This window comes from Escherichia sp. TW09308, assembly GCF_000208565.1.
Taxonomy (GTDB): Bacteria; Pseudomonadota; Gammaproteobacteria; order Enterobacterales; family Enterobacteriaceae; genus Escherichia; species Escherichia marmotae.
Window position 1 is genome coordinate 2,702,438 of sequence record NZ_AEME01000001.1, and the last position, 57,671, is coordinate 2,760,108.

Sequence of the window (57,671 nt, forward strand, 5' to 3'; positions counted from 1 at the left end):
CCACAATCCGCATACGGACATAAGTCACTGGGTGAGCCGCCAATAATTCCTGTCGCCGCTGCGATTCGTAACGCGGTGAAAATGGCTACCGGTGTTGCAATCAATACCCTGCCGCTGACGCCAAAACGGTTATACGAAGAGTTCCATCTGGCAGGATTGATTTGAGGATAACATCATGTTTGATTTTGCATCTTACCATCGCGCAACCACCCTTGCCGATGCCATCAACCTGCTGACTCACAATCCGCAGGCCAAACTGCTCGCCGGTGGCACTGACGTGCTGATTCAGCTCCACCATCACAATGACCGTTACCGTCATATTGTTGATATCCACAATCTGGCAGAGCTTCGGGGGATTACGCTGGCGGAAGATGGCGCGCTACGAATCGGTTCCGCGACGACCTTTACCCAGTTAATTGAAAATCTATTAACCCAGCGTCATCTCCCGGCGTTATGTGCTGCGGCTTCGTCAATTGCCGGGCCGCAGATCCGTAACGTCGCGACCTACGGTGGAAATATTTGCAACGGTGCCACCAGCGCAGACTCAGCCACGCCAACACTGATATATGGCGCGAAGTTGGAGATCCACTCCCCGCGCGGTGTTCGCTTCGTCCCGATTAACGGCTTTCATACCGGGCCGGGCAAGGTTTCCCTTGAGCATGATGAAATCCTTGTCGCATTTCATTTCCCACCGCAGCCGAAAGAACATGCAGGTAGCGCGCATTTTAAATATGCCATGCGCGACGCGATGGATATTTCAACCATCGGTTGCGCTGCTCATTGCCGCCTGGACAACGGCAATTTCAGTGAATTACGCCTGGCATTTGGTGTTGCCGCACCAACGCCGATTCGCTGCCAACATGCTGAACAGGCTGCACAAAACGCGCCATTAACTCAGCAAACGCTGGAAGCTATTAGCGAATCAGTCCTACAGGATGTCGCCCCGCGTTCTTCCTGGCGTGCAAGTAAAGAGTTTCGTCTGCATCTCATCCAGACGATGACCAAAAAAGTCATTAGCGAAGCCGTCGCCGCGGCGGGGGGAACATTGCAATGAATCACAGCAAAAGTATTACCATTGAATGTGTCATTAACGGTATGCCTTTTCAGCTTCACGCCGCACCAGGAATGCCACTTTCGGAGATGCTCCGCGAACAAGGACTGCTTAGTGTCAAGCAAGGTTGCTGCGTTGGCGAATGCGGTGCCTGTACAGTACTGGTTGACGGAACGGCAATCGACAGTTGTTTATACCTGGCCGCATGGGCTGAAGGAAAAGAGATCCGCACGCTGGAAGGCGAAGCAAAAGGTGGCAAACTTTCTCATGTTCAACAGGCTTATGCGAAATCCGGCGCAGTGCAGTGTGGCTTTTGTACGCCAGGGTTGATTATGGCCACCACGGCAATGCTGGCGAAACCACGAGAGAAACCATTAACCATTACGGAGATTCGTCGTGGCCTGGCGGGAAATCTCTGTCGCTGCACCGGTTATCAGATGATTGTGAATACAGTACTGGACTGCGAAGAAACGAAGTAAAACGAAATCCGGCCTGAATTCAGGCCGGATTTTCCGTGGTTACACGCTTAACAACTCATATTTTTTAATCTTACGATAGAGGGTAGCAATGCCGATACCCAGTTCATCAGCGACTTGCTTCTTGCTGTTATGACGTGAAAGCGCCTCGCGTATCATCTGTTTTTCCATCTCCTCCAGCGCCGTGCCGCCAGTATCATCAAGTGCCAAATGTGCCTCGCAAGCTTCTGGCATCTCACTTTGCTCCATCGCACCGTTATTTACCAGATTGGGTGGCAAAAGCGTGCTGTCAATGACTTCACCAGAAGGAACAACGTTGACCAGATATTCCATCAGATTGCTTAACTCTCGCAGGTTCCCTGGCCAATAATGCTTACGCAGTAACTCCACAACATCGGGAGCAATACCTGGGTAAACCGATCCCAAACGACGGGTATGTAGATGTAAAAAGTAATGCACCAGCAGTTCAATATCTTCCTGACGTTCACGCAGCGGTGGCAAAGTTAAAGGAATGACATTGAGTCGGTAGAAGAGATCTTCGCGAAATTTACCTTCGGCAATGAACTGGGCTAAATTCTGGTTGGTTGCAGAAATGATGCGGATGTCGACCTGTATTGGACTACTGGCACCAATCGGCAGGATTTCACGCGCCTCAATAGCTCGCAGTAATTTAGCCTGCAACATCAATGGCATATCGCCAATTTCATCAAGAAACAACGTGCCTGTATTCGCCGCCTGAATCAACCCTATTTTGCCGTTGGCTGAAGCGCCAGTAAATGCGCCTTTAACATAACCGAACAGCTCACTCTCCAGAAGCTGCTCCGGAATCGCCGCACAGTTGATAGCAATAAATGGTTTGTTCCGCCGTCCACTCAGCTTATGGATTGCGCGAGCCACCACTTCTTTCCCGGTGCCACTTTCACCAACGACCATAACACTGGATGGGCTAGGCGCAATGCGGCTAATGAGTCGTTTTAATTGCCGCATAACCCGGCATTCGCCAACTAATTGTTCAATATGCGGTTCATCAGAGGCATTCGCCACGGAAAAACTGGTATGAGATTGGTGAAATGCCATTAAAAATAACTGTCGGCCCTGTATGTTATGCAACTGACCAATTATCAATTCACTTTTATCATCCCACGAAACGATATGCTGCATATGGCCATGAGTAAAATTACTCTCAAATGTTAATGGCCTGAAACGAACAGGTTTCCCAACCATATTATTTTGAGCAACACCGAGAGTTTTTAATGCAGTCTGGTTAACAAACTGAACACGATTGTCTTCATCAATAACTAATACTCCCTGATCCATATTATCAATCATGGTAGCGAATATTTTACTTATATTATCTCCTGGCCCCTGATCTTCCAGAAGCTTTGAAACAAAAATAGTCGATATATGGCGAACGTAATCTGAAAATTCGCGTAAATTATCAGTGATATGTTCTTGTTGCTCATGAGTAACAGCAATCAAACTTATTACCCCGACACAGCGTTCCTGTAGAATAACAGGCGTGCCCAGAAATGCCTTTTCACGACAACTCTCTTTACTGTCGCAACCTTCACAAAGGGGATCGAAGCGAGATTGTGTCACAACCTTTTCGGTTTTGGTTTCGAGGACATAGCGGAGCAAGCGCGAGTTGCCACTCAACTGGCGACCAAGAAATTTCCCATATGCGCCAGTTCCAGCGACGCGGCACAAGTTTTCATCAACGATCTCAACCTCAAGCTGCAAAACGCTGGCTAGCATTCTGGCAAAACGCTGAATTGTTGGTTGAATTTGCATCAATACTGACTGCGTAGAAACAAGCTCCATAGCTTTACCTTCCAGAATCACTTAAAAGTCGATCATTGAAGACGTTGATGGTTCACAGGTCATGACGATATTAACTCAGACAAATATAGCTTTGCTAAAAACATAGGATTTTTATCATTTTCTAATGAAATTATGGAAGTGATATCACATTTCTATATCAATATGAGAATTACGGGAGTGCATTTATCAAACTGACGACGATTTACCTGCCTCTTTATCTTATTTCTGATGCTTAGCAGCAAATAAATAACTGCATAAAAAAAGCCAATCGTTTCCGTATATTTTGATGTTCCATAGCACATCAATAATTTGTGATCAAACCCACACATTATTCGTTAAATTAGCATTTCATAACCATGCAGATAATTCTGGCATGTTTATTGTTAGTTCCTGGTATAGCTGTGAAAACACCAATCACATTGGCATGTCACAGTGAAATAAACCACTTTGCCTGTCATTCCACTATCGGGACTTTATGATGAAAACTGTTAATGAGCTGATTAAGGATATCAATTCGCTGACCTCTCACCTTCACGAGAAAGATTTTTTGTTAACGTGGGAACAGACGCCAGATGAACTGAAACAAGTACTGGACGTTGCCGCAGCGTTAAAAGCACTGCGTGCTGAAAACATCTCGACCAAAGTCTTTAATAGTGGATTAGGTATTTCCGTATTCCGCGACAACTCTACCCGCACCCGTTTTTCTTATGCTTCCGCGCTTAATCTGCTCGGCCTGGCGCAGCAAGATCTTGATGAAGGTAAATCACAAATTGCGCACGGCGAAACCGTTCGTGAAACGGCCAATATGATCTCCTTCTGTGCCGATGCTATCGGTATTCGTGACGATATGTATCTGGGGGCAGGCAACGCCTATATGCGTGAAGTGGGAGCCGCGCTTGACGACGGCTACAAACAGGGCGTACTGCCGCAGCGTCCGGCTTTAGTTAACCTGCAATGCGATATCGACCACCCGACTCAGTCTATGGCCGACCTGGCATGGTTACGTGAACACTTTGGTTCACTGGAAAACCTGAAAGGTAAAAAAATCGCCATGACCTGGGCGTATTCCCCAAGCTACGGTAAACCGCTCTCTGTACCGCAAGGCATTATCGGCCTGATGACTCGCTTCGGTATGGATGTCACCCTGGCTCATCCGGAAGGCTATGACCTGATTCCGGATGTCGTTGAAGTGGCTAAAAACAACGCTAAAGCATCCGGCGGTAGCTTCCGTCAGGTCACCAGCATGGAAGAAGCATTCAAAGACGCAGACATCGTTTATCCGAAGTCATGGGCACCTTATAAAGTGATGGAAGAGCGAACTGAACTGCTGCGCGCGAACGATCACGAAGGCTTAAAAGCACTGGAAAAACAGTGCCTGGCACAGAACGCGCAACATAAAGACTGGCATTGCACTGAAGAGATGATGGAACTCACCCGCGACGGTGAAGCCCTGTATATGCACTGTCTGCCAGCCGATATTAGCGGCGTATCCTGCAAAGAAGGTGAAGTCACGGAAGGCGTATTCGAAAAATACCGTATCGCTACCTACAAAGAAGCCAGTTGGAAACCCTATATCATCGCCGCGATGATCCTTTCCCGTAAATATTCCAAACCTGGTGCACTGCTCGAACAACTGCTGAAAGAAGCGCAAGAACGCGTGAAATAACCCCTCGAGCCGATCGGCAGGTCGGCTCTCTATTTCCAGAGGCCAAAAGGATAGGATATGTCCGTTTTCTCATTGAAGGTTGATATCGTCGATAACAAATTTTTCAACGGCGAAACATCACCGCTCTTTTCGCAAAACCAGGCAAAACTGGCGCGCCAGTTTCACCAGAAAATTGCTGGCTATCGCCCAACACCGCTTTGTGCGCTGGACGATCTCGCAACTCTTTTTGGTGTAAAGAAAATTCTCGTTAAGGACGAATCAAAACGCTTCGGTCTGAACGCCTTCAAAATGCTCGGCGGTGCGTACGCTATCGCTCAGTTACTGTGCGAAAAATATCATCTGGATATCGAAACACTGTCATTTGAGCATCTGAAAAATGCCATTGGCGAAAAGATGACCTTCGCCACCACCACCGACGGCAACCACGGGCGCGGTGTTGCCTGGGCTGCTCAACAACTCGGTCAAAACGCGGTGATTTACATGCCGAAAGGTTCTGCTCAGGAGCGTGTAGACGCCATTCTGAACCTCGGCGCCGAGTGCATCGTCACCGACATGAATTATGACGATACCGTCCGCCTGACTATGCAACACGCTCAGCAACACGGCTGGGAAGTCGTACAAGATACCGCCTGGGAAGGCTATACCAAAATCCCAACCTGGATCATGCAGGGCTACGCCACATTAGCGGATGAGGCTGTTGAGCAAATGCGTGAAATGGGCGTTACGCCAACTCACGTCCTGCTGCAGGCTGGCGTCGGCGCAATGGCCGGCGGCGTGCTGGGATATCTGGTGGATGTCTATAGTCCTCAAAATCTGCACAGCATCATTGTTGAACCTGACAAAGCTGACTGTATTTATCGCTCTGGCGTCAAAGGCGACATCGTTAACGTTGGCGGCGATATGGCCACCATCATGGCGGGCCTGGCCTGCGGCGAACCGAATCCGCTGGGTTGGGAAATCTTACGTAACTGTGCCACCCAATTCATCTCCTGCCAGGACAGCGTTGCCGCATTAGGTATGCGCGTGCTGGGTAATCCCTACGGCAACGATCCGCGCATCATCTCCGGTGAATCTGGCGCTGTCGGTTTAGGCGTTCTTGCGGCTGTTCATTATCACCCGCAACGTCAAAGTCTGATGGAAAAACTGGCGCTGAACAAAGATGCCGTGGTGCTGGTTATCAGCACTGAAGGCGACACTGACGTGAAGCACTACCGCGAAGTTGTCTGGGAAGGCAAACACTCTGTAGCACCATAATCACCCTATTGGAAATAGCTCCCCGCCAAACGGGGAGTCAAAAATCTGGAGAAAAATAATGGCTAAGAATATTCCATTCAAACTGATTCTTGAAAAAGCAAAAGATTACCAGGCAGACATGACCCGCTTCCTGCGCGATATGGTTGCGATTCCCAGCGAAAGTTGCGATGAAAAACGCGTAGTGCATCGTATTAAAGAAGAGATGGAAAAAGTAGGTTTCGATAAAGTTGAAATCGACCCGATGGGCAACGTTCTCGGTTATATCGGCCACGGCCCGCGTCTGGTTGCAATGGATGCTCACATCGACACCGTCGGTATTGGCAACATCAAAAACTGGGAATTCGACCCGTACGAAGGTATGGAAACTGATGAACTGATCGGCGGTCGCGGTACTTCTGACCAGGAAGGTGGCATGGCGTCTATGGTTTATGCCGGTAAAATCATCAAAGATCTGGGGCTGGAAGATGAATACACCCTGCTGGTAACGGGGACAGTGCAGGAAGAAGACTGCGACGGTCTGTGCTGGCAGTACATTATTGAACAATCCGGTATTCGTCCGGAATTTGTGGTCAGTACTGAACCGACCGACTGCCAGGTCTACCGTGGTCAGCGCGGTCGTATGGAAATCCGTGTTGATGTTCAGGGTGTTAGCTGCCACGGTTCTGCACCAGAACGCGGAGATAACGCCATTTTCAAAATGGGCCCAATTCTTGGCGAATTACAAGAACTGTCCCAACGTCTGGGCTATGACGAATTTCTCGGTAAAGGTACGCTGACCGTTTCCGAAATCTTCTTTACCTCCCCAAGTCGTTGCGCTGTCGCAGACAGTTGCGCAGTTTCTATTGACCGTCGTCTGACCTGGGGCGAAACATGGGAAGGTGCACTGGATGAAATCCGCGCGCTGCCTGCGGTACAGAAAGCCAACGCAGTCGTTTCTATGTACAACTACGACCGTCCGTCCTGGACTGGTCTGGTTTACCCAACCGAATGCTACTTCCCGACCTGGAAAGTAGAAGAAGATCACTTCACCGTTAAAGCGCTGGTGAATGCCTACGAAGGGCTGTTCGGCAAAGCACCGGTCGTTGATAAGTGGACATTCTCAACTAACGGCGTCTCCATCATGGGCCGTCACGGTATTCCGGTTATCGGCTTTGGCCCCGGTAAAGAACCTGAAGCGCACGCGCCAAACGAAAAAACCTGGAAATCTCACCTGGTAACCTGTGCCGCTATGTATGCGGCAATCCCATTAAGCTGGCTGGCAACCGAATAATTATTCATCACTTATTCCCCTCCGGTTCGCCGGAGGGTTTCTGGAGTTTGCTATGCGTGTATTGATCAAAAACGGCACTGTTGTTAACGCTGATGGGCAAGCAAAGCAGGATTTGCTGATTAAAAGCGGGATTGTTCGCCAGTTAGGTAACGATATTTCGCCGCAGCTCCCTTATGAAGAAATTGATGCCACTGGCTGTTACGTTTTCCCAGGCGGCGTGGATGTCCATACGCATTTTAATATTGATGTCGGCATTGCGCGCAGTTGTGATGATTTTTTTACCGGCACCCGCGCGGCTGCGTGTGGCGGTACAACAACCATTATTGACCATATGGGATTTGGCCCAAACGGCTGCCGGTTACGCCATCAACTGGAAGTTTATCGTGGTTATGCCGCCCATAAAGCGGTCATCGACTACAGCTTTCACGGTGTTATCCAGCATATCAATCACGCTATCCTCGATGAAATTCCGATGATGGTCGAAGAAGGGCTGACTAGTTTTAAACTCTATTTAACCTATCAATACAAACTCAACGATGACGAAGTGTTACAGGCGTTACGCCGTTTGCATGAGTCCGGCGCGCTAACCACCGTACACCCGGAAAATGATGCTGCTATCGCCAGTAAGCGGGCGGAGTTTATCGCTGCCGGGCTAACCGCGCCGCGCTATCACGCATTGAGTCGACCGCTGGAGTGCGAAGCGGAAGCCATCGCCCGAATGATCAACCTGGCAAAACTTGCCGGTAACGTACCGCTCTATATCGTCCACCTGTCTAACGGCTTAGGCCTGGATTATCTGCGCCTTGCCCGCGCGAACCGCCAGCCTGTCTGGGTTGAAACTTGTCCGCAATATCTTCTGCTCGACGAACGTAGTTATGACGCAGAAGACGGCATGAAATTTATTCTTAGCCCACCGCTGCGCAACGTTCGCGAGCAGGACAAGCTGTGGTGCGGCATCAGCGATGGCGCGATTGACGTGGTGGCGACCGATCACTGCACCTTCTCAATGGCCCAGCGCCAGCAGATTTCCAAAGGTGATTTCAGCCGTTGCCCAAATGGCCTTCCCGGTGTGGAGAATCGTATGCAGTTGCTGTTCTCCAGCGGCGTAATGACCGGACGTATCACACCGGAGCGTTTTGTTGAATTAACCAGTGCAATGCCCGCCAGACTGTTTGGCCTGTGGCCACAAAAAGGAACATTAGCGCCCGGTTCAGATGGTGACGTAGTGATTATAGATCCACATCAGAGCCAGCAAATTCAGCATCGCCATCTCCACGACAATGCTGACTACTCGCCCTGGGAGGGCTTTACCTGCCAGGGTGCAATTGTCAGAACCCTATCCCGTGGTGAAACGATTTTCTGTGACGGCACCTTTACAGGCAAAGCCGGACGGGGACGTTTCCTGCGACGCAAACCGTTTGTCCCTCCCGTGTTCTAACCACTGCCAGGGATCTATACACAATCAAGAATGATGAGTGAGGAAAAATGAGTAAGAAAATTGTTCTCGCCCTGGGCGGGAATGCGCTGGGCGATGATCTGGCCGGACAAATGAAAGCGGTAAAAATTACGTCTCAGGCAATTGTTGATTTAATTGCCCAGGGGCATGAAGTTATCGTCACTCATGGTAATGGGCCACAGGTGGGCATGATTAACCAGGCATTCGAAGCCGCCGCAAAAACGGAAGCGCATTCGCCTATGCTGCCGATGTCTGTCTGTGTCGCCTTAAGCCAGGGATATATTGGTTACGATCTGCAAAACGCCTTACGGGAAGAACTGCTTTCTCGTGGCATTAATAAACCCGTTGCAACGCTGGTTACTCAAGTCGAAGTCGACGCTAACGATCCGGCATTCCTCAATCCGACCAAACCGATCGGCTCATTCTTTACCGAGCAGGAAGCAGAACAACTGACAAAACAGGGTTACACCCTGAAAGAAGATGCGGGTCGTGGCTATCGTCGTGTCGTCGCTTCGCCAAAACCAGTTGATATTATTGAAAAAGAGACGGTAAAAGCTCTGGTAGATGCCGGCCAGGTCGTAATCACCGTTGGCGGTGGCGGTATTCCGGTGATTCGTGAAGGTAACCATCTGCGCGGTGCCAGCGCGGTTATCGATAAAGACTGGGCCAGCGCCCGTTTAGCAGAAATGATCGATGCCGATATGCTGATCATTCTTACTGCGGTAGAGAAAGTAGCAATTAATTTTGGTAAAGAGAATGAACAGTGGCTCGACCGCCTGTCATTGGCCGATGCAGAACGCTTTATTGATGAGGGGCATTTTGCTAAAGGTTCGATGCTGCCGAAAGTGGAAGCCGCCGCGTCATTTGCTCGCTCTCGCGCAGGCCGCGAAGCGCTGATTACCGTGTTAAGCAAAGCAAAAGAAGGGATTGAAGGTAAAACCGGAACGGTGATTTGCCAGTAAGTTAAAGGCCGGGGGGCGATGCCATCCGGCCGTTTTCATTTAAGCCACTTCCAGTACTTCTTTCGTCGCTTTAACGCCCTGGTGCATCAACATCATTAACGCCTCAAGTACACCACCACCAATCGCCCGGGCTTTATCAGAAACGCTGGTGAAATCAGCCGTTTCGCCACGAGGGTCGATATCACCGATTTTAAAACCGCCGACGACAGCCAGCCCATCGTTCAGCAAGCCTCTCACCATACCGGCCAACGGCGCTTTAATTTCATGATCGCCAACACAGGCAATAACATCCCCCTCTTCTACCAGATCGCCTAATTTCACATTCGAGCGCATGATACCCGCCGCCGGAGCGCGAATAACCCGCCGGGTGGTATGCCCCATAATATTACCTGGAACACCGGTATTCTCCTGCGCACAACCGGAGTAGATCACCTGTCCCAGCCAGTGCCCACGGTTTGTTTCAATAACCGCATGGCAATCTTTTCCTGCGGTAAAACCAGGCCCGAGCGCAATTGTTACCGGTGCCATGTCCACACGCGTACCCAAATTCTGTTTCGCCAGAATGGCATCTACCACGCACAGCGGTTTCAGTTCATCAAGCAGCGAACAGGAAGGGTCCACCATTACCGGGATATATCCTCGCTCAGTCAGTTTCATCGCCTCCGCAGGGGTCGAAGCCAAATGAGCAGTAACACCTTCAACTGTCATTTCACCGTCGAACACGGCCTGGGCAAACGCTACGGTACAACGAATCACCGTCGGCTTTTCAACTTCCAGCATGATCACTTTAAAACCCGCATGATACAGACGTAACGCCACTCCACTGGCAATGTCTCCCGCGCCACGAATCACCACCAGTTGATGCCCGGAAGGATGCGAAGGTTTCATCATCAACCCGCCCGGCGCGTTATTTTTCACCTGTAATATTTCTGCCAACACGCTGATGGCGATCTCCTGCGGCGTTTCCGCACCAATGTTATAACCAACCGGTGCATGTAAACGGGCAATATGCTCTTCAGCCACGCCTTTCTCACGCAATTGACGCAGGAAAAGCTGAACCTTGCGGCGACTTGCCAGTAACCCCAACCATGCAATGGGCTGTTCAATAAGTTTATCGAGAGCTTCACGATCCTGATTATTCGTGGCAATGAGAACAAAATTATCAGGTCGAATTTCCAGCGCCTCTACCGCTGCACCAAACGAATCGGCATGTAGAAGCGTGGTTGCTGGCGGGAAAAGTTCAGGATTGAGGCTTTCGCGATAAATATCGGCAACAGCAATATCAAACCCTAATAGCGCAGCACTCTGGGCAATCGCCCGGTTAACATGCCCCGCGCCGATCAACACCAGACGTGGCCGCATACCATGCACGCTGATAAACACTGACATTGCGCCTCCACAGTCTGACCCGACGGCATCCGCGCCGTTACGGGCCATTCGTCCATGAAATAATCGCGGCTTACGTTCCTGCAATGCCTGTAGCGACTCTTCAATCACCTTACGCTCAACCATTCCTCCACCAATCGTACCAACGATGGAACCATCGGCACGCACTAACATTTGTGCAGAATGGCGGGGAGTAGAGCCTCGGCTATCCACAATTTGCGCCATAGCAAACGGACAATTTTGATCTTCGAGTTTTGCAGCCTCTGTGAAAATATTCATACCAACCTCAATCGATATCCTTTCAGTAACCCGGAATACCCAGGTCGCTAATTCACAAATCTGCGCGCGATTGCAGGATACTCTTGTATATCGCCCAGCCAGATTGCCTCTACGTCGTGGTGTTGCAGTGGTTTGAGTAGTTCGCTTTGCGCAATCGCATTCTCACATTGAGAAAAACGGTTAATAAACCAGACCCGCCGACACCCTGATGGCACGTTTTTAAACGCACCTTGCGGATGGCGAACCAGGGCAACAAGATCGCTAAGTTGCAAGGTCGCCCCCGGCGTCAGGCCAGTAATGTCGGCAAACTGCGGCCAGCGATGGACATTTTCCGCGCCAACTTTTGCGCCTAAAACATGCCCCCCCATCACAGCAATCACGCAACAACTGCTTCGTGGTATGCAAGGTTCGTGCTCATCCGGCGCTTTTAACGGCATTCCACGCGAGCCATCAGCCTCAATGAGAATTACGTCACATTCCGACCGTTGCGCCAGTGCATCAATGGCATCTGGCGAAAATCCCTGTGCTTTCCCCTGTATCGCTTTCCAACGATGAAAACAAAATAAAATGGGGGATGTGAGAGACGCATGAGGAAGTGTTGCAGGATCACGGCAAAAAACTACAGGCCAATGAGAAACTGGCATAAACATATGCGTAGTCGTAGTAATTAACACACGTCTGCCACTAGCCCGGAGTACCTCTGCCAGCCAAAAAAGCAGACTGGTTTTCCCCCCTGCGCCAACAACTGAAATCACAGCAGGACGTTTCTGCACGTCTAAGTCAATGAATAACGCTGATGGGTCAATTATACTTTTCACAAATCTTTATAGTCCTCTCAGGGATAAATTAACCCCACAAATTCATTAACCAGGAAGTAACGTAATCCCCAGACGTTATTACCCAATATAAATAATGGAACGACTATGCCAGCTATCGACTGTATAATTACCGCTGCCGGATTATCATCAAGAATGGGACAATGGAAAATGATGTTACCCTGGCAGCAAGGAACAATTCTTGATGCAAGTATCAAAAATGCGTTGCAGTTTTGTAGCCGAATTATTTTAGTCACAGGTTTTCGCGCCAATGAACTGCATCATCGCTACGCACATACTGCCAATATTACTCTTATTTATAATCCAGATTATGAGCAGGGTTTACTGACCTCGGTGAAGGCAGCGGCCCACGAAGTGCAAACAGAGCATTGCTTTATTACCCATGGTGACATGCCAACTCTAAATAGAGATATTTTCCTAAAAATCTGGCAGTTACGTAACAGCGGTGCAATACTCCCGCTACACAATGGTATCCCTGGCCATCCCATTTTAATCTCAAAATCGAGCCTGATGCAGGCAATACAACGCCCCAATGTAATCAATATGCGTCAGGCATTACGCATGGGTGAACATTATTCCGTCGAGATGGAAAATGAAGAAATAATTTTAGATATTGATACTCCGGATGACTTTATTAATGCGCAAAAATGGCATACTTAATTTTAGAAAATCAAGCTAAACGATTGCGTTCAAATATTTAACCCACCATCCACTCCTTTATCATAATGATAAGGAACCACTGTTTTTGAGAAATGAGAAAAGATGATAAAAGCCATAAGAATAATAACGTTAAGGAGTGATTTTAATTCTCATTTGGCACCTGTGAGATCATTCACAAAAAACCATTAAGTTTCGAGGTGCTTCACATTTTTTTATATTTCCGGGCAAACCGGGCAAGAGTGGTGCGATTGTTGCTCTATCCCCTTAAACCACCGGATTTATCAATACCGGTCACTCAATGATATCTGTATAAGCTAAGGAGAGGGTTATGGGGGATATTATGCGTCCCATTCCGTTTGAGGAACTTTTGACGCGCATATTTGATGAGTACCAACAACAACGCTCAATCTTTGGTATTCCCGAACAACAGTTTTACTCACCCGTAAAAGGTAAATCTGTTAGCGTCTTCGGTGAAACCTGTGCTACCCCCGTCGGCCCAGCCGCCGGACCGCACACACAGCTCGCACAAAACATCGTCACCTCCTGGCTGACCGGCGGACGATTCATCGAACTAAAAACTGTACAAATTCTTGACCGTCTGGAGCTGGAAAAACCCTGTATCGATGCCGAAGACGAGTGTTTTAACACCGAATGGTCTACCGAATTCACTCTGCTTAAAGCGTGGGATGAATACCTTAAAGCCTGGTTTGCCTTGCATCTGCTTGAAGCCCTGTTCCAGCCTTCAGAATCAGGCAAGTCGTTCATCTTTAATATGAGCGTCGGTTACAACCTCGACGGTATTAAGCAGCCGCCAATGCAGCAGTTCATCGATAATATGATGGACGCATCTGACCATCCGAAATTCGCTCAATACCGCGATACGCTTAATAAACTGCTTCAGGATGACGCGTTTTTGGCTCGTCACGATTTGCAGGATAAACGCGAACATTTACAGGCATTACCGGCACGCATCCCCACCAGCATGGTACAAGGCGTTACTCTCTCCACCATGCACGGTTGCCCTCCGCATGAAATCGAAGCCATTTGCCGCTACATGCTGGAAGAAAAAGAGCTGAATACCTTTGTAAAACTCAACCCAACTTTATTAGGTTACGCTCGTGTTCGCGAGATTCTCGATGGCTGCGGCTTCGATTACATCGGCTTAAAAGAAGAATCATTTGATCATGACCTCAAGCTGGCGCAGGCACTGGAAATGCTGGAACGCCTGATGGCGCTGGCAAAAGAGAAATCACTCGGCTTTGGCGTCAAACTGACTAACACCCTCGGCACTATCAACAATAAAGGCGCACTGCCTGGTGAAGAGATGTATATGTCGGGTCGCGCGCTGTTCCCACTCTCTATCAATGTTGCAGCCGTTCTGTCTCGTGCCTTTGACGGCAAACTGCCAATTTCTTACTCCGGTGGTGCGAGCCAACTGACGATCCGCGATATTTTCGATACCGGTATTCGCCCGATCACTATGGCAACCGACCTGCTGAAACCTGGCGGCTATCTGCGTTTAAGCGCCTGTATGCGCGAACTGGAAGGGTCAGACGCCTGGGGGCTTAACCACGTTGACGTTGAACGACTGAGCAAGCTGGCAGCAGATGCATTAACCATGGAATACACTCAAAAACACTGGAAGCCAGAAGAGCGTATTGAAGTGGCAGAAGATCTACCGCTGACCGATTGCTACGTTGCTCCATGTGTCACTGCCTGTGCCATCAAACAAGATATTCCGGAATACATTCGACTGTTGGGCGAACATCGCTATGCCGATGCGCTGGAACTCATCTACCAACGTAATGCGCTGCCCGCCATTACCGGCCACATTTGCGATCATCAGTGCCAGTACAACTGTACCCGCCTCGATTACGACAGCGCACTGAATATCCGCGAACTGAAAAAAGTCGCCCTGGAAAAAGGCTGGGATGAGTATAAGCAACGCTGGCACAAACCTGCCGGTTCCGGTTCACGCCATCCGGTTGCCGTGATTGGCGCGGGTCCAGCAGGTCTGGCTGCCGGTTACTTCCTTGCCAGAGCGGGTCATCCGGTTACGTTATTTGAACGCGAAGCCAACGCAGGCGGCGTGGTGAAAAATATCATTCCTCAGTTCCGTATTCCGGCAGAGTTAATTCAGCACGATATCGATTTTGTTGCCGATCACGGTGTGAAATTTGAGTATGGCTGCTCACCGGAACTGACCGTCGAGCAGTTAAAGAATCAGGGCTACCACTACGTTCTGATTGCTACCGGCACCGATAAAAACAGCGGTGTGAAACTGGCAGGCGACAACCAGAATATCTGGAAATCACTCCCCTTCCTGCGCGAGTACAATAAAGGTACGGCGCTCAACCTTGGCAAACATGTAGTGGTTGTCGGTGCGGGCAACACCGCAATGGACTGCGCGCGAGCAGCGTTACGCGTTCCGGGCGTAGAAAAAGCAACTGTGGTTTACCGTCGTTCACTGCAAGAGATGCCCGCGTGGCGCGAAGAGTATGAAGAAGCGTTGCACGATGGCGTGGAGTTCCGTTTCCTGAACAATCCGCAACGTTTCGATGCTGATGGCACCTTAACATTGCGCGTCATGTCACTTGGCGAACCTGATGAGAAAGGTCGCCGCCGTCCGGTTGAAACCAACGAAACGGTAACGCTGCATGTAGACAGCCTGATTACTGCCATTGGCGAACAGCAGGATACCGAAGCCCTGAATGCGATGGGTGTGCCACTGGACAAAAACGGCTGGCCTGACGTCGACCATAACGGCGAAACCCGTCTGACTGACGTCTTTATGATCGGTGACGTACAACGCGGGCCGTCCTCGATCGTTGCCGCTGTCAGCACCGCTCGTCGGGCAGCCGATGCCATCCTTAGCCGGGAAAATATCCGTTCCCACCAGCGCGATAAATACTGGAACAACGTTAACCCGGCAGAAATCTACCAACGTAAAGGCGACATCTCTGTCACCCTGGTGAACAGCGATGATCGTGACGCATTTGTCGCTCAGGAATCCGCGCGCTGCCTTGAATGTAACTACGTTTGCAGCAAGTGTGTGGATGTCTGCCCGAACCGCGCCAACATCTCAATTGCGGTTCCTGGCTTCCAGAACCGTTTCCAGACGCTGCACCTTGATGCCTACTGCAACGAATGCGGTAACTGTGCTCAGTTCTGTCCATGGAACGGTAAACCGTACAAAGACAAAATCACCGTCTTCAGTCTGTCGCAAGACTTTGATAACAGCAGCAACCCTGGCTTCCTGGTGGAAGATGATCGGGTAAGCGTACGTCTGAATAACCAAAGCTGGGTGTTGAACATTAATAGCGAAGGCCAGTTCAACAACGTACCGCCAGAGCTGAACGATATGTGCCGCATTATCAGCCATATTCACCAGCATCATCATTATCTGCTGGGCCGCGTGGAGGTGTAATCATGTTGATTCTTAAGAATGTCACTGCAGTACAGCTACACCCGGCGAAAGTGCAGGAAGGCGTCGATATCGCCATCGAAAATGATGTCATTATCGCTATCGGCAACGCCCTGACACACCGCTACCCTGAAGCCAGCTACAAAGAGATGCATGGCCGGATTGTGATGCCAGGGATCGTATGCTCGCACAACCATTTTTACTCGGGGCTTTCCCGCGGAATTATGGCGAATATTGCCCCCTGCCCGGACTTCATCTCAACGCTAAAAAATCTCTGGTGGCGACTCGATCGCGCCCTTGATGAAGAGTCGCTCTATTACAGCGGGCTGATTTGTTCACTGGAAGCGATTAAGAGCGGATGTACATCGGTTATCGATCACCATGCCTCTCCGGCTTATATCGGCGGATCGCTCTCGACGTTGCGCAACGCATTTCTAAAAGTTGGTCTACGTGCGATGACCTGTTTTGAAACAACAGATCGTAATAACGGTATTAAAGAGTTGCAGGATGGGGTAGAGGAAAACATCCGTTTCGCCCGTCAGATTGACGACGCGAAGAAAGCGGCAAGCGAGCCGTATCTGGTAGAAGCGCATATCGGTGCTCACGCGCCGTTTACCGTGCCAGATGTTGGTCTGGAAATGCTGCGCGAAGCAGTGAAAGCCACAGGCCGTGGTTTACACATACACGCTGCGGAAGACCTTTACGACGTTTCTTACAGTCACCACAGGTACGGAAAAGATCTGCTGGCACGCCTGGCGCAATTCGATCTCATCGATAGCAAAACGCTGGTCGCTCATGGACTGTATCTGTCGAAAGAGGATATTGCCCTGCTTAACCAACGTGACGCGTTCCTGGTACATAACGCCCGTTCAAACATGAACAACCATGTTGGTTACAACCATCATCTTAGCGACATTCGCAATCTGGCACTGGGAACTGACGGCATCGGTTCAGACATGTTTGAAGAGATGAAATTCGCCTTCTTTAAACATCGTGACTCTGGTGGCCCACTGTGGCCAGACAGTTTTGCCAGAGCGCTGACTAACGGCAACGAACTGATGAGCCGCAACTTTGGTGCGAAATTTGGCCTTCTGGAAGCCGGTTATAAAGCAGATTTAACCATTTGCGATTACAACTCGCCAACGCCGCTGCTGGCAGACAATATTGCAGGCCACATCGCCTTCGGTATGGGTTCAGGCAGCGTTAACAGCGTGATGGTTAACGGCGTGATGGTCTACGAAGATCGTCAGTTTAACTTCGATTGCGATTCCATTTATGCGCAAGCCAGAAAAGCCGCTGCCAGTATGTGGCGTCGGATGGATGCGCTGGCATAAATGACCTATACCCTCTTCCTTCAGGGAAGAGGGTTAAATAAGGAAAGAAGATGATTGAACAATTTTTCAGGCCCGACTCTGTAGAACAGGCGCTGGAACTGAAGCGCCGCTACCAGGATGAAGCCGTCTGGTTTGCCGGGGGCAGCAAACTCAACGCCACGCCAACCCGTACCAATAAAAAAATTGCTATTTCCTTGCAGGATCTGGAACTGGACTGGATTGACTGGGATAACGGCGCACTGCGTATTGGCGCAATGTCGCGCTTACAACCACTGCGCGATGCGCGATTTATTCCAGTGGCACTGCGTGAAGCTCTCGGCTTTGTCTACTCTCGTCATGTACGAAATCAGTCGACTATCGGCGGCGAAATAGCGGCCCGGCAGGAAGAGTCCGTTCTTCTTCCGGTTCTGTTAGCACTGGATGCAGAACTGGTCTTTGGCAATGGCGAAACGTTGTCGATTGAGAGCTATCTGGCCGATCCGGGCGATCGCCTGCTAACCGAAATCATCATTAAAGATCCGTATCGCACCTGTGCGACCCGTAAAATTAGCCGTTCCCGGGCGGGGTTAACAGTGGTGACTGCAGCCGTTGCATTAACTGACCACGACGGACTGCGAATTGCGCTGGATGGCGTTGCCAGTAAAGCCCTGCGCCTGCACGATGTCGAAAAACAAAACCTGGAAGGCAATGCACTTGAACAGGCCGTCGCCAACGCCATTTTCCCCCAGGAAGATTTGCGGGGGAGCGTAGCGTATAAACGCTATATCACGGGAGTTCTGGTGGCCGACCTTTATGCCGACTGCCAACAGGCTGGGGAGGAAGCCGTATGATCATCCACTTTACTTTAAATGGCGCACCCCAGGGGCTAACCGTTAACCCTGGCGAAAACGTGCAAAAGCTGTTGTTTGGTATGGGTATGCACTCCGTGCGCAACAGTGATGATGGTTTCGGTTTCGCCGGTTCTGATGCGATTCTTTTTAACGGCAACATCGTTAATGCCTCCTTGCTGATTGCAGCACAGTTAGAAAAAGCAAACATTCGCACCGCAGAATCCTTAGGCAAATGGAACGAATTAAGCCTGGTTCAACAGGCAATGGTTGATGTTGGCGTGGTGCAGTCCGGTTATAACGATCCGGCAGCATCTTTGATTATTACCGATCTACTCGATCGCATTGCCGAGCCAACCCGCGAAGAGATCGACGACGCGCTTTCTGGTCTGTTCAGCCGCGATGCGGGTTGGCAGCAATACTATCAAGTCATTGAACTGGCTATTGCGCGTAAAAATAACCCGCGTGCCACGATTGACATCGCCCCCACTTTCCGTAACGACCTTGAAGTTATTGGCAAGCACTACCCCAAAACCGATGCTGCTAAAATGGTGCAGGCGAAACCCTGCTATGTTGAAGACCGCGTAACGGCTGACGCCTGCGTCATTAAAATGTTACGCAGCCCACATGCTCACGCACTGATTACTCATCTGGATGTCAGCAAAGCCGAAGCCTTACCGGGCGTCGTTCACGTTATCACTCATCTCAACTGCCCGGATATTTACTACACTCCTGGTGGTCAAAGCGCGCCAGAACCTTCACCGCTCGACCGTCGCATGTTCGGCAAAAAAATGCGTCACGTTGGCGATCGCGTTGCTGCGATCGTTGCCGAAAGTGAAGAAATTGCGCTCGAAGCACTGAAGCTCATTGACGTTGAATATGAAGTGCTTAAACCGGTAATGTCGATTGACGAAGCAATGGCGGAAGATGCCCCTGTCGTTCACGATGAACCGGTGGTGTACGTCGCTGGTGCGCCAGAGACGCTGGAAGAAGACAATAGCCACGCGGCCCAGCGCGGCGAGCATATGATCATTAACTTCCCTATCGGTTCTCGCCCACGTAAAAATATTGCCGCCAGCATTCATGGTCATATCGGTGATATGGACAAAGGCTTCGCTGATGCTGATGTGATCATTGAGCGAACCTATAATTCAACTCAGGCACAACAATGCCCGACTGAAACACATATCTGCTTTACCCGTATGGATGGCGATCGGCTGGTGATCCACGCCTCCACCCAAGTACCGTGGCACCTGCGCCGTCAGGTAGCGCGTCTCGTTGGTATGAAACAGCATAAAGTTCATGTCATTAAAGAACGCGTGGGCGGCGGTTTCGGCTCCAAACAGGACATCCTGCTGGAGGAAGTGTGCGCCTGGGCAACCTGTGTGACCGGGCGTCCGGTACTGTTCCACTACACCCGTGAAGAAGAGTTTATTGCTAACACCTCTCGTCACGTCGCGAAAGTCACTGTCAAACTGGGGGCAAAAAAAGATGGTCGCCTGACGGCAGTGAAAATGGATTTCCGCGCCAACACGGGCCCTTATGGCAACCACTCACTCACCGTACCGTGTAACGGACCGGCGCTGTCGTTGCCGCTGTACCCGTGCGATAACGTCGATTTTCAGGTCACCACCTACTACAGCAACATTTGTCCAAATGGTGCTTATCAGGGCTATGGCGCGCCAAAAGGTAACTTTGCTATCACCATGGCGTTAGCAGAACTTGCTGAACAATTACAGATTGATCAACTGGAAATTATCGAACGTAACCGGGTACATGAAGGGCAAGAGCTGAAGATCCTCGGTGCGATTGGTGAAGGTAAAGCGCCAACCTCCGTTCCTTCTGCTGCCAGTTGCGCATTGGAAGAGATCCTGCGTCAGGGTCGTGAAATGATCCAATGGTCTTCACCGAAATCACAGGAAGGTGACTGGCGCACAGGTCGTGGCGTCGCCATTATCATGCAGAAATCGGGGATCCCGGATATCGATCAGGCTAACTGCATGATCAAACTGGAATCTGATGGCACCTTTATTGTCCATTCTGGTGGTGCTGATATCGGAACCGGCCTGGATACCGTAGTGACAAAACTGGCAGCAGAAGTGCTGCACTGTCCACCTCAGGATGTGCATGTTATCTCCGGTGATACTGACCATGCATTGTTTGACAAAGGCGCTTATGCCTCGTCTGGTACTTGCTTCTCAGGCAACGCGGCGCGTATGGCGGCAGAAAATCTGCGCGAGAAAATTCTCTTTCATGGCGCACAAATGCTTGATGAACCACTGGAAGATGTCCAACTGGCAACGCCAGGTGTCGTTCGTGGTAAGAAAGGCGAAGTCAGTTTCGGGGATATTGCCCATAAAGGCGAAACCGGTACTGGTTTTGGTTCGCTGGTGGGAACAGCCTGCTACATCACGCCTGATTTCGCCTTTCCGTATGGCGCAAACTTTGCTGAAGTTGCCGTCAACACGCGTACCGGTGAAATCCGCCTGGACAAATTCTACGCATTGCTGGATTGCGGTACGCCAGTTAACCCAGAGTTAGCGTTGGGACAGATCTATGGAGCTACCCTGCGTGCTATCGGACACAGTATGAGCGAAGAAATCATTTATGACGCCGAAGGACACCCGTTAACACGTGATTTACGTAGCTACGGTGCTCCCAAAATTGGTGACATCCCGCGTGATTTCCGTGCCGTGTTGGTGCCGAGCGACGATAAAGTCGGTCCATTCGGAGCAAAATCGATCTCAGAAATTGGCGTAAATGGTGCAGCACCAGCAATTGCCACCGCAATTCACGATGCCTGCGGCATCTGGCTACGCGAATGGCATTTCACACCGGAGAAAATACTTACCGCGCTGAAAAAAATATAAGTAATTAATGGCCGCTTCGGCGGCCTGTTTCCCTTGTATTAAAGATAACTAATTAGTAACTGCGAAAATGAGATAAGCCGTTCTCAAGGCGTCCTGCGCCCCAAATTCGTGGGTATTTATTTTACTGATTCAGATGATCAAATTTACTTTAAAAGGAGTGAAGGGATGTCTGATATAAACCATGCAGGCTCCGACCTTATATTTGAACTGGAGGATCGCCCTCCCTTTCATCAGGCTATTGTTGGTGCCATTACCCATCTGTTGGCAATTTTTGTTCCGATGGTGACCCCCGCATTAATTGTTGGTGCGGCTTTACAGCTTTCTGCAGAAACGACCGCCTATCTGGTTTCTATGGCGATGATTGCCTCTGGCATTGGCACCTGGTTACAGGTAAACCGTTACGGTATTGTGGGTTCCGGTTTGCTCTCAATTCAATCCGTTAATTTTTCATTTGTTACGGTCATGATTGCGCTAGGCAGCAGCATGAAAAGTAACGGTTTTCACGAAGAATTAATCATGTCGTCGCTACTCGGCGTCTCCTTCGTTGGCGCATTTCTGGTTGTCGGTTCTTCTTTTATCCTGCCCTATTTACGTCGGGTTATCTCCCCCACCGTCAGCGGTATTGTGGTGCTGATGATCGGCTTAAGTCTGATTAAAGTCGGCATTATTGATTTTGGTGGTGGATTTGCAGCCAAAAGCAGCGGTACGTTCGGCAATTACGAACACCTCGGCGTTGGCTTATTGGTTCTGATTGTGGTGATCGGCTTTAACTGCTGCCGCAGTCCGTTGTTACGCATGGGCGGGATCGCCATTGGGCTATGTGTCGGCTATATCGCATCCTTATGCCTGGGAATGGTAGATTTCAGCAGTATGCGCAATCTGCCGTTAATCACCGTCCCGCATCCCTTCAAATACGGATTTAGTTTCAACTTTCATCAGTTCCTGGTGGTCGGCACGATTTATCTACTTAGCGTACTGGAAGCAGTAGGCGATATCACCGCCACGGCAATGGTTTCCCGCCGACCCATTCAGGGGGAAGAATATCAATCACGTCTGAAAGGCGGCGTGTTGGCTGATGGTCTGGTTTCTGTTATCGCCTCCGCAGTCGGCTCATTACCATTAACTACCTTTGCGCAAAATAACGGTGTTATTCAGATGACCGGCGTCGCCTCACGTTATGTCGGGCGAACCATCGCGGTAATGTTGGTTATCCTCGGGTTATTTCCGATGATCGGCGGCTTCTTCACTACCATTCCCTCAGCAGTTCTGGGTGGGGCAATGACGCTGATGTTTTCCATGATTGCCATCGCCGGTATCCGCATCATTATCACCAACGGATTAAAACGCCGTGAAACACTTATTGTCGCCACTTCTTTAGGTTTAGGACTTGGCGTCTCCTACGACCCCGAAATTTTTAAAATATTACCTGCCTCAATTTATGTATTAGTTGAAAACCCTATTTGTGCAGGCGGGTTAACTGCGATTTTATTAAATATTATCCTCCCTGGTGGCTACCGACAGGAAAGCGTTCTGCCGGGTATTACCTCAGCGGAAGAGATGGATTAACAATAAAGGAGTCAATGATGTCAGGAGAACACACGTTAAAAGCAGTACGAGGCAGTTTTATTGATGTCACCCGTACAGTCGATAACCCGGAAGAGATTGCCTCTGCGCTGCGTTTTATTGAGGACGGTTTATTACTCATTAAACAGGGGAAGGTGGAATGGTTTGGCGAATGGGAAGACGGCAAGCATCAAATTCCTGACACCATTCGCGTTCGCGACTATCGCGGCAAACTGATAGTACCGGGCTTTGTCGATACGCATATCCATTACCCGCAAAGTGAAATGGTCGGTGCCTATGGCGAACAATTGCTGGAATGGTTGAATAAACACACCTTCCCTACTGAACGTCGCTATGAGGATTTAGAGTACGCCCGTGAAATGTCGGCGTTCTTCATCAAGCAACTTTTACGTAACGGCACAACCACGGCACTGGTGTTTGGTACGGTTCATCCGCAATCCGTTGATGCACTGTTTGAAGCCGCCAGTCATATCAATATGCGCATGATTGCCGGTAAGGTGATGATGGATCGCAACGCGCCGGATTATCTGCTTGATACCGCCGAAAGCAGCTACCTGCAAAGCAAAGAGCTGATCAAACGCTGGCACAAAAATGGTCGTCTGTTGTACGCCATTACGCCACGCTTCGCCCCCACTTCATCGCCCGAACAGATGGCAATGGCGCAACGCCTGAAAAAAGAGTACCCCGATACGTGGGTACATACCCATCTCTGTGAAAACAAAGATGAAATTGCCTGGGTGAAATCACTTTATCCTGAACATGATGGTTATCTGGATGTTTACCACCAGTACGGTCTGACCGGTAAAAACTGCGTCTTTGCTCACTGCGTCCATCTGGAAGAAAAAGAGTGGGATCGCCTTAGCGAAACTCAATCCAGCATCGCTTTCTGTCCGACCTCCAACCTTTATCTCGGTAGCGGCTTATTCAATCTGCAAAAAGCATGGCAGAAGAAAGTCAAAGTGGGCATGGGAACCGATATCGGTGCCGGAACCACCTTCAACATGCTGCAAACACTGAACGAAGCCTACAAAGTGTTGCAATTACAGGGCTATCGTCTCTCAGCCTATGAAGCGTTTTACCTTGCCACGCTCGGCGGCGCGAAATCTCTGGGCCTTGACAACCTGATTGGCAATTTTTTACCAGGCAAAGAGGCTGATTTTGTGGTGATGGAACCCACTGCCACACCGCTACAGCAACTGCGCTATGACAACTCTGTATCTTTAGTCGATAAATTGTTCGTGATGATGACGCTGGGCGATGATCGTTCGATCTACCGCACCTACGTTGATGGTCGTCTGGTGTACGAACGTAACTAATAATAAACCTCGTGAGGACATCATTATGTCTGGAGACATCCTACAAACACCGGACGCATCAAAGCCACAGGGCGCCCTGGATAATTATTTTAAAATTACCGCTCGTGGCAGTACCGTTCGCCAGGAAGTTCTGGCAGGCCTGACCACATTCCTGGCGATGGTTTACTCCGTTATCGTAGTGCCGGGAATGCTGGGTAAAGCAGGTTTTCCTCCCGCAGCGGTCTTTGTTGCCACCTGTCTGGTCGCAGGCTTTGGCTCCCTGCTGATGGGGTTATGGGCTAACCTGCCAATGGCGATTGGTTGCGCCATTTCCTTAACGGCATTTACCGCATTCAGTCTGGTGCTCGGGCAACAAATTAGCGTTCCGGTAGCACTGGGTGCGGTCTTTCTGATGGGGTTGATATTCACCGCCATCTCCGTAACAGGTATTCGTACCTGGATCTTGCGTAATTTACCGATGGGTATTGCACACGGTACAGGTATCGGTATTGGTCTTTTCCTGCTACTGATTGCCGCTAACGGTGTTGGTATGGTTATCAAAAACCCGATTGAAGGCTTACCGGTTGCGCTCGGCGCGTTTACCTCCTTCCCGGTGCTGATGAGCTTGCTGGGATTAGCGGTGATTTTCGGTCTGGAAAAATGCCGCATACCAGGCGGGATCTTGTTGGTCATTATCGCCATCTCGATCATCGGCTTAATCTTTGATCCGGCGGTGAAATACCACGGTCTGGTGGCAATGCCGAGCCTGACTGGCGAAGATGGTAAGTCTCTGATTTTCAGTCTGGATATTATGGGCGCGCTCCAGCCAACCGTACTTCCGAGTGTACTGGCGCTGGTGATGACCGCCGTGTTTGACGCCACCGGCACCATCCGTGCCGTAGCCGGCCAGGCGAATCTGCTGGATAAAGACAACCAGATTATCAACGGGGGCAAAGCCCTGACCAGTGACTCGGTAAGTTCAATATTCTCCGGTTTGGTGGGTGCAGCACCTGCGGCAGTTTATATCGAATCAGCGGCCGGGACCGCAGCCGGGGGTAAAACCGGTTTAACCGCAACCGTGGTTGGCGTTCTGTTTCTGTTGATTCTGTTTTTATCTCCGCTGTCGTTTCTGATCCCCGGTTATGCCACCGCCCCCGCGCTGATGTACGTTGGGCTACTGATGTTGAGCAACGTCTCAAAGCTGGACTTCAATGACTTTATTGATGCAATGGCAGGGCTGGTTTGCGCGGTATTCATCGTCCTGACTTGTAATATCGTCACCGGTATTATGCTGGGGTTTGTGACGCTGGTCGTAGGTCGCGTCTTTGCTCGCGAATGGCACAAGCTGAATATCGGCACTGTTATCATTACCGCCGCGCTGGTCGCGTTTTACGCGGGTGGTTGGGCAATCTAAACGATTCTCCGCGCCTTTCAGCGCGGAGGTTTTTATCAAAGAGGATTCGCACCGCTGGCTGCAATACGCTGCTGGCGAACTCGCTTGAGTTCTCTCTCGGTCAGCAACTGCAAAGCCTGCGTCGGGCAAGATTCAACGCAGGCTGGCCCCTCTTCCCGCTGTTCACAGAGATCACATTTCACGATTTGTTGCCGGGTATGACCGAACAACGACTGAATAGTGATCATCCCAAATGGGCATGCACTAACACAACTCTGACAACCAATGCAGCGGGCAGAGTTTGCCTGCACCATCAGCTCCCCTATGCTCAACGCCTGCACGGGACAAGTGCCAACACAAGGAGCGTTTTCGCACTGGTGGCACATCACTGGCGTACTAATGCTGTCCAGCCGCTGTACCTTCAGCCGGGGTAAAAAGACATCGGTATTCAACTCCTGTTCAGACGGATGAGCGACTACACAGGCAACTTCACAGGTACGGCAGCCAATACAGTCAGCCGGATTAACGATAATTAACGATTTCATCACGATACCTTTGTATCAAACAGAGTTAACATATCGCGCGCCGCCTGCCTTCCTGCGGCCATTGCGGTAACAACCAGATCCGCGCCGTGAACGGCATCACCACCCGCAAAGACTTTTTTCAGATGCGTCTGAGTAGATAAGTATCCCGCGTCGCCGGTTTTAATCAGGCCCCATTTATCAAGTTTAATTCCGCTGCCCTGCAACCACGGCATCGCATGTGCCTGGAAACCAAAGGCCATAATCAGAACATCGGCGGGCAGCTCAAACTCCGACCCCGCCACCGGACGTGGACGACGGCGACCATCTGGCCCAGGCTCCCCCATTGCAGTACGAATCAGACCCACCGCAGTTAAACGCCCATCGTCATCACAGGCGATATATTGCGGCTGAACATTGAACTGAAACTCAACGCCTTCCTCGCGCGCGTTGACCACCTCTTTGCGAGAACCCGGCATACTGACTTCATCACGACGATAAGCACAGGTCACACTGGCGGCATTCAGACGGATGGAAGTACGCAAACAATCCATAGTCGTATCGCCCCCGCCCAATACCACGACTCGCTTACCTTCAACTTCCGTCAGCGGATACTCTCCAGACTCCGGCAATCCCATAAGCTGGCGGGTATGGGCGGTCAGGAACGGTAGCGCCTGAATGACACCGGGAGCGTCTTCATGCGGCAGATCTGCACGCATCATCCCGTAAGTCCCCACACCGAGGAAAACTGCGTCATATTCCACCGTTAACTCGTTGAAAGAGATATCGCGGCCAATTTCACAGTTGAGATGAAAGTCGATTCCCATTGCGGTGAATATCTCACGCCGCTGGCTTAATACCCTTTTATCGAGCTTGAACGGAGGAATGCCAAACGTTAGCATACCGCCAATTTCTGGATGACGATCAAAGACATCAACGTGAACGCCCGCGCGTGCCAGAATATCAGCACACCCCAGCCCCGCTGGCCCTGCGCCAATCACCGCCACTTTTTCCACGCGGGGAGCAACCAGGCTGACATCGGGACGCCAGCCCATCGCCAGCGCGGTATCGGTGATGTAGCGTTCCAGATTCCCGATCGATACAGCGCCAGAGTGATCTTTTAACGTACATGCGCCTTCACAAAGCCTGTCCTGTGGACATACCCTGCCGCAAATTTCTGGTAAGGAGCTGGTCTGGTGACAGAGTTCTGCCGCTTCAATAATCTTCCCTTCCTGTACCAGATGAACATAGTCGGGAATCGCATTATGCAGTGGGCAAAACCAGTTACAGTTGGCTTTCCCGGCACAATAAACACATCGCTCGCTTTCATAAGCCGCTTGTTGATGATCCAGCCCGCAATAAATTTCGCCAAAATGTTTTTTCCGCTCATTCGCTGGAATTTTATCTGCGCCTTTGCGTGGGTTAACAGGGAGCAACGCCGCGTGGCGGGATGGAGGAGTTCCCTCTGACGCTTTTCCTTCTGCCGTTTTGCGCTGGCGGGTCATTTTTATCTGCTGTAACCCTTTATCATCCATCAGCCGTAACGCCTGTGTTGGACAACTCTCAATACAAGCTTGCGTGCCGGAACTGCGCTGGTTACAAAGGTCACATTTCTGCGCAATAGTATCGGCCATCTCAATGACCCCAAAGGGGCAAGCGATTGCGCATCTTTTACAACCAATACATTTTTGTTCGTCCAGTTGTACGCTATCGGGCTGAAAAGTCAGAGCGTTTACCGGACAAGCCGTAACGCAGGGAGCATTGTTGCAATGATGGCAGGCCACCGGATTAGCCGCCAGCCCTTTCCCAACAACGTGGATACGGGGTCGAAAGTCACGATGACTCAGCGGCCAGAGTTCTTGATTGTGTGCCACCGCACAGGCAATTTCACAGGCATGGCAGCCTATACATTCCGCAGCATCAGCAGCGATAAACTTATTCATTTGCATCCCTTTCATTTGATGAGTTATGTCTTCTCAAATGTCGCGATGCAATAAACGGGCATATATTATAGAACATGCCCGATTTAATAATCATTTTGCTACTGAGATCAAATTATTGCCCCCCAATATATGCTGCTTTCATTCATTAAACATCATTACAAAAAACAGAAGTATCCGACTCAAAAACATTAAATGCGAGAGTCCGACATGCCAGAATGATTAAAGAAATATCAATATGAGAAAATTAGAGATAATTTCACTGCCCATTTATTTTCTCACTTTTTCGGTTTAACCGCGATTATGTGATTGCCTCCGCATTTCCATTCTATAACTCCCTCTCATCGCTAAAACTGGCATCCCACGAGCATGTCATTAGACAGTTTTATTAACGTAAACGGTTGCTTTTTACTCTGGCGAGCGAAAGGAGAATGACTGATGAGCGCCATAGATTCCCAATTACCCTCATCTTCAGGGCAAGACTGCCCCACTGATGAGGTTGACCGTATATTATCACCAGGAAAGTTGATCATACTCGGTCTGCAACACGTCCTTGTTATGTACGCAGGCGCGGTCGCTGTACCACTGATGATTGGTGACAGACTCGGCCTCTCCAAAGAAGCAATAGCAATGCTTATTAGCTCGGATCTCTTTTGCTGCGGGATCGTCACGTTATTGCAATGTATCGGTGTCGGCCGCTTTATGGGGATCCGCCTGCCGGTGATTATGTCGGTGACCTTTGCGGCTGTAACGCCAATGATTGCCATTGGGATGAACCCCGATATCGGCCTGCTGGGGATTTTTGGCGCGACTATCGCAGCAGGGTTTATCACAACATTATTAGCACCACTTATTGGTCGCTTAATGCCTTTGTTCCCACCGCTGGTTACCGGTGTAGTTATTACCTCTATCGGGCTGAGTATTATTCAGGTTGGTATTGACTGGGCTGCTGGTGGTAAAGGCAATCCGCAATATGGCAATCCCGTTTATTTAGGCATCTCTTTCGCAGTCTTAATTTTTATCTTGCTCATTACTCGCTATGCGAAAGGATTTATGTCCAACGTCGCCGTATTACTGGGGATTGTATTTGGCTTCTTCCTTTCATGGATGATGAACGAAGTAAATCTGTCCGGATTATATGATGCATCGTGGTTTGCCATTGTCACGCCAATGTCGTTTGGTATGCCAGTTTTCGATCCTGTTTCCATTCTGACCATGACCGCCGTGTTAATCATCGTGTTTATTGAGTCGATGGGGATGTTCCTGGCTTTGGGGGAAATTGTTGGTCGAAAACTTTCTTCACAAGACATTATTCGCGGGCTGCGCGTAGATGGTGTCGGAACAATGATTGGCGGTACATTTAACAGCTTCCCGCATACCTCATTTTCGCAGAACGTCGGTCTGGTCAGCGTAACACGCGTTCACAGTCGCTGGGTGTGTATCTCTTCCGGGATCATTCTTATTCTGTTCGGTATGGTGCCCAAAATGGCAGTGCTGGTAGCTTCCATTCCGCAATTTGTACTTGGTGGCGCAGGGCTTGTCATGTTCGGCATGGTGCTGGCGACAGGGATCCGTATTCTGTCGCGTTGTAACTACACCACCAACCGTTACAACCTCTATATTGTGGCAATCAGCCTTGGCGTGGGCATGACCCCAACGCTTTCTCACGATTTCTTTTCTAAGTTACCAGCCGTACTACAACCATTGCTGCATAGCGGCATTATGTTGGCAACCCTTAGCGCTGTTGTGCTGAACGTTTTCTTTAATGGCTATCAGCATCATGCCGATTTGGTGAAAGAATCTGTCTCTGATAAAGATTTAAAAGTCAGGACAGTACGTATGTGGCTTCTGATGCGCAAGCTGAAGAAAAATGAGCATGGTGAATAATATGAATCTTGTAATGCGCGCTATATTCAGCCTGTTATTGCTCTTTATGATCTCCATTCCTGTCATTTCTGACTGTGTTGCAATGGCTATTGAAAGTCGCTTCAAATATATGATGCTGCTTTTTTAGCTGACATTCCTCTGTCGGCATCCGCTCAAAACGGGCGGTTGCCGATAACACTCACTTGGTTAATCATTTAACATTTTAGTTATCTATAATGACGAATGATTAGAATTACATGTGAGAAATTATGCCAACGGAACACGTCATTTTACTGAATACACAGGGAGTCCCTTCGGGAACACTGGAAAAATATGCTGCACACACGGCTGATACCCCCTTACATCTCGCGTTCTCCTGTTGGCTATTTAACGCCAAAGGACAATTGCTGGTTACTCGCCGTGCACTAAACAAAAAAGCGTGGCCAGGTGTGTGGACCAACTCGGTATGCGGACATCCGCAACTGGGTGAAAGCAATGAAGAGGCGGTGATCCGCCGTTGCCGCTATGAACTGGGCGTAGAAATAACACCACCCGAACCGGTTTATCCAGACTTCCACTATCGCGCCACTGACCCGAATGGCATTGTCGAAAATGAAGTATGCCCGGTATTTGCCGCACGAATTACCAGTACGTTACAGCTCAACGATGATGAAGTGATCGATTATCAATGGTGTGATTTAGCGGAAGTATTACGCAGTATTGATGCCACACCGTGGGCGTTCAGTCCGTGGATGGTCATGCAGGCGACAAACTGCGAAGCCAGAAAAATGTTGTCAGCCTTCGCGCAACAAAAATAAAAAACCCCGACAAATGCCGGGGCTGTGTGCTTACGCGTAAGGCTTATTTTACCGGACGCATCGCCGGGAACAGAATCACGTCACGGATAGTGTGGCTGTTGGTGAACAGCATAACCATACGGTCGATACCAATACCCAAGCCTGCTGTCGGCGGCAGACCATGTTCCAGTGCAGTAACGTAATCTTCATCGTAGAACATTGCTTCATCGTCGCCTGCATCTTTTGCTGCAACCTGATCGAGGAAACGCTGTGCCTGATCTTCAGCATCATTCAGTTCGCTAAAGCCGTTACCGATTTCACGACCACCAATGAAGAACTCAAAGCGATCGGTGATTTCCGGGTTGACGTCGTTACGGCGCGCCAACGGAGAAACTTCTGCCGGATATTCAGTAATGAAGGTCGGTTGAATCAGATTCGCTTCTGCCACTTCGTCGAAGATCTCAGTGACGATACGACCCAGACCCCAGCTCTTCTCCACGTGAATGCCGAGAGATTCAGCAATCGCCTTCGCAGAGTCGAAGTTATCCAGATCCGCCATATCAGTTTCCGGACGATATTTCTTAATCGCTTCACGCATGGTCAGTTTTTCGAACGGCTTACCGAAGTCCAGCTTCACATCACCGTAAGTCACTTCAGTCTTACCGAGAATATCCTGCGCCAGAGTGCGGAACAGCGATTCGGTCAGTTCAATCAGATCTTTGTAATCCGCGTAAGCCATATAGAGTTCCATCATGGTGAACTCTGGGTTATGACGCACGGAAATACCTTCGTTACGGAAGTTACGGTTGATTTCGAACACACGTTCAAAGCCACCAACCACCAGACGCTTGAGGTACAGTTCCGGCGCAATACGCAGGTACATGTCGAGATCCAACGCATTGTGATGGGTAATAAACGGACGCGCCGCCGCACCGCCAGGGATCACCTGCATCATCGGGGTTTCAACTTCCATAAAGCCGCGGTTCACCATGAACTGACGGATGCCAGCGAGGATCTGCGAGCGAACTTTAAAGGTGTTGCGGGATTCATCGTTAGAGATGAGGTCCAGATAACGCTGACGATAACGCGCTTCCTGATCCTGCAAACCGTGGAATTTGTCCGGCAGTGGACGCAGTGCTTTGGTCAGCAGACGCAGCTCGGTGCAGTGGATCGACAGTTCGCCGGTCTTGGTTTTAAACAGCTTACCTTTTGCGCCGATAATATCGCCAAGATCCCATTTCTTAAATTGATCGTTATAAACGCCTTCCGGCAGATCATCACGAGCGACATATAACTGAATGCGGCCACCGACGTCCTGCAGGGTAACGAAGGAGGCTTTACCCATGATTCGACGAGTCATCATGCGACCAGCAACAGCCACTTCGATGTTCAACTCCTCCAGCTCTTCGTTCTCTTTGCCGTCGAAGTCTGTATGCAGTTGGTCAGAAGTATGGTCGCGACGAAAATCGTTCGGAAAAGCAACCCCCTGCTCACGCAGGTTCGCCAGCTTTTCGCGACGGGTTTTCAGTTCATTGTTAAGATCGGTTACCGCGTCAGTGCCTTGTACGTGTTGTTCAGACATGTTGGTTCCTTATAACCCAGCTTTCAAACTTGCTTCGATAAATTGATCCAGGCTGCCATCCAGCACTGCCTGCGTATTGCGGGTTTCCACCCCGGTGCGCAGATCTTTAATGCGGGAGTCATCAAGGACATAAGAACGAATCTGGCTGCCCCAGCCGATGTCAGATTTATTGTCTTCCATCGCCTGTTTCTCAGCGTTCTTCTTCTGCATCTCCAGCTCATAAAGCTTCGCTTTCATCTGCTTCATGGCCTGGTCTTTGTTCTTGTGCTGGGAACGGTCGTTCTGGCACTGAGTCACAATCCCTGTCGGGATGTGGGTAATACGCACCGCAGATTCGGTACGGTTAACGTGCTGACCGCCCGCACCGGATGCGCGATAAACATCAATGCGCAGATCCGCTGGGTTGATTTCGATATCAATATCGTCATCTACTTCTGGATAAACAAATGCGGAACTAAAGGACGTGTGGCGACGGCCACCGGAGTCAAACGGGCTCTTACGCACCAGACGGTGAACGCCGGTTTCTGTGCGCAGCCAACCGTAAGCGTAATCACCAGAGATCTTGATAGTCACGGATTTAATACCCGCCACTTCACCTTCCGACTCTTCGATAATTTCAGTTTTAAAACCACGTGATTCTGCCCAGCGCAGATACATACGCTCAAGCATGCTCGCCCAATCCTGCGCTTCTGTACCGCCGGAGCCCGCCTGGATATCGAGGTAGCAATCGGCGCTGTCATATTCGCCGGAGAACATGCGGCGGAACTCAAGCTGCGCCAGTTTTTCTTCCAGGGCGTCGAGTTCAGCAACGGCTTCGTTAAAGGTTTCTTCGTCGTCGGCTTCTACTGCCAGTTCCAGCAGACCGGAAACATCTTCCAGCCCTTGTTTCATTTGGTCGAGAGTATCGACAACAGCCTCGAGGGAGGAACGCTCTTTACCCAGCGCCTGCGCACGCTCAGGCTCGTTCCAGACATCCGGCTGTTCCAGCTCGGCGTTTACTTCTTCCAGACGCTCTTTCTTGGCGTCGTAGTCAAAGATACCCCCTAAGAACGTCGGAGCGTTCCGTGAGGTCCTGAATGCGATTCTTTACCGGATTAATTTCAAACATGGTCTGATTTCTTTTATTGAGCTAGTCAAAATGCGGTGATAAGAGCGGGATTGTACCCAATCCACACTCTTTTTTATAGAGAAGATGACGCTAAATTGGCCAGATATTGTCGATGATAATCTGTAGATTGCGGTTGCCGCGAAACTCGTTGATATCCAGTTTGTAAGCCAGTTGCACTTCGCGCACGCCGTTATCTGGCCAAAGAGCCGTATCAACGTTAAACGCAATACCATCCAGTAGCGGGCCGCCGCCGACCGGTTCAACCATAACCTTCAGATGGCGCTCCCCCACCAGGCGCTGTTGCAGCAGGCGGAAATGGCCGTCAAACAGCGGTTCCGGGAACATCTGCCCCCACGGACCGGCATCACGCAGCAGTTGCGCGACTTCCATTGTCATCTCCGCTGCACTTAACGGGCCGTCTGACACAACTTCGCCTTGCAATAAAGAAGGATCAAGCCACTCGGTAACCAGCTCGCCAAAGCGTTGCTGAAAGAGTTCAAATTTATCCTCTTCCAGCGACAATCCTGCCGCCATCGCATGACCGCCAAACTTGAGCATCATGCCAGGGTAGAGCGTGTCTAACCGTTCCAGCGCATCGCGCATATGCAGTCCCTGAATGGAGCGACCGGAACCTTTCAGCGTACCATCACCTGCAGGCGCAAAGGCGATAACCGGACGATGAAAACGCTCTTTGATGCGCGAAGCCAGAATACCAACGACGCCCTGATGCCATTCAGGGTGATACATTGCCAGCCCGCCGGGCAGTGTATCGCGACTACGCTCCAGTTGCTCACACAGGGTCAATGCTTCGACCTGCATTCCCTGTTCGATCTCTTTACGTGTCTGGTTTAACGCATCAAGCTCATTGGCCAGAACGCGCGCTTCACCGATGTTGTCGCAAAGCAGCAACGCCACGCCAACGGACATATCATCCAGTCGCCCGGCAGCATTGAGACGCGGCCCCAGCGCAAAACCTAAATCGCTGGCAGCGAGTTTTTGCGGATCGCGATTTGCCACTTCCAGCAGAGCTTTAATCCCCGGTCGGCACTTCCCGGCACGAATACGGCTCATCCCTTGCCAGGTCAGGATGCGGTTATTGGCGTCCAGTGGCACAACATCCGCCACAGTCCCCAGAGCGACCAGATCCAGCAATTCCGCCAAATTGGGGATTGCGATGCCACGCTCATCAAACCATCCCTGATCACGCAAAAAGGTGCGTAACGCCAGCATCAGATAAAAGGCCACACCAACGCCTGCCAGTGATTTTGACGGGAACTCGCAGTCACGCAAATTGGGATTAATAATGGCTTCCGCCGCGGGTAACGTTTCGCCGGGTAAATGGTGATCGGTAACAATAACCGGAATGCCCAGCGAGCGAGCGTGTTCAACACCTGCGTGGGAAGAAATACCGTTATCAACCGTTACAATCAACTGCGCACCACGCGCATAAGCTTGATCGACCACTTCCGGACTTAAACCATAACCGTCTTCAAAACGGTTTGGCACCAGATAGTCGATGTTGTCACAGCCGAGAGAACGCATCGCCAGCACGCTAAGGGCTGTGCTGGTGGCTCCGTCGGCGTCGAAATCCCCGACCACAATAATCCGCGTTCCTTCACGAAAAGCGTTGTAAAGGATCTCAACAGCCTTTTCGACACCGCTCAGTTGCTGCCAGGGCAACATACCTTTAACACTGCGCTCCAGTTCCTGCGCGCTGCGCACGCCCCGACTGGCGTATAAACGGCGCAGCAAGGGGGGCAGGTCAGCGGGCAAGTCTGCCGTTTCGTCGACTTCACGACGACGAAGTTGTATCTGTTGTTTCACGCGAATTATTTACCGCTGGTCATTTTTTGATGTTCGTCGAGGAATGCTTTCATCTCTTTCGGCGGCTGGTAGCCCGGCACCAGAGTACCGTTATTCAGCACAACCGCCGGAGTACCACTAACACCAAGCTGTACGCCAAGTGCGTAATGGTCGGCAATATCGATATCGCAACTTGCCGGAGTAACAGCTTTGCCTGCCATTACGTCATCAAAGGCTTTGTTTTTATCTTTTGCACACCAAATGGCTTTCATTTGTTGCTCCGCCTGGCTTTCCAGCCCCTGACGCGGGAACGCGAGATAACGCACGGTGATCCCCAGCGCGTTGTAGTCAGCCATCTGCTCATGCAGTTTGTGGCAGTAACCGCAGGTAATGTCGGTAAACACGGTGATGACGTGCTTTTCTTGCGGCGCTTTGTAGATAATCATCTCTTTTTCCAGCGCGTTCAGTTGCTTTAACAGCATCTGGTTGGTGACGTTGACCGGTGCCACGCCGCTAACATCATACATTGGCCCCTGAATGATGTGTTTACCGTCATCGGTGATATACAGCACGCCGCTGTTAGTTAGCACTGTTTTCATACCAGCAACGGGCGCGGGCTGAATATCGCTGCTTTTGATGCCCATTTTAGCTAACGTTTGTTGTATTGCCGCGTCATCCGCCTGAACAAAGCCAGAAAACGTCGCCAACAAAGTAAACAACATAAAACCTTTCTTCATAAATCATCCTGTTCTTTTCAGCTATCACGCCCGCGGGTGATGCTGTTGATGAAGTTGCCGCAGACGCTCAGTGGCGACATGCGTATAAATTTGAGTCGTGGAGAGATCACTGTGACCCAGCAACATCTGCACCACACGTAAATCCGCACCATGATTTAACAAATGGGTGGCAAAGGCGTGACGCAACACGTGCGGCGATAACTTTTCGCTGTCGATCCCCGCCAGCACAGCATAGTGTTTAATGCGATGCCAGAAAGTCTGCCGCGTCATTTGCTGCGCGCGCTGGCTGGGAAACAGTACGTCAATCGACACACCGTTTAACAACCACGGTCGCCCATGTTCCAGATAGGTTTCCAGCCAGTAGACCGCCTCTTCACCTAACGGCACCAGTCGCTCTTTGTTGCCTTTACCTATTACCCGCACCACCCCCTGACGCAAGCTGATATCACTCATCGTCAGACCGACAAGTTCAGAAACGCGCAACCCGGTAGCATACAACACTTCGAGCATCGCTTTGTCACGCAGTTCCAGTGGCTGATCCACCAGCGGTGCCTGCAATAACCTTTCGACCTGCGCTTCACTTAAATCTTTCGGTAAGCGCTGGGGTAATTTCGGTGAAGCAAGATGCGCACTGGGATCGTCTTCACGAAACTTTTCGCGGTAAAGATACTGGAACAATCGGCGCACCGCACTCAATAAACGGGCTGAACTGGTGGCTTTATACCCACCCTCCAGCCGTTCTGCCAATAATGCCTGTAAGTCACCGCTTTGCGCCGTTGCCAGCGTTAGCCCACGATGATGCAACCACTCCACCATCATTGACAGATCGCGGCGATATGCGTTCAACGTATTTTCTGCCAGATTTTTTTCCAGCCACAGGGCATCAAGAAATTGCTCGATGCGTGCCAAATCTTGTTTCACTTGCGCCCCTTACATTTCTCGTTTGATGCATTATGCCTTATTGTGCCGTGACTAAAACGATTCTGATACACTAGCCGCAAAAGCCACAGCAGAATCGAGAAGCTTACGTTATGAATATGGGTCTTTTTTACGGTTCCAGCACCTGTTACACCGAAATGGCGGCGGAAAAAATCCGCGATATTATCGGTCCAGAACTGGTGACCTTACATAACCTCAAGGACGACTCCCCTAAATTAATGGAGCAATACGATGTGCTCATTCTGGGAATTCCGACCTGGGATTTTGGTGAAATCCAGGAGGATTGGGAGGCCGTCTGGGATCAGCTCGACGACCTGAACCTCGAAGGTAAAATTGTTGCGCTGTATGGGCTGGGCGATCAACTCGGGTATGGCGAGTGGTTCCTCGATGCGCTCGGAATGCTGCATGACAAACTCTCAACCAAAGGCGTGAAGTTCGTCGGTTACTGGCCAACGGAAGGATATGAATTCACCAGCCCGAAACCCGTTATTGCTGACGGACAACTGTTTGTCGGCCTGGCGCTGGATGAAACCAACCAGTATGACCTCAGCGATGAGCGTATTCAGAGCTGGTGCGAGCAAATTCTTAATGAAATGGCGGAACACTACGCCTGATTTCCCTGACGGCTTAGCGTATTTGCTTCGCCGTCATCGTATCTCTTGCTGTAACAAAATTCGCCGTAAATCACGCCATTCGGCTTCGTCCATGCTGTCTGCTGCCAGCCACAAATGCTGACGTTTGCCGCTATCAGAACGTAAACGTAACATCATGCCGCTTTTAATCATCCACGGCGTTTTGACGATGCTCCATTCCTGTCCTTGCCAACGTAAACGCCCATCCATCAGCAGGCGAATCTCTCCCTGACGGGAATTAATGCGTCGCTGGCTGCGAACGCAATCAAACACCACCAGCGAAAGCAACACCAGCCATAGCGGGGTGTAACTAAGTGGCCATGGCATGAGTAAAATAACTGCGGCAACCAGCCCATGAATCAGCAGGGAAAGCCACTGCGCGCGCCAGGAGACGCGTAATTCAGATTGCCACAGGACCACGATCCCGGTTCCGTGTCTGAATGAGTCTGACCATCATTTCCAGTTCTGCATCGGCAGGTTTACCATGATTCATCAGCCAGTTGAACAGGTCCGGATCGTCGCATTCCAGCAGACGAATAAAGATGCGTTTTTCGTCATCGCTTAAGCTGTCGTACTCATGTTCGAAAAACGGCATGATTGAAATATCGAGTTCACGCATACCGCGGCGGCATGCCCAATGAATGCGGGCTTTGTTGTTAATATCCATTTTCTTCCTGTCTCACGAAAATCCAGTACCAGGATATTGTAACGTGTTTTTCGACTTCTTTTGCGGGAATATCGGTAAACACAATCGCGATCGCGAAATTAATCCACAACAATTCAATGGCTTCATTTTTTTGGAAGTCATCTCGCAAAGCGAATCAGAAGGCACGGATCGCGTAGTGAAAGCACTTGCAATGCCCCATAGCTCTTTTACCATTAGTCATTAATTACGCCGTTTGTAAAACAGGACTCCATTATGGCTTTTACACCTTTTCCTCCCCGTCAGCCCACGGCTTCTGCCCGTTTACCGCTGACGTTGATGACGCTTGATGATTGGGCGCTTGCCACCATTACCGGCGCAGATAGCGAAAAATATATGCAGGGCCAGGTAACGGCAGATGTCAGCCAGATGACCGAAGACCAGCATCTGCTTGCCGCGCACTGCGATGCCAAAGGTAAGATGTGGAGCAATTTACGTCTGTTCCGCGACGGCGACGGTTTTGCCTGGATTGAACGTCGCAGCGTGCGCGACAACCAGCTTACCGAACTGAAAAAATATGCGGTCTTCTCTAAAGTGACTATCGTCCCGGACGATGAACGTGTACTGCTCGGTGTTGCCGGGTTCCAGGCGCGCGCCGCGTTAGCGAATCTTTTCAGTGAGCTGCCGACTCAGGAAAAACAGGTAGTCAGAGAAGGCGCGACAACCCTACTTTGGTTTGAACATCCGGCAGAGCGTTTTCTGATCGTCACCGATGAAGCCACCGCCAATATGCTGACCGATAAACTTCGCGGTGAAGCGGAGTTGAACAATAGCCAACAGTGGCTGGCGTTGAATATTGAAGCGGGTTTCCCGGTGATTGACGCGGCCAACAGTGGGCAGTTTATCCCACAAGCGACGAATATTCAGGCGCTGGGTGGGATCAGCTTTAAGAAGGGTTGCTACACCGGACAAGAGATGGTGGCACGAGCTAAATTCCGCGGTGCCAACAAACGTGCACTCTGGTTGCTGGCGGGTAGTGCCAGTCGTGTGCCGGAAGTGGGTGAAGACTTAGAACTGAAAATGGGCGAGAACTGGCGTCGTACCGGAACCGTACTGGCGGCGGTAAAACTGGACGATGGTCATGTCGTGGTTCAGGTAGTCATGAATAACGATATGGAGCCGGACAGCATCTTCCGCGTTCGTGACGATGCGAATACGCTGCATATCGAGCCGCTACCTTATTCGCTGGAAGAGTAAATCTCTGTATCGCTCCTGGCATCTATTGCCTGATGCGGCGCTGACACGTCTTATCAGGCATGGGAGTGGGTATCTGTTTTCACAATGGGCACGCTACCCGTAAGCCGGATAAGGCGTTTTCGCCGTATCCGGCGGTTGTGCGCCAATTACGCCTGCCCAATATACAAATAGATCGCCAGGAAATGGCACACGCTGCCGCCGAGCACAAATCCGTGCCAGATGGCATGGTTGTATGGGATGCGTTTGCAGACGTAGAAAATTACGCCAAGCGAGTAAACCACGCCGCCTACCGCCAGTAAGGTAACGCTGCCCGCCGCGAGCTTCACTGCCATTTCATAAATAACCACCAGCGACAACCAGCCCATAGCCAGATAGGTCACCAGCGATAATATTTTAAATCGGTGCGCGATGGTCAGCTTGAACAGAATCCCCAGCAGCGCCATGCTCCAGATAACAATCATCAGCCCGCGCGCCAGCGATGAATCCAGCCCCACCAGCAAAAAAGGTGTGTAAGTTCCGGCAATCAACAGATAAATGGCGCAGTGGTCAAATTTCTTCAGCCACATTTTTGCCCGTTGATGGGGAATAGCGTGATACAGCGTCGAGGCCAGAAACAGCAGGATCATACTACCGCCATAGAGGCTATAACTGGTTATCGCCGTGGCGCTGGCGTTGAGATCAACAGCCTGAACCAGTAGTAACACCAGCCCGACAATGCCAAACACCAGTCCGATACCATGACTGACACTATTGGCAATTTCCTCTGCCAGCGAATATCCCTGTTTAGAGAGGGGCTTCTGAACCATAACTTACTCCGGAGAACGTCCACGCGCGTGATTGCAACTCCAGCGTAACTGAGAATAGTTCCAGTGAACACCTGTTAGCTAAAATAAATTCTGATTTGAGAGTAATCTCCGAAAAATCATGAAATTAAATATAAAGTTTCAGCTAACAGGCGTTAGTTCAACTTAAAGGCATTTAAATTCAATTACATAAAACTGCGTCTGACCGGGATAGATGTCAGCAATGACCTTTTTCAGTTCAGCCAGAGTCATATTTTCCTGTTGCGCATGTTTTTCTGTGAGAGTATCCAGCGTCACTGTTGAAGTTGCGGTGACTTCAATAGTGCAAAAATAGCCATCATCTTCAAAGCGCCCGACGCGAAGTACATCGCCCGTTTTAAAGTGCGATTCAGATTCGTCACGGATGGTGATGGTTTTACGCCCAGCCAGAATGTCATCCTGGAAACGTTGAAAAAAAGTGATGTCGTTTGGCTGCATGGTAATATTTCCTGTAAGAATTGACTCATTTGGAGCCTATGATAGTGAAAAAACTCACCTTACCGAAAGATTTCTTATGGGGCGGCGCAGTTGCCGCCCATCAGGTCGAAGGCGGCTGGAACAAAGGCGGCAAAGGGCCAAGCATTTGTGACGTTCTGACCGGCGGCGCACACGGCGTACCGCGCGAAATCACCAAAGAAGTCTTGCCAAGCAAATACTATCCGAACCATGAAGCGGTAGATTTTTATGGTCACTATAAGGAAGACATCAAGCTGTTTGCCGAAATGGGCTTCAAATGTTTTCGTACTTCCATCGCCTGGACGCGCATTTTCCCGAAAGGCGATGAAGCCCAGCCTAATGAAGAAGGGCTGAAGTTTTACGACGCCCTGTTCGATGAACTGCTGAAATACAACATTGAACCGGTGATCACCCTTTCTCACTTTGAAATGCCGCTACATCTGGTGCAGCAATACGGCAGTTGGACCAACCGTAAGGTGGTTGATTTCTTTGTACGTTTTGCTGAAGTGGTGTTTGAACGCTATAAGCACAAAGTCAAATACTGGATGACCTTCAACGAGATTAACAACCAGCGTAACTGGCGCGCACCGCTGTTTGGCTATTGCTGCTCTGGCGTGGTTTATACCGAACATGAAAATCCAGAAGAGACGATGTACCAGGTGCTGCATCATCAGTTTGTTGCCAGCGCCCTGGCGGTGAAAGCGGCACGTCGCATCAACCCGGAGATGAAAGTCGGTTGTATGCTGGCAATGGTGCCACTTTATCCTTACTCCTGTAACCCGGACGATGTGATGTTCGCCCAGGAATCGATGCGCGAACGTTATGTCTTTACCGATGTGCAACTGCGCGGCTATTACCCGTCCTATGTGTTGAACGAGTGGGAGCGTCGCGGATTTAACATCAAAATGGAAGATGGCGATCTGAATGTACTGCGCGAAGGCACCTGCGATTATCTCGGCTTCAGCTATTACATGACCAACGCGGTAAAAGCCGAAGGCGGCACCGGTGATGCGATTTCTGGTTTCGAAGGCAGCGTGCCGAACCCATATGTGAAAGCCTCTGACTGGGGCTGGCAGATTGATCCGGTGGGTCTGCGTTACGCGCTCTGCGAACTGTATGAGCGTTATCAGAAGCCTCTATTTATCGTCGAAAACGGTTTTGGCGCTTACGATAAAGTAGAAGAGGACGGCAGCATCAACGATGACTACCGCATTGATTACCTGCGCGCCCACATTGAAGAGATGAAAAAAGCGGTGACTTACGATGGCGTCGATCTGATGGGCTACACGCCGTGGGGCTGCATCGACTGCGTATCATTCACCACCGGGCAGTACAGCAAACGCTACGGTTTTATCTATGTGAATAAGCATGACGACGGTACTGGTGATATGTCGCGTTCACGTAAGAAGAGCTTTAACTGGTACAAAGAGGTGATCGCCAGCAACGGCGAGAAACTTTAATTAGCCGATGTGCCTGATGCGCCCCGCTCATCAGGCCTGGAGCTCCTGTCATATATTGAACTCCAAGATTTTGTATTTACGCTTCATCCGACACACAAAGCGCACCTTATTAACAAACTAAAAAGGCGCCGAAGCGCCTTTAGAAGATAGTCAAATCAGTTAATTACTGGTATTCGCTAATCGGTACGCAGGAACAGAACAGGTTACGGTCGCCGTAAACATCATCCAGACGTTTCACCGTCGGCCAGTATTTGTCTGCCACGCCTGCCGGGAACACCGCAATTTCACGGCTGTACGGATGCCCCCACTCAGCAACCAGTTCGTTCTGAATGTGCGGCGCGTTTACCAACGGGTTATCTTCCAGCGGCCAGACTCCGGCTTTCACCTGGTCAATTTCCGCACGGATAGCCAGCATCGCGTCAATAAAGCGATCCAGTTCCACTTTGCTTTCGGATTCAGTCGGTTCCACCATCAGCGTCCCCGCAACCGGGAATGACATTGTCGGCGCGTGGAAACCGTAGTCGATCAGACGTTTGGCTATATCCAGCTCGCTGATGCCGGTTTCTTCTTTCAGCGGACGAATATCGAGAATACATTCGTGCGCCACGCGACCATCGCGACCGGTATACAGCACCGGGAAGGCATCCTGCTGGCGGCTGGCAATATAGTTGGCGTTAAGAATTGCTACCTGGCTTGCTTTTTTAAGCCCTTCTGCGCCCATCATGCGAATGTACATCCAACTGATTGGCAGAATGGATGCACTACCGAACGGTGCCGCAGAAACCGCGCCCTGACGGGTTAACATGCCTTCGATTTGTACCACACTATGCCCCGGCACAAACGGTGCCAGATGCGATTTCACGCCGATCGGCCCCATACCCGGGCCGCCACCGCCGTGCGGAATACAGAAAGTTTTATGCAGGTTGAGGTGCGAAACGTCCGCACCAATAAAGCCCGGTGAAGTGATGCCGACCTGGGCGTTCATGTTTGCGCCATCAAGGTAAACCTGACCGCCAAACTGATGCACGATTTCACACACTTCACGGATTGTTTCTTCGTACACACCGTGGGTGGATGGATAAGTCACCATGATGCAGGAGAGATTATCGCCAGCCTGTTCCGCTTTCGCGCGCAGGTCAGTCAAATCGATATTGCCGTTTTTATCACATGCCACGACCACCACCTGCATTCCCGCCATATGCGCAGAAGCTGGGTTAGTCCCGTGGGCAGATGCCGGGATCAGGCAGATATCACGATGCCCTTCGTTGCGGCTTTCATGGTAATGACGAATCGCCAGCAGGCCCGCGTATTCACCCTGAGCACCGGAGTTCGGCTGCATACAGACGGTGTCATAACCAGTCAGTTTGACCAGCCAGTCAGCCAGTTGCGCAATCATCTGCTGATAACCTTCGGCCTGCTCCGGTGGGCAGAACGGGTGCAGTTCAGCAAACTCCGGCCAGGTGATCGGGATCATCTCGGCGGCGGCGTTCAGTTTCATGGTGCAGGAACCCAGCGGGATCATCGCCTGATTCAGCGCCAGATCTTTACGCTCCAGCGAATGCATATAGCGCATCATTTCGGTTTCGCTGTGGTAGCGATTAAATACCGGGTGCGTCAGGATTTCATCGTCGCGCAACATTACAGGCTGGATAGAGCGGCTGTCGTGAGCCACGTCTTTGTCCAGCGTGTCGATATCCAGCCCGTGATTATCGCCCAGCAGCACGCTGAAAAGCTGCATCACGTTTTCACGCGTCGTGGTTTCATCAAGGGTGATCCCCACGGCGTTCAGAATGTCGCTACGCAGGTTGATTTCAGCCGCTTCGGCACGCGCCAGCACGCCTGCTTTGTCGGCTACGTCTACACACAACGTGTCGAAATAGTACGCATGGCGCAGCTTCAGACCTTTTTGTTGCAGGCCAGCAGCCAGAATATCGGTCAGACGATGAATGCGGTTAGCGATGCGTTTCAGGCCAACCGGACCGTGATAAACGGCATACAGGCTGGCGATGTTTGCCAGCAGTACCTGGGAAGTACAAATGTTGGAGTTCGCTTTCTCGCGGCGAATATGTTGTTCGCGAGTCTGCATCGCCATGCGCAGCGCGGTATTGCCCGCGGCATCTTTCGATACACCAATAATACGGCCCGGCATAGAACGTTTATATTCATCTTTCGCCGCAAAGAAGGCCGCGTGCGGGCCACCGTAGCCCATCGGCACACCGAAGCGTTGCGCCGAACCAAAGACAATATCCGCGCCCTGTTTGCCCGGTGCAGTAAGCAGCACCAGTGCCATAATGTCAGCGGCAACACTGACCACAATTTTGCGTGATTTCAGTTCTCTGATAAGCGTTGTGTAATCGTGGATTTCACCGGTAGTGCCAACCTGCTGTAACAGCACGCCGAACACTTCCTGATGATCGAGCACTTTTTGCGCGTCATCGACAATCACTTCAAAACCAAAGGTTTCTGCACGGGTGCGAACCACATCCAGCGTTTGCGGATGAACGTCAGAAGCAACGAAGAAGCGATTGGCATTTTTCAGTTTGCTGACGCGTTTAGCCATCGCCATTGCTTCAGCGGCAGCAGTAGCTTCGTCCAGCAGAGACGCCGAAGCCATATCCAGCCCGGTCAGATCCAACGTTACCTGCTGGAAGTTGAGCAGGGCTTCGAGGCGGCCCTGGGAGACTTCAGGCTGATACGGGGTATACGCGGTATACCAGCCCGGATTTTCCAGCATGTTGCGCAGAATAACCGGCGGCAACTGCACGGCGGTGTAACCCATGCCGATGTAAGACGTGAAGCGTTTATTGCGACTGGCAATAGCCTTGAGTTCCGCCAGCGCGGCGTATTCGGTCGCCGGTGCGCCAACCTGCGGCGGGGTCGCAAGCTGAATATCTTTCGGCACAATCTGGCCGATCAGCGCGTTTAACGATTGTGCGCCAACGGCATTCAGCATTTCTTGCTGTTGCGCGGCGTCCGGTCCGATATGGCGTTCAATAAAAGCGCCGCTGTTTTCAAGCTGGCTTAACGTCTGTGTCATGAGCGATGGTTCCTGAAACGTGCAGTGAATTGTGAACCTCCCTTCTTGCGAAGAGAGTAAGGGTGAGGCGTAAATTTTCCTCACCCTGCCCCTCTCCCAAAGAAGAGGGATAAAGCCGTTACTCGTCTTCTAACAATGCTTCGTATGCGGTGGCGTCCAGCAGTGATTCCAGTTCGCTTTCATCGCTGGCTTTGATTTTAAAGATCCAGCCGCCAGTGTATGGCTCGCTGTTTACCAGTTCCGGGGAGTCGCTCAGTGCGTCGTTCACCGCTACGATTTCACCACTTACTGGCGCATAAATGTCTGACGCCGCTTTTACTGATTCGGCAACCGCGCAGTCATCGCCCGCGCTTACCGTTGCGCCCACTTCCGGCAGGTCAACAAACACCATATCGCCTAACAGTTCCTGAGCATGCTCGGTGATGCCAACGGTGTAAGTGCCGTCAGCTTCTTTACGCAGCCATTCGTGTTCTTTGCTGTATTTCAGTTCTGCTGGTACGTTGCTCATCAATCAATCTCCAAAAAAGTAAATCACGCGACGGCTTTGCCGTTACGCACAAAAACAGGTTTAGTCACTTTTACCGGCATTTCACGGTTGCGAATTTGCACAATCGCCGTTTCGCCAATGCCTTCCGGCACACGCGCCAGCGCAATGCTGTAACCCAGCGTTGGGGAGAAAGTCCCGCTGGTAATAATGCCTTCATGCTGATTACCCTGCGCGTCGGTAAAACGCACCGGCAGTTCATTACGCAGCACACCTTTTTCGGTCATCACCAGACCAACCTGTTTCTCTGTGCCATGTTCACGCTGCACTTCCAGGGCTTCACGACCGATGAAGTCACGGTCAGTCGGTTCCCAGGCGATGGTCCAGCCCATGTTGGCTGCCAGCGGCGAGATGGTTTCGTCCATCTCCTGACCATAAAGATTCATGCCCGCTTCCAGACGCAGCGTATCACGCGCACCCAGACCGCATGGCTTAACGCCCGCTTCCACCAGCGCACGCCAGAAATCTGCTGCTTTTTCATTTGGCAGCGCAATTTCATAGCCCGCTTCGCCGGTATAACCGGTGGTGGCAATAAACAGATCGCCCGCCTGCACGCCAAAGAACGGCTTCATGCCTTCCACCGCCTGACGCTGGGCGTCATTAAACAGTGTGGCAGCTTTTACCTGAGCATTCGGCCCTTGTACGGCAATCATGGAAAGGTCATCACGAACGGTAATTTCAATGCCGAAGGGTTCAGCGTGTTGGGTTATCCAGGAGAGGTCTTTTTCGCGGGTGGCGGAGTTAACAACGAGGCGGAAGAAATCTTCAGTGAAGTAGTAAACGATCAGGTCATCTATCACTCCGCCAGAGGCATTCAACATCCCGGAGTAGAGCGCTTTGCCACTTTTGGTGAGCTTCGCCACATCGTTCGCCAGCAGATAACGCAGAAACTCCCGGGTGCGGCTGCCGCGGAGATCGACGATGGTCATATGCGACACATCAAACATTCCGGCATCGGTTCGTACCGCATGATGTTCGTCGATTTGCGAACCGTAATGCAGCGGCATCATCCAGCCATGGAAATCCACCATGCGTGCGCCGCAAAGCGTGTGTTGTTCGTACAAAGGAGTCTGTTGTGCCATCTTGTCCTCATTGAATAAGCGGGGCTGACAACTTTTTCACAGTGAAATTATCACCACGAAACCCAGCATCGGAGCCACTCCCGGTCCCCAACGCAATCGTTCTCTTTTCTCTGAACTTACCACCGAAATAGACGGTTAACCATAAGGTAAAATTGATCATCACATTAGCTTATGGTTAAAAAACGCAAAAATCTCAACAGAATAAAAAACCAAAAAATGATTTTATTTTTATATAAATACAATGCATTAAGAAATTGAATTTGGATAAAGCAATATTAAGAACTGAAAATATGTCAAAAATCACTAAATCAAAAAATCGTAACATTAGAAAATATAATGCGAAATTGAAGGTGAAATTAGTTTATTTCAAATGAGGAAAATCTCCCGACAGAAAAACCGGGAGATTAAAGTGTGATGGGTATCAAATAAACAACAGAGGAGAACTTTTTAACGCAACCATTCAGGCAAATCATTTAACCCCATTGCCTGACGAATAAGCTGCGGCTTAACGCCAGGCAGCGTGTCGGCCAGTTTCAAACCAATATCGCGCAGCAGTTTTTTCGCCGGATTAGCTCCGGAAAAGAGATCGCGGAATCCTTGCATACTTGCCAGCATCAGCACCGCACTGTGCTTGCGGCTGCGTTCATAGCGACGCAAGTAAATGTACTGCCCGATGTCTTTGCCCTGACGGTGCAGACGTTTCAGTTCGGCAATCAGCTCTGCGGCATCCATAAAGCCGAGATTCACCCCCTGCCCCGCCAGCGGGTGAATGGTATGTGCGGCGTCGCCCACCAACGCCAGACGGTGAGCGGCAAACTGGCGAGCATAACGCCCCGTCAACGGGAACACCTGACGCTCGCTCTCAACCTTGCATAAGCCCAGGCGATTATCAAAAGCGATATTTAATGCGCGATTAAATTCATCTTCGCTCGCCTGCTGCATCCGCTGCGCCTCCTGAGGAGGTAATGACCAGACAATCGAGCAAAGATGCGGATCGCTCAGCGGCAAAAAAGCCAGAATGCCTTCACCGTGGAAAACCTGGCGCGCCACCGCTTCATGTGGTTCTTCAGTACGAATGGTCGCTACCAGCGCGTGATGCTGATAATCCCAGAAAGTCAGCGGGATATCGGCTTTGTTGCGCAACCAGGAATTTGCCCCGTCCGCGCCAATCACCAGACGCGCCGTTAACATGCTGCCGTCTTTCAGCGTCAGGAAGGTTTCGTTTTCCCCCCAGGCGACCTGCTGTAATTCTGCAGGGGCAAACAGGGTGATATCTGACGACTGTTGCGCTTTGTTCCACAGCGCGTAGTGAATCACTGCGTTTTCAACAATATGCCCAAGATGGCTATAGCCCATGCTTTGATCGTCAAAAGAGATGTGACCAAAACTGTCTTTATCCCACACTTCCATACCGTGATAGCAACTGGCTCTACGGGAGAGAATGTCCTGCCAGATGCCAAGACGGGTGAGTAATTTTTCGCTGGCGGCATTGATAGCCGAAACGCGCAGTTGTGGTGGTGCATCCGCCGCCAGAGGTTCCGGTACACGCTGTTCCAGTACGGCGACGCGTAAGCCGCTCCCCTGTAAGCCGCAGGCAACCGCCAGCCCCACCATGCCGCCGCCAACAATGGCTACATCAACACTTTGCATTGTTTATTCCTTAAAACCGCCTTCAACGCGCCACCCAACCGAGGGTGCGCTGCGTCAGCACATCGCGTGCCGGAGTGAATAATTCCATCGCCATCAGCCCGAGGTTGCGCCCGACAACCAGCGGCACCCAACGGTTGGCAAAAAGATGCACCAGACTGTCCGTAACGCCGATAGTCGCTTCGCGATCGCTCTGCCGACGCTGCTGGTAGCGGCACAATACGCCGTAATCACCAATGTCTTCACCACGTTCTTGCGCCTGAGTCAGGGTTTCTGCAAGGCTCATAACATCACGCATACCGAGGTTAAATCCTTGTCCGGCAATCGGATGCAGGGTTTGCGCTGCATTACCCACCAGCACGGTGCGATGGGTAATGGGTTTAGCGGCGCGGGTTAACGCCAGCGGATAAGCACTGCGTTTACCGGCGTGGGTAATTTGCCCCAGACGCCAGCCAAAAGCGGACTGGAGTTCACGGCAAAACGTCTCGTCGCTCCACGCCATGACCTCATCGCCCCGTTCCAGCGGGTGACACCAGACCAGCGAACAACGTCCGCCAGACATCGGCAACATCGCCAGCGGGCCATATTGCGTAAAGCGCTCAAAAGCACGGCCTTCATGCGCAACAGAGGTAGCAACATTAGCAATCACTGCCAGTTGTTCGTAAGGCTCTTGCTGCCAGTCAACGCCGCAGGTGGTCGCTAATGCTGAATGCGTACCGTCAGCCGCAACCAGCACACGCCCCGTCAGCGTCTCGCCACTCTCCAGCGTTACGGCAACGTTATCCTGAGTACGAGAAACGTTAGCAACGCGATCCGGACAGTGCAGCGTCACGCCAGGCGCTTTGCGCAACAATGTAAACAGCCGTTGCCCGACATTGTGCAACTCAACAACCTGCCCCAGTGCCGCCAGTTGATAATCTTCTGCGGCGAAGGTGACGAATCCAGCATGACCGCAATCGCTGACATGAACAGTGGTGATGGCAGTTGCGCAATCAGCCAGAGATTGCCAGACGCCGATGCGCGCCAGTTGCTGGCAGGTGCCCGCCGCCAGCGCAATAGCTCGGCCATCAAAGCCAGGATGAACATGTGATTCCGGTGCAGTCGCTTCAATCAGATGTACCGGCAGCGCCCCGTGACTTAACCGGGAAATAGCCAGCGCCAGCGTCGCGCCAGCCATGCCGCCACCGACGATGATTACGCTCATTGCTTTCTCGCGGCCGCCATCAATGCTTCGATTTCTTCCGGCTTTTTCACCACGCTGGCGGTGAGGTTTTCGTTACCGGTTTCAGTAATCACAATATCGTCTTCAATACGAATGCCGATACCGCGATATTGTTCCGGCACATCTGCATCCGGCGCGATATACAGCCCCGGCTCTACGGTCAAAGCCATACCCGGTTCAAGAATGCGCGAGCGATCCTGACCATAAACACCCACATCATGAACATCCAGACCTAACCAGTGGCTAAGGCCATGCATAAAGAAAGGACGATGGGCATTTTGGGCGATCAGTTCATCGACGTCACCTTTCAGGATCCCCAGTTTTACCAGGCCGCTAATCATGATACGCACCACTTCACCCGTGACTTCCTGAATGGAGGTTCCCGGACGATACAGGCGCAAACTGGTTTCAAGAGACTCCAGCACAATGTCGTAGATTTCACGCTGTGCCTGAGTGAATTTGCCATTGACCGGGAAGGTGCGGGTAATATCGCCAGCGTAACCTTTATATTCACACCCCGCGTCAATCAACACCAGGTCGCCGTCGCGCAGTTCACACTCGTTTTCGGTGTAATGCAAAATGCAGCCATTTTCACCGCTGCCGACAATGGTGTTGTAGGAAGGATAACGTGCGCCGTGGCGGTTAAATTCGTGGTGAATTTCGCCTTCCAGATGGTACTCAAACATTCCTGGACGGCATTTTTCCATCGCCCGAGTGTGCGCCAGTGCGGTGATTTCACCAGCGCGGCGAAGTACGGCAATCTCTTCTGGCGATTTGAACAGGCGCATTTCATGAACAACAGGGCGCCAGTCGATCATCGTTGCCGGAGCGGTGAGATTTTGCCGCGAGCCTTTACGCAGTTTTTCCAGTGCACTGTTCACTATTTCATCAGCATACGCATATTCGCCCTGGGCATGGTAAACCACATCCAGACCGTTAAGTAGTTGATAAAGTTGCTGATTGATTTCGCTGAACGCCAGTGCGCGGTCAACGCCTAGTTTTTCCGGTGCGGCATCTTGCCCCAGGCGACGGCCAAACCAGATCTCTGCCGTCAGGTCGCGAACGCGGTTAAACAGAACGCTGTGGTTATGAGTGTCATCGCTTTTAATCAGCACCAGCACTGCTTCTGGCTCATTAAAGCCAGTGAAGTACCAGAAGTCGCTGTTTTGACGATAGGGATATTCGCTGTCGGCGCTACGGGTCACTTCTGGCGCTGCGAAAATCAGCGCGGCGCTGGCAGGTTGCATTTGCGCCAGTAAAGCCTGGCGGCGGCGCTGAAATTCTTGCTGAGATATCTCACTCATAACACTCTCCTTACGTTTTTTGTTTTTAGTGTAGAGTCGGCTTTTGTACTTCTGGCGCGGTCGGTTGCGGATGGGTAAAGGTGTCGTGACATAACAGCGCAGCAACACGAACGTATTCAATGATCTCTTCGAGGGACATTTCCAGCTCTTCCTGATCTTCGTCTTCGTCGTAGCCCAGTTGTGCAATGTTACGCAAATCGTCAATAGCTTCACCGGTTTCACCGGTCACTTTGTCGAGCTTCGGTTGTGTGACGCCAAGACCAAGCAGGAAGTGATTTACCCAGCCTGCCAGTGCATCAGCACGATCGAAAACGCTGACATCATCGCCATCAGGCAGATAAAGCTGAAAAAGGAAGCCGTCATCTTGCAGGGCATCGCTGGTAGCAGAGTGCATTTTACGCAATGCCTGTGCCAGCTCATGACCGAAAGCCATGCCTTCGTTCGTCAGGTCATGAAGCAGCGGCAGCCATGAGCTGTCATCATTGCCACCGCAAAGCATCCCGCTGATTAAACCATGCATTTCAGCAGGGGTCAGACCTGTCCCTTGTTGGTTCAGATACTGGTTCATCTCGTTGTAACCAGGCATTTCGTTCTGTATAGACATAAGCATTCGACATCAAAGGGAGGAAGATTCATGATATGCTATCACTTTGGACCCTGGTGAACCAGAAAAGGGCTTGTCTCATTGCACCAGGGTAGCTATAGTTTCGCCCCTTCGCAGACCAAAGGTCTGAAGGCGAAGGCAGCGCAGTCAATCAGCAGGAAGGTGGCATGTCTGCACAACCCGTCGATATCCAAATTTTTGGCCGTTCACTGCGTGTGAACTGCCCGCCTGACCAAAGGGATGCGTTGAATCAGGCTGCGGACGATCTGAACCAACGGTTGCAAGATCTGAAAGAACGCACTAGAGTCACAAATACAGAACAGTTGGTTTTCATTGCTGCATTGAACATCAGCTATGAGTTAGCGCAAGAAAAAGCGAAGACTCGTGACTACGCGGCAAGTATGGAACAGCGTATTCGGATGCTGCAACAGACCATAGAACAAGCGTTACTTGAACAAGGTCGCATCACCGAAAAAACGAACCAAAACTTTGAATGACACTTTTCGGTTTACTGTGGTAGAGTAAACGTGAAGACAAAATTTCTCTGAGATGTTCGCAAGCGGGCCAGTCCCCTGAGCCGATATTTCATACCACAAGAATGTGGCGCTCCGTGGTTGGTGAGCATGCTCGGTTCGTCCGAGAAGCCTTAAAACTGCGACGACACATTCACCTTGAACCAAGGGTTCAAGGGTTACAGCCTGCGGCGGCATCTCGGAGATTCCCTTCTTATCTGGCACCAGCCATGACACAACTACCAGAACTTCCACTTACATTATCCCGACAAGAAATCCGTAAAATGATTCGGCATCGCCGTCGTGCCTTAACGCCGGAGCAACAACGCGAAATGGGTCAGCAGGCCGCAACCCGGATGATGAACTACCCCCCTGTTGTAATGGCGCATACGGTTGCCGTTTTTCTCTCATTTGATGGCGAACTCGACACCCAACCGCTCATAGAACAGCTCTGGCGTGCCGGTAAGCGCGTATATCTTCCAGTTTTGCATCCCTTTAGTGTCGGTAACTTACTGTTCCTGAATTACCATCCGCAAAGTGAACTGGTGGTGAACAGATTAAAAATCCACGAGCCGAAACTGGACGTGCGCGATGTACTTCCCCTTTCCCAATTAGATGTCCTCATAACGCCGCTGGTAGCCTTTGATAAGTACGGTCAACGCCTGGGAATGGGTGGCGGTTTTTATGATCGGACATTGCAAAACTGGCAGCACTATAAAATGCAGCCAGTTGGTTATGCACATGATTGTCAGTTAGTAGAAAAACTTCCTGTCGAAGAGTGGGATATTCCGCTACCTGCGGTGGTTACACCGTCAAAAGTCTGGGAGTGGTGAGGACGACACACTCCCATAGAGTAATTAATACATTTGACGATAAAGCTGCTGGATATCCGTCAAGGTTACAGGCCGAGGATTGCCCCCTGTACAAATGTCAGCCATAGCGGCAGTCGCTAAAGCCATCACATCCTCTTCTTTCATCCCAATTTCGCGTAAGCGTGATGGAATACCGATATCCTGATTAAGTCTTCGAACCGCGTTCACTGCCTCTCTACGCGCTTCGGATAATGGCATGGTATACGCTTGCGGTATATCAAACGCTGCCGCTATATTGCGATATTTCTCCTCGGTAAATTCCGCATTCCACTCCATGATAGACGGTAGCAAAACAGCATTCGCCACGCCATGAGGCGTACCGTAAAATGCACTCAACGGGTGCGCCATGCCGTGCACCAACCCCAACCCAACATTTGAAAAGCCCATCCCGGCAATGTATTGTCCCAGCGCCATATCTTCGCTCGCCTGTGTATCTCCTGCCACGGAAGCTCTTAGCGCATCGGCAATGAGTCCAATCGCTTGTATATGGAACATATCTGTCAACGTCCATGCGCCGAGAGTGGTGTAACCTTCAATCGCATGTGTGAGTGCATCAATCCCGGTTGCCGCTTTTAATGATGGCGGCATAGAAGACATCATGTCTGCATCAATAATTGAAGCCACTGGTACAGAATGTGGATCGTAACAAACAAATTTGCGCCTATTCTCCACATCTGTGATGACATAGTTAATGGTCACTTCTGCCGCAGTCCCCGCTGTAGTTGGAACAGCAATAGTCGGTATCGCAGGGTTCTCTGTGGCTGCGCCCCCTTCCAGAGAACGAACATCGGCAAAACCAGGATTAGCAATAATTATTCCAATTGCTTTAGCCGTATCGATTGAAGAACCGCCCCCTACCGCAATCAAATAATCTGCATTACTGCACTTAAACGCCCTGACGCCAGCTTGTACATTTTCTATTGTTGGATTCGCTTCAACGCCATCGAATACTGTGTAAGTGAGATCGTTGTGCTTTAATAAGTTAGTTATTTTTTCGTTTACACCGCACCGGACAATCTCTGAGTCCGTTACAATAAATGCTTTTGTTAATTTTCGTTTTTTTACTTCATCAAGGATGCGTTTTATCGCCCCATTACCAAAATAGGCAATGGGATTAAGTACGATTCTGTTTGTCACAATGATTTCCTTATTCAACGGATGTTGTGTTATAAATGGATTAATAAATTTTTCGTTTAATCATGACCAAAACCAATAGCAAATAATCTTTTCAACTCCGAAATTGCTTGCTGTTCATCAACACCTTCACAAATCAGTTCAACTTGAGAGTTAGCTTTGATACCTGCCGTTAATAACGCCATCGCACTGTGTGGTTTGATATTTTTTCCCTTATAGTTTAAGGTTGTCACACATTGAAATTGTCTTACAGTTTTCGCTAGTACACTTGCAGGTCGGGCATGAAGCCCCGTTTTGTTTGTCACCCACACTATTTCTTTAATCATAGGCCACCTAATTTCTCTATAGCTAATAGTGGCTCATCTAATAACCTGTGGATACGACCAGCATGCCAGTTCCTCACCACTAAATACTTTCGGTTCCTGCAGACCATTTACCAGTAGTGTGTGATAATAAATTTCAGCCAGTTCTTCCAGGTAGGCGGATTTTAATACAGCATCATAAGACGACACATCAACGGTCATCGCTCCATGGCGACCTAATAAAATAGCATCGGCTTGTTGTAGGGGCTCAATGATACTTAATGCCAGCTCTTGAGTACCAGGTAATGCAAATGGTGCAACGGGTACAATCCCCTGTTGCAGATTTAAAATTGCACATTCATAAATAACCGCGGGGATACTTTTTTCCAGTACTGCAAAAATGGAAGCAAAACGTGAATGCGTATGACAAACAGCGTGAATATCCTGCCGTGTCCGGTAGGCCTGCAGGTGCATCATACATTCACTGGTGGGTCGCAGCCCGGAAAGGTTTTCGACAATTTCTCCCTCTGGAGAAAGGACAACGATATCCCGAACGGTTAATTCATTTTTGTCAACGGTGGTTGGTGTAACACAGATAAGCCCCGTTTCTGGATCCCGGACACTGGTATTCCCGGCTTTGTGCTTACACATCCCCCACTGTTGGGTCGTTTTTGCCATTTCTACAACTTGCTGCTTTAGTATTTCTAACATAATAACGTTCCTTCTGTTGATTACGAGTAGTATTGTAACGCTCGTATGATCACTTCTTTATCTACTGCGTCACGAATAAATTTTGCGCCATTGCATTCTTCAAGATAATTATTTAACTGCGATAAAGCTTTTAAATGCCCCTGCGTATTATGGGTTGCACATGTAATGATAATATCTGCATATATATAATCATTTATCAGAACCGGATGTGGTAATCGATATAATGAAAAGCCAATTTTATTAACGCCTTCATCAACTCCGGCATGAGCAATTATCACCCCTTCCCCTAACATAATATATGGCCGCTCGTTAATAATCTTATTAATAATCGCAGATATATAACATGACTCGATTACACCATTTTTCAGTAATGGTAATGCTGCCTGATGAATAACTTCTTGCCATGTCTTTGGTATATCCATCTCAAGAGTGATAAAATCTTTCTGCAGCAAGCTGCCCAAAGAGGGTAACGGATGGGCTGCCACTAAATTGTTAACGGGTCTTGAATGGCTATAGAGGTAATCTTCAAGAGCAGTCCGAAGATCCTTTCGTTGTTGGATAGTGCCATACCGTTCAACGATAGCTAAAACATTCTCAACCTGTACAGATTCATTATCCTGATATCCCAATAACGAAAGAGCCTGACCGCGTAGCGTATTTTTTTGTCCATTATCAAAAGGTAAATTAATTAGCAACAAAGGGCGATGGGTCGAAAAAAGGCTGGTGCTAAAAATAACGTCATGCTCTTTAGTATATTTTTCATACTCGCGAAATGACAAGATATCCTGAAAGTAGATTTCAGGCAGCAGCGATTGTAACGTCAAGAAAATCCATGTAGAAACCGTGACATTACCTGAGCTCACCACAACTCCAGACTTTTTCACTTTAACCTTATGCAGCAACCCCTCACGCGTTAACCATCCCCCAAATATTACCGTCAATGAGGCAACTTCCTCTTCCGGTAGTCCTTGCTGCAGCAAACTCTCCAGCGGGCTAATTGAGCGAATGACAAGTTGATGAAGATAGTTAAACTCCTGAGCAATTAATTCATAAACTCCAGAATCATAAGTAAAATTATAAATAATGCGATAATAAGCTGGCTTCCAGTGTTGATAGATTTTGTTAATCAACTCATCCTTGTCACGAAAGGCAATACAGCATAATTTCTCAAAATTATTAACAACAGCAACTATCCCTTCTAACAATAATGGCTCAAGATTAAAATAACGATCTGAAATTGTCTGAATATTTGCACTACGAATTATCGCCGTTAAAAATGATTGTTCAGAAACCTGGTTAATACCTACTTTATTTAAAATCTCACCTATAATTAAAAACTCACGAGTCCGGTAGACCTCATGGAGATGTTCTGGCAAAGCATGTAGAATTTTCCCGGCACTAATTCGTAGCATGACCAGACTCATGTATAAAGTCAGTTGCTGGATTTTCTCATCGGTCAGAAATATTTTAAACTCATGTTCAATTAAGGTCAGTGCATCAGCAAACACTCTCCGGTGCAGTTCAACATTTTTAGTAATTTCTACAGTGAAATCCTCAAAAAATGGTCTGGAAAGACAATAAGTCACAACCTCCAGTAATAAGTATCTTTTTTGGATTTCACTGCCCTCAATAAAATAGCCCTGCCTCCTTTCATAAACGATCAGAACTTCGTAGCGATCAGTTATTGAATTAATTTTCTTAATATCATTAAGAATAGTATTCTGGCTTACACGTAATGTTTGAGTAAAGTGAAAAAGTTTAATTCTCTCATTACGACACAATAATAAAAACAGTATAATATAATGTCGCTCTTTTTCGCTATAGACATAACGCTCGTTAAGCTGATATTCAATATCGCTGTAAAAAAGTGCTAATACATTAGCATCAACACTGAAACCACCGCTGCGTTGACGGGAAATTGGCAAAAGTTCTTTCGTCGCCAGATAGTCATTTATTTTAAGCAATGTATAACTGAGTTGTTTCCTGGTTAATACAAATTTCTTACACAACTCTCCACTGGTAATAAGAGGTTCACGTACTATGGCATTCAGCACTGCATAAATACGGTTATCAATCATAGTAACAACCTCTTTATTATAAGTATTGCGGGTTAGGATTTTTACTCTACTTGTTTCGCGTCCTGTGATAACTCTCGACAATAAAAGTAAAAGCCAATACTCCAGATTATTGCCATTACTAATGGAACAAAATTCCCTTGCATAAACTGAAATAAATGAGAAAACGCATAGGTAAACACTGGTGCATCAATACAG

Annotated in this window: 51 protein-coding genes and 1 other RNA gene (2 of these 52 running past the window's edge); 26 read left to right on the forward strand and 26 right to left on the reverse strand. The window is 50.0% G+C overall.

What is annotated here, in order from left to right; translation table 11 throughout:
* The 3 genes in view from xdhA to xdhC are tightly spaced (at most 10 nt apart) and all read left to right on the forward strand, a layout consistent with a single transcriptional unit that may run on beyond the window.
* Positions 1-165, forward strand: partial view of a xanthine dehydrogenase molybdenum-binding subunit XdhA gene (xdhA, locus tag ESM_RS0112880; protein WP_000388122.1) — the final stretch only. The gene continues 2,133 nt to the left of window position 1, outside the view; only the last 165 of its 2,298 coding nucleotides appear in the window; the start codon falls outside the window, past its left edge; it ends in the stop codon at positions 163-165.
* A 10-nt stretch (positions 166-175) separates the two neighbouring features.
* The gene (gene xdhB / locus ESM_RS0112885) at positions 176-1,054 is read left to right on the forward strand and encodes a xanthine dehydrogenase FAD-binding subunit XdhB (RefSeq protein ID WP_000459215.1); all 879 of its coding nucleotides are present in this window, start codon (positions 176-178) and stop codon (positions 1,052-1,054) included.
* On the forward strand, positions 1,051-1,530 hold the full coding sequence (gene xdhC, locus ESM_RS0112890; RefSeq protein WP_001016641.1) for a xanthine dehydrogenase iron sulfur-binding subunit XdhC: 480 nt from the start codon (positions 1,051-1,053) through the stop codon (positions 1,528-1,530). Before xdhB ends, xdhC begins: the two co-directional genes overlap by 4 nt.
* 39 nt (positions 1,531-1,569) lie before the next feature.
* On the opposite strand, the gene ESM_RS0112895 is transcribed toward xdhC, so the two are convergent.
* Positions 1,570-3,348 carry a sigma-54 interaction domain-containing protein gene (locus ESM_RS0112895; protein WP_000424613.1) on the reverse strand — a complete coding sequence of 593 codons (1,779 nt, stop codon included), beginning with the start codon at positions 3,346-3,348 and terminating at the stop codon, positions 1,570-1,572.
* A 478-nt stretch (positions 3,349-3,826) separates the two neighbouring features.
* Between ESM_RS0112895 and ygeW the strand changes: the two genes are divergently transcribed.
* From ygeW to arcC, 5 genes are read left to right on the forward strand one after another with little or no spacing between them, the layout of a single operon-like run.
* The gene (gene ygeW, locus ESM_RS0112900; protein ID WP_001360948.1) at positions 3,827-5,014 is read left to right on the forward strand and encodes a knotted carbamoyltransferase YgeW; all 1,188 of its coding nucleotides are present in this window, start codon (positions 3,827-3,829) and stop codon (positions 5,012-5,014) included.
* Between the two features lie 57 nt (positions 5,015-5,071).
* Complete coding sequence (gene dpaL / locus ESM_RS0112905; protein ID WP_000110506.1) at positions 5,072-6,268, forward strand: diaminopropionate ammonia-lyase; 1,197 nt, start codon at positions 5,072-5,074, stop codon at positions 6,266-6,268.
* 58 nt (positions 6,269-6,326) lie between these two features.
* Complete coding sequence (locus ESM_RS0112910) at positions 6,327-7,538, forward strand: YgeY family selenium metabolism-linked hydrolase (protein WP_001107131.1); 1,212 nt, start codon at positions 6,327-6,329, stop codon at positions 7,536-7,538.
* Between the two features lie 52 nt (positions 7,539-7,590).
* Positions 7,591-8,976, forward strand: coding sequence for a D-phenylhydantoinase (hyuA, locus tag ESM_RS0112915; RefSeq protein WP_001264463.1), 1,386 nt, complete (start codon positions 7,591-7,593; stop codon positions 8,974-8,976).
* Between the two features lie 47 nt (positions 8,977-9,023).
* Complete coding sequence (gene arcC, locus ESM_RS0112920; protein WP_000037989.1) at positions 9,024-9,956, forward strand: carbamate kinase; 933 nt, start codon at positions 9,024-9,026, stop codon at positions 9,954-9,956.
* A 39-nt stretch (positions 9,957-9,995) separates the two neighbouring features.
* Here the strand turns inward: arcC and yqeB are convergent, their stop codons facing one another.
* Both yqeB and yqeC read right to left on the reverse strand, forming a co-directional pair.
* Positions 9,996-11,621: a selenium-dependent molybdenum cofactor biosynthesis protein YqeB gene (gene yqeB, locus ESM_RS0112925; RefSeq protein ID WP_001020352.1), complete on the reverse strand. Its 1,626-nt coding sequence runs from the start codon at positions 11,619-11,621 to the stop codon at positions 9,996-9,998.
* A gap of 47 nt (positions 11,622-11,668) precedes the next feature.
* Complete coding sequence (gene yqeC / locus ESM_RS0112930; protein WP_010378585.1) at positions 11,669-12,439, reverse strand: selenium cofactor biosynthesis protein YqeC; 771 nt, start codon at positions 12,437-12,439, stop codon at positions 11,669-11,671.
* A gap of 105 nt (positions 12,440-12,544) precedes the next feature.
* Here yqeC and mocA point away from each other — a divergent pair, with 105 nt between their 5' ends.
* From mocA to ghxQ, 8 genes are all read left to right on the forward strand, one after another.
* Positions 12,545-13,117 (forward strand): molybdenum cofactor cytidylyltransferase, encoded by a 573-nt coding sequence (gene mocA, locus ESM_RS0112935; protein WP_001110887.1) that lies wholly within the window; start codon positions 12,545-12,547, stop codon positions 13,115-13,117.
* A 328-nt stretch (positions 13,118-13,445) separates the two neighbouring features.
* On the forward strand, positions 13,446-16,544 hold the full coding sequence (gene ygfK, locus ESM_RS0112940) for a putative selenate reductase subunit YgfK (RefSeq protein WP_000502356.1): 3,099 nt from the start codon (positions 13,446-13,448) through the stop codon (positions 16,542-16,544).
* Between the two features lie 2 nt (positions 16,545-16,546).
* Positions 16,547-17,875 carry a putative aminohydrolase SsnA gene (gene ssnA / locus ESM_RS0112945; RefSeq protein WP_000906234.1) on the forward strand — a complete coding sequence of 443 codons (1,329 nt, stop codon included), beginning with the start codon at positions 16,547-16,549 and terminating at the stop codon, positions 17,873-17,875.
* Positions 17,876-17,925: 50 nt separating this feature from the next.
* A complete protein-coding gene (gene ygfM, locus ESM_RS0112950) occupies positions 17,926-18,705 on the forward strand; it encodes a molybdopterin-dependent oxidoreductase FAD-binding subunit (RefSeq protein ID WP_000572480.1) in 780 nt (259 codons plus the stop codon).
* Entirely contained in the window at positions 18,702-21,572 is a 2,871-nt protein-coding gene (locus ESM_RS0112955; RefSeq protein ID WP_000583667.1) for a molybdopterin-dependent oxidoreductase Mo/Fe-S-binding subunit, read from the forward strand. Before ygfM ends, ESM_RS0112955 begins: the two co-directional genes overlap by 4 nt.
* Before the next feature lie 165 nt (positions 21,573-21,737).
* Positions 21,738-23,138: a xanthine/proton symporter XanQ gene (gene xanQ, locus ESM_RS0112960; RefSeq protein WP_001280175.1), complete on the forward strand. Its 1,401-nt coding sequence runs from the start codon at positions 21,738-21,740 to the stop codon at positions 23,136-23,138.
* A gap of 17 nt (positions 23,139-23,155) precedes the next feature.
* Positions 23,156-24,472 carry a guanine deaminase gene (gene guaD / locus ESM_RS0112965; RefSeq protein WP_010378591.1) on the forward strand — a complete coding sequence of 439 codons (1,317 nt, stop codon included), beginning with the start codon at positions 23,156-23,158 and terminating at the stop codon, positions 24,470-24,472.
* A gap of 25 nt (positions 24,473-24,497) precedes the next feature.
* Positions 24,498-25,865 (forward strand): guanine/hypoxanthine transporter GhxQ, encoded by a 1,368-nt coding sequence (gene ghxQ, locus ESM_RS0112970; protein ID WP_000012179.1) that lies wholly within the window; start codon positions 24,498-24,500, stop codon positions 25,863-25,865.
* A 35-nt stretch (positions 25,866-25,900) separates the two neighbouring features.
* Here the strand turns inward: ghxQ and ESM_RS0112975 are convergent, their stop codons facing one another.
* Together ESM_RS0112975 and ygfT are read right to left on the reverse strand one after the other, a co-directional pair.
* Positions 25,901-26,389, reverse strand: a complete 489-nt coding sequence (locus tag ESM_RS0112975) for a 4Fe-4S dicluster domain-containing protein (RefSeq protein WP_000838436.1) — start codon at positions 26,387-26,389, stop codon at positions 25,901-25,903.
* On the reverse strand, positions 26,389-28,308 hold the full coding sequence (gene ygfT / locus ESM_RS0112980; RefSeq protein WP_010378594.1) for a formate-dependent uric acid utilization protein YgfT: 1,920 nt from the start codon (positions 28,306-28,308) through the stop codon (positions 26,389-26,391). The genes ESM_RS0112975 and ygfT overlap by 1 nt, the downstream gene beginning before the upstream one ends.
* Before the next feature lie 435 nt (positions 28,309-28,743).
* On the opposite strand from ygfT, the gene uacT reads away from it, so the two are divergent.
* The 3 genes from uacT to idi all read left to right on the forward strand — a co-directional run bounded on the left by uacT (position 28,744) and on the right by idi (position 30,989).
* Positions 28,744-30,192 carry a urate/proton symporter UacT gene (uacT, locus tag ESM_RS0112985; protein ID WP_001517024.1) on the forward strand — a complete coding sequence of 483 codons (1,449 nt, stop codon included), beginning with the start codon at positions 28,744-28,746 and terminating at the stop codon, positions 30,190-30,192.
* A gap of 1 nt (position 30,193) precedes the next feature.
* Positions 30,194-30,319 (forward strand): protein YqfG, encoded by a 126-nt coding sequence (gene yqfG / locus ESM_RS01000000124845; RefSeq protein ID WP_010378596.1) that lies wholly within the window; start codon positions 30,194-30,196, stop codon positions 30,317-30,319.
* Positions 30,320-30,440: 121 nt separating this feature from the next.
* Positions 30,441-30,989: an isopentenyl-diphosphate Delta-isomerase gene (idi, locus tag ESM_RS0112995; RefSeq protein WP_001141886.1), complete on the forward strand. Its 549-nt coding sequence runs from the start codon at positions 30,441-30,443 to the stop codon at positions 30,987-30,989.
* A 43-nt stretch (positions 30,990-31,032) separates the two neighbouring features.
* Here the strand turns inward: idi and lysS are convergent, their stop codons facing one another.
* The 5 genes from lysS to xerD all read right to left on the reverse strand — a co-directional run bounded on the left by lysS (position 31,033) and on the right by xerD (position 37,119).
* Positions 31,033-32,550 (reverse strand): lysine--tRNA ligase, encoded by a 1,518-nt coding sequence (lysS, locus tag ESM_RS0113000; protein WP_000003094.1) that lies wholly within the window; start codon positions 32,548-32,550, stop codon positions 31,033-31,035.
* A gap of 9 nt (positions 32,551-32,559) precedes the next feature.
* Positions 32,560-33,658 (reverse strand): peptide chain release factor 2 gene (gene prfB, locus ESM_RS0113005; RefSeq protein WP_098729101.1). Its coding sequence is split into 2 segments (ribosomal slippage): positions 32,560-33,582 and positions 33,584-33,658, totalling 1,098 coding nucleotides; the frame shifts between segments, so codons are not numbered across the junction.
* Positions 33,659-33,748: 90 nt separating this feature from the next.
* Entirely contained in the window at positions 33,749-35,482 is a 1,734-nt protein-coding gene (gene recJ, locus ESM_RS0113015; RefSeq protein WP_000813173.1) for a single-stranded-DNA-specific exonuclease RecJ, read from the reverse strand.
* A 5-nt stretch (positions 35,483-35,487) separates the two neighbouring features.
* Complete coding sequence (gene dsbC / locus ESM_RS0113020; protein WP_000715232.1) at positions 35,488-36,198, reverse strand: bifunctional protein-disulfide isomerase/oxidoreductase DsbC; 711 nt, start codon at positions 36,196-36,198, stop codon at positions 35,488-35,490.
* Positions 36,199-36,222: 24 nt separating this feature from the next.
* Positions 36,223-37,119, reverse strand: coding sequence for a site-specific tyrosine recombinase XerD (gene xerD, locus ESM_RS0113025; RefSeq protein WP_000806649.1), 897 nt, complete (start codon positions 37,117-37,119; stop codon positions 36,223-36,225).
* Between the two features lie 110 nt (positions 37,120-37,229).
* Here xerD and fldB point away from each other — a divergent pair, with 110 nt between their 5' ends.
* Positions 37,230-37,751 (forward strand): flavodoxin FldB, encoded by a 522-nt coding sequence (gene fldB / locus ESM_RS0113030; protein ID WP_001055874.1) that lies wholly within the window; start codon positions 37,230-37,232, stop codon positions 37,749-37,751.
* Positions 37,752-37,784: 33 nt separating this feature from the next.
* On the opposite strand, the gene ESM_RS0113035 is transcribed toward fldB, so the two are convergent.
* A complete protein-coding gene (locus ESM_RS0113035) occupies positions 37,785-38,189 on the reverse strand; it encodes a protein YgfX (RefSeq protein WP_000244789.1) in 405 nt (134 codons plus the stop codon).
* Positions 38,170-38,436 carry an FAD assembly factor SdhE gene (gene sdhE, locus ESM_RS0113040; RefSeq protein ID WP_000354045.1) on the reverse strand — a complete coding sequence of 89 codons (267 nt, stop codon included), beginning with the start codon at positions 38,434-38,436 and terminating at the stop codon, positions 38,170-38,172. The genes ESM_RS0113035 and sdhE overlap by 20 nt, the downstream gene beginning before the upstream one ends.
* 252 nt (positions 38,437-38,688) lie before the next feature.
* Between sdhE and ygfZ the strand changes: the two genes are divergently transcribed.
* Positions 38,689-39,669: a tRNA-modifying protein YgfZ gene (gene ygfZ, locus ESM_RS0113050; RefSeq protein ID WP_000886070.1), complete on the forward strand. Its 981-nt coding sequence runs from the start codon at positions 38,689-38,691 to the stop codon at positions 39,667-39,669.
* Between the two features lie 146 nt (positions 39,670-39,815).
* Here ygfZ and trhA read toward each other — a convergent pair whose 3' ends face one another.
* Positions 39,816-40,475: a PAQR family membrane homeostasis protein TrhA gene (trhA, locus tag ESM_RS0113055; RefSeq protein WP_000250293.1), complete on the reverse strand. Its 660-nt coding sequence runs from the start codon at positions 40,473-40,475 to the stop codon at positions 39,816-39,818.
* A gap of 162 nt (positions 40,476-40,637) precedes the next feature.
* Entirely contained in the window at positions 40,638-40,949 is a 312-nt protein-coding gene (yqfB, locus tag ESM_RS0113060; RefSeq protein WP_001182960.1) for a N(4)-acetylcytidine aminohydrolase, read from the reverse strand.
* Positions 40,950-40,993: 44 nt separating this feature from the next.
* Here yqfB and bglA point away from each other — a divergent pair, with 44 nt between their 5' ends.
* Complete coding sequence (bglA, locus tag ESM_RS0113065; protein WP_010378607.1) at positions 40,994-42,427, forward strand: 6-phospho-beta-glucosidase BglA; 1,434 nt, start codon at positions 40,994-40,996, stop codon at positions 42,425-42,427.
* A gap of 163 nt (positions 42,428-42,590) precedes the next feature.
* Here the strand turns inward: bglA and gcvP are convergent, their stop codons facing one another.
* The 3 genes from gcvP to gcvT form a co-directional block, all read right to left on the reverse strand.
* Complete coding sequence (gcvP, locus tag ESM_RS0113070; RefSeq protein WP_000194990.1) at positions 42,591-45,464, reverse strand: aminomethyl-transferring glycine dehydrogenase; 2,874 nt, start codon at positions 45,462-45,464, stop codon at positions 42,591-42,593.
* A 118-nt stretch (positions 45,465-45,582) separates the two neighbouring features.
* The gene (gene gcvH / locus ESM_RS0113075) at positions 45,583-45,972 is read right to left on the reverse strand and encodes a glycine cleavage system protein GcvH (RefSeq protein WP_000073211.1); all 390 of its coding nucleotides are present in this window, start codon (positions 45,970-45,972) and stop codon (positions 45,583-45,585) included.
* Positions 45,973-45,995: 23 nt separating this feature from the next.
* The gene (gene gcvT, locus ESM_RS0113080) at positions 45,996-47,090 is read right to left on the reverse strand and encodes a glycine cleavage system aminomethyltransferase GcvT (RefSeq protein ID WP_000068720.1); all 1,095 of its coding nucleotides are present in this window, start codon (positions 47,088-47,090) and stop codon (positions 45,996-45,998) included.
* 290 nt (positions 47,091-47,380) lie between these two features.
* Here gcvT and ESM_RS1000000128455 point away from each other — a divergent pair, with 290 nt between their 5' ends.
* Entirely contained in the window at positions 47,381-47,464 is an 84-nt protein-coding gene (locus ESM_RS1000000128455) for a hypothetical protein (protein ID WP_122983120.1), read from the forward strand.
* Between the two features lie 73 nt (positions 47,465-47,537).
* On the opposite strand, the gene ubiI is transcribed toward ESM_RS1000000128455, so the two are convergent.
* Genes ubiI through ygfB form a run of 4 tightly spaced genes read right to left on the reverse strand, consistent with a single transcriptional unit; the run spans position 47,538 to position 51,867 of the window.
* Entirely contained in the window at positions 47,538-48,740 is a 1,203-nt protein-coding gene (ubiI, locus tag ESM_RS0113085) for an FAD-dependent 2-octaprenylphenol hydroxylase (protein WP_001192161.1), read from the reverse strand.
* 22 nt (positions 48,741-48,762) lie between these two features.
* Positions 48,763-49,941 carry a 2-octaprenyl-6-methoxyphenyl hydroxylase gene (gene ubiH, locus ESM_RS0113090; protein ID WP_000111234.1) on the reverse strand — a complete coding sequence of 393 codons (1,179 nt, stop codon included), beginning with the start codon at positions 49,939-49,941 and terminating at the stop codon, positions 48,763-48,765.
* Positions 49,938-51,263, reverse strand: a complete 1,326-nt coding sequence (gene pepP, locus ESM_RS0113095; RefSeq protein WP_001290085.1) for a Xaa-Pro aminopeptidase — start codon at positions 51,261-51,263, stop codon at positions 49,938-49,940. The genes ubiH and pepP overlap by 4 nt, the downstream gene beginning before the upstream one ends.
* Before the next feature lie 25 nt (positions 51,264-51,288).
* Entirely contained in the window at positions 51,289-51,867 is a 579-nt protein-coding gene (gene ygfB / locus ESM_RS0113100) for a UPF0149 family protein YgfB (protein ID WP_001517036.1), read from the reverse strand.
* Positions 51,868-52,034: 167 nt separating this feature from the next.
* Here ygfB and zapA point away from each other — a divergent pair, with 167 nt between their 5' ends.
* From zapA to ESM_RS0113110, 3 genes are all read left to right on the forward strand, one after another.
* A complete protein-coding gene (gene zapA, locus ESM_RS0113105) occupies positions 52,035-52,364 on the forward strand; it encodes a cell division protein ZapA (protein ID WP_001276008.1) in 330 nt (109 codons plus the stop codon).
* A gap of 41 nt (positions 52,365-52,405) precedes the next feature.
* Positions 52,406-52,589, forward strand: a non-coding RNA gene (gene ssrS, locus ESM_RS1000000126815) — 6S RNA.
* 20 nt (positions 52,590-52,609) lie between these two features.
* A complete protein-coding gene (locus tag ESM_RS0113110) occupies positions 52,610-53,212 on the forward strand; it encodes a 5-formyltetrahydrofolate cyclo-ligase (protein ID WP_024257684.1) in 603 nt (200 codons plus the stop codon).
* A gap of 24 nt (positions 53,213-53,236) precedes the next feature.
* Here ESM_RS0113110 and fucO read toward each other — a convergent pair whose 3' ends face one another.
* The 5 genes in view from fucO to ESM_RS0113135 are tightly spaced (at most 56 nt apart) and all read right to left on the reverse strand, a layout consistent with a single transcriptional unit that may run on beyond the window.
* Positions 53,237-54,388 carry a lactaldehyde reductase gene (gene fucO, locus ESM_RS0113115; RefSeq protein WP_000184888.1) on the reverse strand — a complete coding sequence of 384 codons (1,152 nt, stop codon included), beginning with the start codon at positions 54,386-54,388 and terminating at the stop codon, positions 53,237-53,239.
* Between the two features lie 56 nt (positions 54,389-54,444).
* Positions 54,445-54,711, reverse strand: a complete 267-nt coding sequence (locus tag ESM_RS0113120; RefSeq protein WP_016249169.1) for an HPr family phosphocarrier protein — start codon at positions 54,709-54,711, stop codon at positions 54,445-54,447.
* A gap of 33 nt (positions 54,712-54,744) precedes the next feature.
* Entirely contained in the window at positions 54,745-55,398 is a 654-nt protein-coding gene (locus tag ESM_RS0113125) for a class II aldolase/adducin family protein (protein WP_000889975.1), read from the reverse strand.
* Positions 55,399-55,418: 20 nt separating this feature from the next.
* The gene (locus ESM_RS0113130; protein ID WP_000566770.1) at positions 55,419-57,476 is read right to left on the reverse strand and encodes a BglG family transcription antiterminator; all 2,058 of its coding nucleotides are present in this window, start codon (positions 57,474-57,476) and stop codon (positions 55,419-55,421) included.
* A 41-nt stretch (positions 57,477-57,517) separates the two neighbouring features.
* Positions 57,518-57,671 carry the end of a PTS galactitol transporter subunit IIC gene (locus tag ESM_RS0113135; RefSeq protein WP_000346404.1) on the reverse strand. It continues 1,214 nt past the right edge of the window, so 154 of the gene's 1,368 nt are visible here — the last part of the coding sequence; its start codon lies beyond the right edge, outside the window — the gene reads right to left on this strand; its stop codon occupies positions 57,518-57,520.

Bases quoted from the DNA above. Each gene is read 5' to 3' on its own strand.
- trhA (WP_000250293.1), bottom strand. From the start codon at position 40,475: ATGGTTCAGAAGCCCCTCTCTAAACAGGGATATTCGCTGGCAGAGGAA.
- ESM_RS0113120 (WP_016249169.1), bottom strand. From the start codon at position 54,711: ATGATTAAAGAAATAGTGTGGGTGACAAACAAAACGGGGCTTCATGCC.
- ygfZ (WP_000886070.1), top strand. From the start codon at position 38,689: ATGGCTTTTACACCTTTTCCTCCCCGTCAGCCCACGGCTTCTGCCCGT.
- lysS (WP_000003094.1), bottom strand. From the start codon at position 32,550: ATGTCTGAACAACACGTACAAGGCACTGACGCGGTAACCGATCTTAAC.
- ygfM (WP_000572480.1), top strand. From the start codon at position 17,926: ATGATTGAACAATTTTTCAGGCCCGACTCTGTAGAACAGGCGCTGGAA.
- gcvP (WP_000194990.1), bottom strand. From the start codon at position 45,464: ATGACACAGACGTTAAGCCAGCTTGAAAACAGCGGCGCTTTTATTGAA.
- ygeW (WP_001360948.1), top strand. From the start codon at position 3,827: ATGAAAACTGTTAATGAGCTGATTAAGGATATCAATTCGCTGACCTCT.
- idi (WP_001141886.1), top strand. From the start codon at position 30,441: ATGCCAACGGAACACGTCATTTTACTGAATACACAGGGAGTCCCTTCG.
- guaD (WP_010378591.1), top strand. From the start codon at position 23,156: ATGTCAGGAGAACACACGTTAAAAGCAGTACGAGGCAGTTTTATTGAT.
- pepP (WP_001290085.1), bottom strand. From the start codon at position 51,263: ATGAGTGAGATATCTCAGCAAGAATTTCAGCGCCGCCGCCAGGCTTTA.
- mocA (WP_001110887.1), top strand. From the start codon at position 12,545: ATGCCAGCTATCGACTGTATAATTACCGCTGCCGGATTATCATCAAGA.
- ESM_RS1000000128455 (WP_122983120.1), top strand. From the start codon at position 47,381: ATGTCAAAAATCACTAAATCAAAAAATCGTAACATTAGAAAATATAAT.
- ubiH (WP_000111234.1), bottom strand. From the start codon at position 49,941: ATGAGCGTAATCATCGTCGGTGGCGGCATGGCTGGCGCGACGCTGGCG.
- ESM_RS0112975 (WP_000838436.1), bottom strand. From the start codon at position 26,389: ATGAAATCGTTAATTATCGTTAATCCGGCTGACTGTATTGGCTGCCGT.
- dsbC (WP_000715232.1), bottom strand. From the start codon at position 36,198: ATGAAGAAAGGTTTTATGTTGTTTACTTTGTTGGCGACGTTTTCTGGC.
- ESM_RS0112910 (WP_001107131.1), top strand. From the start codon at position 6,327: ATGGCTAAGAATATTCCATTCAAACTGATTCTTGAAAAAGCAAAAGAT.
- yqeB (WP_001020352.1), bottom strand. From the start codon at position 11,621: ATGAATATTTTCACAGAGGCTGCAAAACTCGAAGATCAAAATTGTCCG.
- arcC (WP_000037989.1), top strand. From the start codon at position 9,024: ATGAGTAAGAAAATTGTTCTCGCCCTGGGCGGGAATGCGCTGGGCGAT.
- ESM_RS0112895 (WP_000424613.1), bottom strand. From the start codon at position 3,348: ATGGAGCTTGTTTCTACGCAGTCAGTATTGATGCAAATTCAACCAACA.
- zapA (WP_001276008.1), top strand. From the start codon at position 52,035: ATGTCTGCACAACCCGTCGATATCCAAATTTTTGGCCGTTCACTGCGT.
- ygfB (WP_001517036.1), bottom strand. From the start codon at position 51,867: ATGTCTATACAGAACGAAATGCCTGGTTACAACGAGATGAACCAGTAT.
- uacT (WP_001517024.1), top strand. From the start codon at position 28,744: ATGAGCGCCATAGATTCCCAATTACCCTCATCTTCAGGGCAAGACTGC.
- xdhC (WP_001016641.1), top strand. From the start codon at position 1,051: ATGAATCACAGCAAAAGTATTACCATTGAATGTGTCATTAACGGTATG.
- gcvT (WP_000068720.1), bottom strand. From the start codon at position 47,090: ATGGCACAACAGACTCCTTTGTACGAACAACACACGCTTTGCGGCGCA.
- ubiI (WP_001192161.1), bottom strand. From the start codon at position 48,740: ATGCAAAGTGTTGATGTAGCCATTGTTGGCGGCGGCATGGTGGGGCTG.
- ygfT (WP_010378594.1), bottom strand. From the start codon at position 28,308: ATGAATAAGTTTATCGCTGCTGATGCTGCGGAATGTATAGGCTGCCAT.
- ssnA (WP_000906234.1), top strand. From the start codon at position 16,547: ATGTTGATTCTTAAGAATGTCACTGCAGTACAGCTACACCCGGCGAAA.
- xanQ (WP_001280175.1), top strand. From the start codon at position 21,738: ATGTCTGATATAAACCATGCAGGCTCCGACCTTATATTTGAACTGGAG.
- ygfK (WP_000502356.1), top strand. From the start codon at position 13,446: ATGGGGGATATTATGCGTCCCATTCCGTTTGAGGAACTTTTGACGCGC.
- yqfG (WP_010378596.1), top strand. From the start codon at position 30,194: ATGAATCTTGTAATGCGCGCTATATTCAGCCTGTTATTGCTCTTTATG.
- gcvH (WP_000073211.1), bottom strand. From the start codon at position 45,972: ATGAGCAACGTACCAGCAGAACTGAAATACAGCAAAGAACACGAATGG.
- ESM_RS0113110 (WP_024257684.1), top strand. From the start codon at position 52,610: ATGACACAACTACCAGAACTTCCACTTACATTATCCCGACAAGAAATC.
- sdhE (WP_000354045.1), bottom strand. From the start codon at position 38,436: ATGGATATTAACAACAAAGCCCGCATTCATTGGGCATGCCGCCGCGGT.
- xdhB (WP_000459215.1), top strand. From the start codon at position 176: ATGTTTGATTTTGCATCTTACCATCGCGCAACCACCCTTGCCGATGCC.
- ghxQ (WP_000012179.1), top strand. From the start codon at position 24,498: ATGTCTGGAGACATCCTACAAACACCGGACGCATCAAAGCCACAGGGC.
- dpaL (WP_000110506.1), top strand. From the start codon at position 5,072: ATGTCCGTTTTCTCATTGAAGGTTGATATCGTCGATAACAAATTTTTC.
- ESM_RS0112955 (WP_000583667.1), top strand. From the start codon at position 18,702: ATGATCATCCACTTTACTTTAAATGGCGCACCCCAGGGGCTAACCGTT.
- ESM_RS0113130 (WP_000566770.1), bottom strand. From the start codon at position 57,476: ATGATTGATAACCGTATTTATGCAGTGCTGAATGCCATAGTACGTGAA.
- yqfB (WP_001182960.1), bottom strand. From the start codon at position 40,949: ATGCAGCCAAACGACATCACTTTTTTTCAACGTTTCCAGGATGACATT.
- fldB (WP_001055874.1), top strand. From the start codon at position 37,230: ATGAATATGGGTCTTTTTTACGGTTCCAGCACCTGTTACACCGAAATG.
- ESM_RS0113125 (WP_000889975.1), bottom strand. From the start codon at position 55,398: ATGTTAGAAATACTAAAGCAGCAAGTTGTAGAAATGGCAAAAACGACC.
- hyuA (WP_001264463.1), top strand. From the start codon at position 7,591: ATGCGTGTATTGATCAAAAACGGCACTGTTGTTAACGCTGATGGGCAA.